This is a genomic window from Pseudacidovorax intermedius, assembly GCF_003350475.1.
Taxonomy (GTDB): domain Bacteria; phylum Pseudomonadota; class Gammaproteobacteria; order Burkholderiales; family Burkholderiaceae_C; genus Xenophilus; species Xenophilus intermedius.
In genome coordinates this window covers 970,401-1,028,071 of the sequence record NZ_QQAV01000001.1, presented here as the reverse complement: position 1 = coordinate 1,028,071, position 57,671 = coordinate 970,401, and the positions used below count along the sequence as shown (strand labels likewise).

General features: G+C 71.2%; 42 protein-coding genes (2 of these 42 cut by a window edge). 17 read left to right on the top strand and 25 right to left on the bottom strand.

Going from position 1 to position 57,671, the window contains the following annotated elements:
- Together DFR41_RS04500 and leuS are read right to left on the bottom strand one after the other, a co-directional pair.
- Nucleotides 1-261: the start of an LPS-assembly lipoprotein LptE gene (locus tag DFR41_RS04500; RefSeq protein ID WP_244917642.1), read on the bottom strand. The gene continues 303 nt to the left of window position 1, outside the view; 261 of the gene's 564 nt are visible here — the first part of the coding sequence; its start codon is at nucleotides 259-261; the stop codon falls past the left edge of the window.
- Entirely contained in the window at nucleotides 258-2,912 is a 2,655-nt protein-coding gene (gene leuS, locus DFR41_RS04495) for a leucine--tRNA ligase (RefSeq protein WP_114801834.1), read from the bottom strand. The genes DFR41_RS04500 and leuS overlap by 4 nt, the downstream gene beginning before the upstream one ends.
- Nucleotides 2,913-3,042: 130 nt before the next feature.
- Between leuS and DFR41_RS04490 the strand changes: the two genes are divergently transcribed.
- The 6 genes from DFR41_RS04490 to DFR41_RS04465 are packed head-to-tail and all read left to right on the top strand — an operon-like array spanning nucleotide 3,043 to nucleotide 14,286.
- Nucleotides 3,043-4,701, top strand: coding sequence for an alpha-amylase family glycosyl hydrolase (locus tag DFR41_RS04490; RefSeq protein WP_114801833.1), 1,659 nt, complete (start codon nucleotides 3,043-3,045; stop codon nucleotides 4,699-4,701).
- Nucleotides 4,702-6,867 carry a 1,4-alpha-glucan branching protein GlgB gene (gene glgB / locus DFR41_RS04485; RefSeq protein ID WP_114801832.1) on the top strand — a complete coding sequence of 722 codons (2,166 nt, stop codon included), beginning with the start codon at nucleotides 4,702-4,704 and terminating at the stop codon, nucleotides 6,865-6,867. It begins immediately after the preceding gene.
- Nucleotides 6,864-8,906 carry a glycogen debranching protein GlgX gene (gene glgX / locus DFR41_RS04480; RefSeq protein ID WP_114801831.1) on the top strand — a complete coding sequence of 681 codons (2,043 nt, stop codon included), beginning with the start codon at nucleotides 6,864-6,866 and terminating at the stop codon, nucleotides 8,904-8,906. The genes glgB and glgX overlap by 4 nt, the downstream gene beginning before the upstream one ends.
- 57 nt (nucleotides 8,907-8,963) lie before the next feature.
- The gene (glgC, locus tag DFR41_RS04475; RefSeq protein WP_017757954.1) at nucleotides 8,964-10,283 is read left to right on the top strand and encodes a glucose-1-phosphate adenylyltransferase; all 1,320 of its coding nucleotides are present in this window, start codon (nucleotides 8,964-8,966) and stop codon (nucleotides 10,281-10,283) included.
- Nucleotides 10,283-11,758 carry a glycogen synthase GlgA gene (gene glgA, locus DFR41_RS04470; protein ID WP_114801830.1) on the top strand — a complete coding sequence of 492 codons (1,476 nt, stop codon included), beginning with the start codon at nucleotides 10,283-10,285 and terminating at the stop codon, nucleotides 11,756-11,758. The genes glgC and glgA overlap by 1 nt, the downstream gene beginning before the upstream one ends.
- A 59-nt stretch (nucleotides 11,759-11,817) precedes the next feature.
- Complete coding sequence (locus tag DFR41_RS04465; RefSeq protein WP_114801829.1) at nucleotides 11,818-14,286, top strand: glycogen/starch/alpha-glucan phosphorylase; 2,469 nt, start codon at nucleotides 11,818-11,820, stop codon at nucleotides 14,284-14,286.
- A gap of 21 nt (nucleotides 14,287-14,307) precedes the next feature.
- Here DFR41_RS04465 and DFR41_RS04460 read toward each other — a convergent pair whose 3' ends face one another.
- The 4 genes from DFR41_RS04460 to DFR41_RS04445 form a co-directional block, all read right to left on the bottom strand.
- A complete protein-coding gene (locus DFR41_RS04460) occupies nucleotides 14,308-14,772 on the bottom strand; it encodes an ExbD/TolR family protein (protein ID WP_017757957.1) in 465 nt (154 codons plus the stop codon).
- Nucleotides 14,773-14,838: 66 nt separating this feature from the next.
- Complete coding sequence (locus DFR41_RS04455; RefSeq protein ID WP_114801828.1) at nucleotides 14,839-15,540, bottom strand: MotA/TolQ/ExbB proton channel family protein; 702 nt, start codon at nucleotides 15,538-15,540, stop codon at nucleotides 14,839-14,841.
- Between the two features lie 38 nt (nucleotides 15,541-15,578).
- Entirely contained in the window at nucleotides 15,579-16,418 is an 840-nt protein-coding gene (gene dapB, locus DFR41_RS04450) for a 4-hydroxy-tetrahydrodipicolinate reductase (RefSeq protein WP_114801827.1), read from the bottom strand.
- 94 nt (nucleotides 16,419-16,512) lie between these two features.
- Nucleotides 16,513-17,067 (bottom strand): outer membrane protein assembly factor BamE, encoded by a 555-nt coding sequence (locus DFR41_RS04445; protein WP_043119110.1) that lies wholly within the window; start codon nucleotides 17,065-17,067, stop codon nucleotides 16,513-16,515.
- Between the two features lie 116 nt (nucleotides 17,068-17,183).
- On the opposite strand from DFR41_RS04445, the gene fur reads away from it, so the two are divergent.
- Complete coding sequence (fur, locus tag DFR41_RS04440; RefSeq protein WP_017757961.1) at nucleotides 17,184-17,600, top strand: ferric iron uptake transcriptional regulator; 417 nt, start codon at nucleotides 17,184-17,186, stop codon at nucleotides 17,598-17,600.
- A 243-nt stretch (nucleotides 17,601-17,843) separates the two neighbouring features.
- On the opposite strand, the gene hprK is transcribed toward fur, so the two are convergent.
- The 4 genes from hprK to DFR41_RS04420 form a co-directional block, all read right to left on the bottom strand.
- Nucleotides 17,844-18,797 carry an HPr(Ser) kinase/phosphatase gene (gene hprK / locus DFR41_RS04435; protein WP_043119117.1) on the bottom strand — a complete coding sequence of 318 codons (954 nt, stop codon included), beginning with the start codon at nucleotides 18,795-18,797 and terminating at the stop codon, nucleotides 17,844-17,846.
- Between the two features lie 94 nt (nucleotides 18,798-18,891).
- On the bottom strand, nucleotides 18,892-19,359 hold the full coding sequence (locus DFR41_RS04430; RefSeq protein WP_043119112.1) for a PTS sugar transporter subunit IIA: 468 nt from the start codon (nucleotides 19,357-19,359) through the stop codon (nucleotides 18,892-18,894).
- A 144-nt stretch (nucleotides 19,360-19,503) separates the two neighbouring features.
- Nucleotides 19,504-19,833 (bottom strand): ribosome hibernation-promoting factor, HPF/YfiA family, encoded by a 330-nt coding sequence (gene hpf, locus DFR41_RS04425; RefSeq protein ID WP_114801826.1) that lies wholly within the window; start codon nucleotides 19,831-19,833, stop codon nucleotides 19,504-19,506.
- A 255-nt stretch (nucleotides 19,834-20,088) separates the two neighbouring features.
- Nucleotides 20,089-22,209, bottom strand: a complete 2,121-nt coding sequence (locus tag DFR41_RS04420; protein ID WP_114802182.1) for an ATP-dependent helicase — start codon at nucleotides 22,207-22,209, stop codon at nucleotides 20,089-20,091.
- Between the two features lie 249 nt (nucleotides 22,210-22,458).
- Here DFR41_RS04420 and corA point away from each other — a divergent pair, with 249 nt between their 5' ends.
- A complete protein-coding gene (gene corA / locus DFR41_RS04415) occupies nucleotides 22,459-23,445 on the top strand; it encodes a magnesium/cobalt transporter CorA (RefSeq protein ID WP_017760771.1) in 987 nt (328 codons plus the stop codon).
- Nucleotides 23,446-23,712: 267 nt separating this feature from the next.
- Here corA and DFR41_RS04410 read toward each other — a convergent pair whose 3' ends face one another.
- A complete protein-coding gene (locus DFR41_RS04410) occupies nucleotides 23,713-24,789 on the bottom strand; it encodes a homocysteine S-methyltransferase family protein (protein WP_114801825.1) in 1,077 nt (358 codons plus the stop codon).
- Between the two features lie 63 nt (nucleotides 24,790-24,852).
- Between DFR41_RS04410 and recC the strand changes: the two genes are divergently transcribed.
- The 8 genes from recC (at nucleotide 24,853) to DFR41_RS04370 (ending at nucleotide 40,459) form a co-directional block, all read left to right on the top strand.
- Complete coding sequence (gene recC / locus DFR41_RS04405) at nucleotides 24,853-28,461, top strand: exodeoxyribonuclease V subunit gamma (protein ID WP_114801824.1); 3,609 nt, start codon at nucleotides 24,853-24,855, stop codon at nucleotides 28,459-28,461.
- Entirely contained in the window at nucleotides 28,458-32,534 is a 4,077-nt protein-coding gene (locus DFR41_RS04400) for a UvrD-helicase domain-containing protein (RefSeq protein WP_211322549.1), read from the top strand. Before recC ends, DFR41_RS04400 begins: the two co-directional genes overlap by 4 nt.
- 85 nt (nucleotides 32,535-32,619) lie before the next feature.
- Complete coding sequence (recD, locus tag DFR41_RS04395) at nucleotides 32,620-34,770, top strand: exodeoxyribonuclease V subunit alpha (protein ID WP_114801822.1); 2,151 nt, start codon at nucleotides 32,620-32,622, stop codon at nucleotides 34,768-34,770.
- 161 nt (nucleotides 34,771-34,931) lie between these two features.
- Nucleotides 34,932-35,924 (top strand): alkaline phosphatase D family protein, encoded by a 993-nt coding sequence (locus DFR41_RS04390; protein ID WP_114801821.1) that lies wholly within the window; start codon nucleotides 34,932-34,934, stop codon nucleotides 35,922-35,924.
- Nucleotides 35,921-36,643, top strand: coding sequence for a response regulator transcription factor (locus tag DFR41_RS04385; protein ID WP_114801820.1), 723 nt, complete (start codon nucleotides 35,921-35,923; stop codon nucleotides 36,641-36,643). The genes DFR41_RS04390 and DFR41_RS04385 overlap by 4 nt, the downstream gene beginning before the upstream one ends.
- Before the next feature lie 145 nt (nucleotides 36,644-36,788).
- The gene (locus DFR41_RS04380) at nucleotides 36,789-38,549 is read left to right on the top strand and encodes a sensor histidine kinase (protein ID WP_244917641.1); all 1,761 of its coding nucleotides are present in this window, start codon (nucleotides 36,789-36,791) and stop codon (nucleotides 38,547-38,549) included.
- Between the two features lie 138 nt (nucleotides 38,550-38,687).
- Nucleotides 38,688-39,884, top strand: a complete 1,197-nt coding sequence (locus tag DFR41_RS04375; protein ID WP_114801818.1) for an AAA family ATPase — start codon at nucleotides 38,688-38,690, stop codon at nucleotides 39,882-39,884.
- Complete coding sequence (locus tag DFR41_RS04370) at nucleotides 39,884-40,459, top strand: DUF4276 family protein (protein ID WP_017760128.1); 576 nt, start codon at nucleotides 39,884-39,886, stop codon at nucleotides 40,457-40,459. The genes DFR41_RS04375 and DFR41_RS04370 overlap by 1 nt, the downstream gene beginning before the upstream one ends.
- 20 nt (nucleotides 40,460-40,479) lie before the next feature.
- On the opposite strand, the gene DFR41_RS04365 is transcribed toward DFR41_RS04370, so the two are convergent.
- From DFR41_RS04365 to DFR41_RS04300, 14 genes are all read right to left on the bottom strand, one after another.
- The gene (locus DFR41_RS04365) at nucleotides 40,480-41,934 is read right to left on the bottom strand and encodes an FAD-binding oxidoreductase (protein WP_114801817.1); all 1,455 of its coding nucleotides are present in this window, start codon (nucleotides 41,932-41,934) and stop codon (nucleotides 40,480-40,482) included.
- Nucleotides 41,931-42,755, bottom strand: coding sequence for an N-formylglutamate deformylase (gene hutG / locus DFR41_RS04360; protein ID WP_114801816.1), 825 nt, complete (start codon nucleotides 42,753-42,755; stop codon nucleotides 41,931-41,933). The genes DFR41_RS04365 and hutG overlap by 4 nt, the downstream gene beginning before the upstream one ends.
- A gap of 117 nt (nucleotides 42,756-42,872) precedes the next feature.
- On the bottom strand, nucleotides 42,873-44,339 hold the full coding sequence (locus DFR41_RS04355; RefSeq protein ID WP_114801815.1) for a formimidoylglutamate deiminase: 1,467 nt from the start codon (nucleotides 44,337-44,339) through the stop codon (nucleotides 42,873-42,875).
- Nucleotides 44,336-45,559, bottom strand: coding sequence for an imidazolonepropionase (gene hutI, locus DFR41_RS04350; protein WP_114802181.1), 1,224 nt, complete (start codon nucleotides 45,557-45,559; stop codon nucleotides 44,336-44,338). The genes DFR41_RS04355 and hutI overlap by 4 nt, the downstream gene beginning before the upstream one ends.
- A 73-nt stretch (nucleotides 45,560-45,632) precedes the next feature.
- Nucleotides 45,633-46,205 carry a HutD/Ves family protein gene (locus DFR41_RS04345; protein ID WP_114801814.1) on the bottom strand — a complete coding sequence of 191 codons (573 nt, stop codon included), beginning with the start codon at nucleotides 46,203-46,205 and terminating at the stop codon, nucleotides 45,633-45,635.
- Nucleotides 46,206-46,233: 28 nt separating this feature from the next.
- On the bottom strand, nucleotides 46,234-46,899 hold the full coding sequence (locus tag DFR41_RS04340) for an amino acid ABC transporter permease (protein WP_017759026.1): 666 nt from the start codon (nucleotides 46,897-46,899) through the stop codon (nucleotides 46,234-46,236).
- A 26-nt stretch (nucleotides 46,900-46,925) separates the two neighbouring features.
- On the bottom strand, nucleotides 46,926-47,675 hold the full coding sequence (locus DFR41_RS04335) for a transporter substrate-binding domain-containing protein (RefSeq protein WP_114801813.1): 750 nt from the start codon (nucleotides 47,673-47,675) through the stop codon (nucleotides 46,926-46,928).
- Nucleotides 47,676-47,759: 84 nt separating this feature from the next.
- Nucleotides 47,760-48,518: an IclR family transcriptional regulator gene (locus DFR41_RS04330; RefSeq protein WP_211322548.1), complete on the bottom strand. Its 759-nt coding sequence runs from the start codon at nucleotides 48,516-48,518 to the stop codon at nucleotides 47,760-47,762.
- 125 nt (nucleotides 48,519-48,643) lie between these two features.
- The gene (gene hutU, locus DFR41_RS04325; RefSeq protein ID WP_114801812.1) at nucleotides 48,644-50,374 is read right to left on the bottom strand and encodes a urocanate hydratase; all 1,731 of its coding nucleotides are present in this window, start codon (nucleotides 50,372-50,374) and stop codon (nucleotides 48,644-48,646) included.
- 43 nt (nucleotides 50,375-50,417) lie between these two features.
- Nucleotides 50,418-51,965, bottom strand: a complete 1,548-nt coding sequence (hutH, locus tag DFR41_RS04320) for a histidine ammonia-lyase (protein WP_114801811.1) — start codon at nucleotides 51,963-51,965, stop codon at nucleotides 50,418-50,420.
- 56 nt (nucleotides 51,966-52,021) lie between these two features.
- Nucleotides 52,022-52,807 (bottom strand): histidine utilization transcriptional repressor HutC, encoded by a 786-nt coding sequence (gene hutC, locus DFR41_RS04315; RefSeq protein WP_114801810.1) that lies wholly within the window; start codon nucleotides 52,805-52,807, stop codon nucleotides 52,022-52,024.
- A gap of 713 nt (nucleotides 52,808-53,520) precedes the next feature.
- A complete protein-coding gene (locus DFR41_RS04310) occupies nucleotides 53,521-54,312 on the bottom strand; it encodes an ABC transporter ATP-binding protein (protein ID WP_114802179.1) in 792 nt (263 codons plus the stop codon).
- A gap of 8 nt (nucleotides 54,313-54,320) precedes the next feature.
- Entirely contained in the window at nucleotides 54,321-55,136 is an 816-nt protein-coding gene (locus DFR41_RS04305) for an ABC transporter permease (RefSeq protein ID WP_043117816.1), read from the bottom strand.
- Complete coding sequence (locus DFR41_RS04300) at nucleotides 55,137-56,102, bottom strand: ABC transporter substrate-binding protein (RefSeq protein ID WP_017761152.1); 966 nt, start codon at nucleotides 56,100-56,102, stop codon at nucleotides 55,137-55,139.
- A gap of 465 nt (nucleotides 56,103-56,567) precedes the next feature.
- Between DFR41_RS04300 and recQ the strand changes: the two genes are divergently transcribed.
- A protein-coding gene (gene recQ, locus DFR41_RS04295) for a DNA helicase RecQ (protein WP_114801809.1) crosses the window boundary here: on the top strand, nucleotides 56,568-57,671 show its 5' portion. Its footprint extends 834 nt past the window's final position; the window shows 1,104 of its 1,938 coding nt (coding positions 1-1,104); it begins with the start codon at nucleotides 56,568-56,570; its stop codon lies off the right edge, out of view.

Genomic DNA, 57,671 nt, shown 5'->3' with positions numbered 1-57,671 from the left:
CTCGCTCACCGGGTCGGTGTTGGCCAGCACCTTCAGCTCGCCCTGGCCGCGCAGCGCGCGGCGCAGCTCGGCGGCCACGGCCGGCACGCCGGTCACGGCGATGGAGCGGAAGGGAAACTGCACCGCACCGCGCATCCGGAAGCCGCAGCCCCCCAGCAGCGCCGTCACGGGCAGCAGGGCCGTACCTGTCAGCAGGCTTCGGCGGGACAGGCGCCGCGTCGTGTCCGACGGCCGTCCGGAAGGGCGCGCGCCCGTCGTCATGCCACCACCACGTTGACCAGACGGCCCGGCACCACGATCACGCGCTTCACGGTCTGGCCGTTGGCGTGCTTGGTGAAGGCCTCGCTGGCCACGGCCAGGGCCTCGATCTCGGCCTTGTCGGCGCCAGCCGGCACCACGACGGCGCCGCGCAGCTTGCCATTGATCTGCAGCATGAGTTCGACCTCGTCCTGCGCCAGGGCGCTTTCGTCCACCACGGGCCAGGGTGCATCGAGCAGCAGGCCCTGCGCATCGGCGTAGCCCAGTTGCTTCCACAGTTGGTGCGTCAGGTGCGGCGTGACCGGATAGAGCACGCGCAGCAGGATGCCGAAGCCCTCGCGCAGCGCAGCCACGCCGCCTTCCTCACCCTCGGCCTTGAAGCCTTCGAGCGCGTTGAGCAGCTTCATCGCGCCGGAGACGACGGTGTTGTACTGCATGCGCTGGTAGTCGTAGTCGACCTGGCGCAGCACGGTGTGCACCTCGCGGCGCAGGGCCTTGGCAGCCTTGCCGGGCGCGGCGCCATCGGCCGCCGGCATCGCGGCCAGCGCCTGGCCGAAGTTCCAGACGCGCCGCAGGAAGCGGAAGCTGCCTTCCACCGCCGCGTCGTTCCACTCCAGCGTGGCCTCAGGCGGGGCGGTGAACATGGTGTACAGGCGCGCGGTGTCGGCGCCGTACTTCTCGATCAGCTCCTGCGGATCGACGCCGTTGCGCTCGCTCTTGCCCATCTTGCCGACGCCGCCGTACTCGACCACCGTGCCGTCGGCGGTGGTGCCGCCGGTGATGCGGCCCTGCGCGTCCAGCGTGGGCGTGACCTCGGCGGGCGGGAAGTAGTCCTTGCCGCCCTTGGCGTTGCGCTTGTAGTAGATGTGGTTGAGCACCATGCCCTGCGTGAGCAGGCGGGTGAAGGGCTCGTCGATCGTCACCAGGCCCAGGTCGCGCATCACCTTGGTCCAGAAGCGCGCGTACAGCAGGTGCAGGATGGCGTGCTCGATGCCGCCGATGTACTGGTCCATGCCGCTGCCGCCCGTGGCATTGCCCTGGCCCCGCATCCAGTAGCGGGCGCCATCGGCCACCATGGCCTGGTCGTTGGCCGGGTCGCAGTAGCGCATGAAGTACCACGAGCTGTCCACGAAGGTGTCCATCGTGTCCGTCTCGCGGCGGGCCGGCTTGCCGCAGGTGGGGCAGGTGCAGGCCAGGAAGTCCTCGCGCTTGTTGAGCGGGTTGCCGCTGCCATCGGGCACGCAGTCGGTGGGCAGCACCACGGGCAGGTCCTGCTCGGGCACCGGCACCGGGCCGCAGTCGGGGCAGTGGATGATCGGGATCGGCGTGCCCCAGTAGCGCTGGCGGCTGATGCCCCAGTCGCGCAGGCGCCAGGTGGTCTTCTTGGCGCCCAGGCCCTTTTCTTCCAGCGCATGCGCCACGGCGTCGACCGCCTCCTGGTAACGCATGCCGCTGAAGTTGTCGGAGTTGATGGTGACGCCGCGTTCCTTGTCGGCGTACCAGTCCTGCCACTTGTGGAAGTCGAAGTGCGGCTCGTCGTCGACCAGCACCACCTGCACGATCGGGATGCCGTACTTGTTGGCGAAGGCGAAGTCGCGCTCGTCGTGCGCCGGCACGCCCATCACCGCGCCGTCGCCGTAGCTCATGAGCACGTAGTTGCCGACCCAGACGGGCACCTGCTCGTCGGTGATCGGGTGCGTGACGGTGAGGCCCGTGGGCACGCCCTTCTTCTCCTGCGTGGCCAGCTCGGCCTCGGTCACGCCGCCGGCCTTGCATTCGGCGATGAAGGCGGCGATCTCGGGGTTGCTGGCGGCGGCGTGCGCGGCCAGCGGATGTTCCGGCGCCACGGCGCAGAAGGTCACGCCCATGATGGTGTCGGCGCGCGTCGTGAAGACGTACATGCGGCCGTCCTGGATCGGCGCGCCGTCCGCGCCGCGGATGTCGTGCGTGAAGGCGAAGCGCACGCCGCTGCTCTTGCCGATCCAGTTCTCCTGCATCAGGCGCACGCGCTCGGGCCAGCCGGGCAGCTTGTGCTGCACGTGATCGAGCAGCTCTTCGGCGTAGTCGGTGATCTTGAGGTAGTAGCCGGGGATCTCGCGCTTCTCGACGGGCGCGCCGGTGCGCCAGCCGCGGCCGTCGATCACCTGCTCGTTGGCCAGCACGGTCTGGTCCACCGGGTCCCAGTTGACGACCTGGGTCTTGCGGTAGGCGATGCCCTTTTCGAGCATCTTGAGGAACAGCCACTGGTTCCACTTGTAGTAGCTCGGGTCGCAGGTGGCGACCTCGCGGCTCCAGTCGATGGCCAGGCCCATGGCCTGGAGCTGGCCCTTCATGTACGCGATGTTCTCGTACGTCCACTTGGCCGGCGGCACGCCGTTCTTGAGCGCCGCGTTCTCGGCCGGCAGGCCGAAGGCGTCCCAGCCCATGGGCATGAGCACGTTGTAGCCGCTCATGCGCAGGTAGCGCGCCAGCATGTCGTTGATGGTGTAGTTGCGCACATGGCCCATGTGCAGCTTGCCGCTGGGGTACGGCAGCATGGAGCAGGCGTAGTACTTCTTCTTGCCCGCGACTTCGGTCACGCGGTAGGCATCGGCGGCGGTCCAGTCGGCCTGGGCGGCGGACTCGACTTCACTCGGTTGGTAGGTGGGATTCATGGGCTTGGCACAGGCGCCCGGCGCAGGGCGGGCCGGGGACCGGCGATTATCAGGGCTCGGCGCGCGGCACATGGGGTGGCCCGTTTCTCGCTTGCGGCGCCGGCAAGAGGACAAGGCGAGGAGGCCGGCCATGCACGGCAACGACGACACGAATTGGTGGCGCGGCGCGGTGATCTATCAGATCTACCCCCGCAGCTTCATGGACAGCAACGGCGACGGCATCGGCGACCTGCCCGGCATCACGGCCCGGCTCGACCATGTGGCGCAGCTGGGCGCGGATGCGGTGTGGATCTCGCCCTTCTTCCGCTCGCCGATGAAGGACTTCGGCTACGACGTGGCCGACTACCGCGACGTGGACCCGATCTTCGGCACCCTGGCCGACTTCGATGCCCTGCTCGCCCGCGCGCATGCGCTGGGGCTCAAGGTGATCATCGACCAGGTGCTCTCGCACACCTCCGACCAGCATGCCTGGTTCGCGCAGAGCCGCACGAGCCGCGACAACGCCCGCGCCGACTGGTACGTGTGGGCCGACCCGCGGCCCGACGGCAGGCCGCCCAACAACTGGCTGTCGGTCTTCGGCGGCAGTGCCTGGCAGTGGGACGCCCGGCGGCGGCAGTACTACCTGCACAGCTTCCTGGCCGAGCAGCCCGACCTCAACTTCCACTGCCCCGCCGTGCAGGACGCCCTGCTCGCCGAGGTGCGCTTCTGGTGCGAGCGCGGCGTGGACGGCTTTCGCTTCGACGCCTGCAACCACCAGTTCCACGATGCGCAGCTGCGCGACAACCCGCCGGCGGCGCAGGCCGACATCGACGGTGTGAGCACCGTGCGGGCCGAGAACCCCTATGCCATGCAGCGCCACCTGCACGACAAGAGCCAGCCCGAGAACCTGGCCTTCCTCGAACGGGTACGCGCCCTGCTCGACGCCCACGGCGCCGTCGCCCTGGGCGAGGTGGGCGACGAGAACGCGCCGCCGATCATGGCCCGCTACACCGAAGCCGGCCGGCGGCTGCACATGGCCTACAGCTTCTCGCTGCTGACCAGCGAGCACAGCGCCCGCCACCTGCGCGCGCAGGTGCAGGCGCTGGAGGACGCGCTGACCGTCACCGGCGGCTGGGGCTGCTGGGCCGTCTCCAACCATGACGTGCCGCGGGTGGCCACCCGCTGGAGCGCCGGCCGCGGCCCCGACGCGGCGCGCGACCGGCTCTGGCTGGCGCTGCTCGTCAGCCTGCGCGGCAGCGCCAGCCTCTACCAGGGCGAAGAACTCGGCCTGCCCGAGGCCGACGTGCCCTTCGAACGGCTGCAGGACCCGTATGGCCGCGCCTTCTGGCCCGAGTTCAAGGGCCGCGACGGCTGCCGCACGCCCATGCCCTGGCACACCGACGGCGTGCACGGCGGCTTTTCCACCGGTGGCCCATGGCTGCCGGTGGATGCCGCCCACCTGCCCCTGGCCGTGGACCGCCAGAGCGCCGACGCGCGCTCCATGCTGGCCTACAGCCGGGCCCTGCTGCACTGGCGGCGCAGCCAGCCGCTGCTGCGCACCGGCGCCCTGCGCTTCGTCGACGCGCCGGAACCCGTGCTGCACCTGGTGCGCAGCGCCGAAACCGTCCCGGCCGCCGATGCGGATCTGCACGCCCTGTTCAACCTGTCGCCCGAGCCGCAGACGCTGGCCCTGCCCGCACCGCTGCGCACCGTCGGCGGCCATCCCTGCACCGGCGGCCGGCTGGACGACACAGGGTATTCGCTACATTTGGAACCCTACGGCGTCTTCTACGGCACACCCCTTTCCTGAATGCTTTCCGACGGCGAAATCCAGGCCCTGATGCGGGCCGAGCATGGCGATCCTTTTGCCGTGCTCGGCCCGCACCGCCTCCCCGAGGGCCTGCGGATCACGGCGCTGCTGCCGGGCGCCCGCCAGGTGGCGGTGCTGCATGCGGCCTCGGGCGATCCGCTGGCCGTGCTGCAGCGCCAGGGCGGCTCCGACGTCTTCGCTGCGCTCGTGCCCGCCGCGCCCGCGCAGCTGGGCTATGTGCTGCAGGTGCAATGGGAGGACGGCCATGCCTCCCGGCTGCACGACCCCTACCGTTTCGGACCGGTGCTGTCCGACCTGGACGTCTGGCTGCTGGCCGAGGGCACGCACCTGCGGCCCTTCGAAGTGCTGGGCGCCCATCCCCGCGTGATCGGCGGCGTGCACGGCGTGGCCTTCGCCGTCTGGGCGCCGCATGCGCGGCGCGTGTCGGTGGTGGGCGACTTCAACACCTGGGACGGCCGCCGCCACCTGATGCGGCGCCGGCCCGAATGCGGCGTGTGGGAGATCTTCGCGCCACATGTGCAGCCGGGCGACGCCTACGAATTCGAAATCCTCTCGGCCAGCGGCGAACTGCTGCGCAAGGCCGACCCCTATGCCTTCGGCGCCCGGCTGCGGCCCGAGACCGCCAGCGTGGTGCGCGAACTGCCGCCGCCCGTGCCGCTGCCGCCCGAGCGCGCCGCGGCCAACCGGCGCGATGCGCCCATCAGCATCTACGAGGTGCACCTCGGTTCCTGGCGCCGCAAGAACGGCCATGAATGGCTGACCTACCGCGAGCTGGCCGAAACCCTGGTGCCCTATGCCGCCGAGCTGGGCTTCACCCATCTGGAGCTGCTGCCGGTCACTGAGCACCCCTTCGACGGCTCCTGGGGCTACCAGCCCATTGGCCTGTATGCGCCGACCTCGCGCTTCGGCACGCCGGAGGACTTCCGCCATTTCGTGCAGGCCGCCCATGCCGCCGGGCTGGGCGTGATCCTGGACTGGGTGCCGGCGCACTTTCCCAGCGATGCGCACGGCCTGGCGCGCTTCGACGGCACGGCGTTGTACGAATACGAGGACCGGCGCGAGGGCTTCCACCGCGACTGGAACACGCTGATCTACAACTGGAAGCGCACCGAGGTGTGCAACTACCTGGTCGGCAACGCCCTGTACTGGCTGGAGCGCTACGGCATTGATGGCCTGCGGGTGGACGCGGTGGCTTCCATGCTGTATCGCGACTACAGCCGCCCCCACGGCGAATGGCTGCCCAACGCGCAGGGCGGGCGCGAGAACCTGGAGGCCATCGACTTCCTGCGCCGGATGAACCAGGTGGTGGGCACCGAGCGCCCCGGCGCCGTCACCTTCGCCGAGGAATCGACCAGCTTCCCGCGGGTCACCCAACCGCCCGAGGCGGGCGGCCTGGGCTTCCACTACAAGTGGAACATGGGCTGGATGAACGACACGCTGGCGTATGCGCACACCGATCCGCTGCACCGCCGCCATCACCACCGGCAGATCACCTTCGGCCTGATGTACGCCCACAGCGAGAACTTCGTGCTGCCGCTCTCGCACGACGAGGTGGTGCACGGCAAGGGGCCGCTCATCGACAAGATGGCGGGCGTCGACGAATGGCAGCGCTTCGCCGGGCTGCGGCTGCTCTACGGCTGGCAGTGGGCCTATCCGGGCAAGAAGCTGCTGTTCATGGGCGGCGAGTTCGCCCAGACCCGCGAATGGAGCCACGACCGCGGCCTGGACTGGCACCTGCTCGACCAAGCGCCGCACCAGGGCGTGCAGCGACTGGTGCGCGAACTCAACCGGCTGTACCGCCACTTCCCGGCCCTGTTCGAGCAGGACTGCGAGCCGCAGGGCTTCGAATGGATGGTGCACGACGACGAGGCGCAGTCCGTCTTCGCCTTCGTGCGTCGCGCCCCCGACGGCGCCCTGCTGCTGGCGGTGGCCAACTTCACGCCCGTGGTGCGGCACGATTACCGGGTGGGCGTGCCCCGCCCGGGCGCCTGGCGCGAGGTGCTGAACACCGACAGCGAACTCTATGGCGGCAGCGGCGTGGTCAACGGCATGGCCAACACGGTGGCCGAGCCGATGCACGGCCAGGCCCAGCACCTGGCGATCACCGTGCCGCCGCTGGCGGTGACGTGGTGGACCCTCGCATGAGCCTGCTTGCCGGTCGGCCCTATCCCCTCGGCGCCGCGCTCCTGCCCGGCGGCGGCGTCAACTTCGCCCTGGTGGCGCCGCGGGCAGAGGCGGTGGAGCTGTGCCTGTTCGACGCCGAGTGCCGACAGGAGCAGCAGCGGCTGCCGCTCACGCACTGCACCGATGGCGTCTGGCACGGCCTGCTGCCCGGGGCGCGCGCCGGGCTGGTCTACGGCTTCCGGGTCCATGGCCCCTGGGCACCGCACGAGGGCCATCGCTTCAATCAGGCCAAGCTGCTGTTGGACCCGTACGCACGCGAGGTGGTCGGCCAGTACCGGGGCGAAGACCTCTTCCTCGGCCATGTGCCCGGCCAGCCCGATCTGCGCGACCCACGCGACAACGCCGCCGTCGCGCTCAAGGCGCGGGTGACGGCCCCGCTGCCGCCGCTGGCCGTGCCGCGGCCACGCATCGCGGCGGGCGAACGGGTGCTCTACGAGCTGCATCTCAAGGGCCACACCATGCTGCACCCGGCGGTGCCGCCGGAGCACCGCGGCCGCTATGCCGGCCTGGCCCAGCCGGCGGTGCTCGACCATCTGCATCGCCTGGGCGTGACCACGCTGAGCCTGATGCCCGTGCAGCACCGCGCCGACGAAGAGCGCCTGCAGAAGCTGGGCCTGGCCAACTACTGGGGCTACAGCCCCATCGGCTGGTTCGCGCCCGAGGCGCGCTATGCCCGCGAAGGCGGCAGCCCCCAGGCCGAGTTCCGCGCGCTGACCGAAGCCGTGCACGCACGCGGCATGGAGCTGGTGATCGACGTGGTGTTCAACCACAGCGCCGAGACCGACGAACTGGGCCCGACGCTTTCGCTGCGCGGCATCGACAACGCCCTCTACTACCGGCTGCGCGCCGACGATCCGGCCTTCTACGAGAACTGGAGCGGCTGCGGCAACTGCCTGGACTTTTCCGAGCCGCGCGTGGTGCAACTGGCCATGGACGCCCTGCGCCACTGGGTCACCGAGCTGGGCGTGGACGGCTTCCGCTTCGACCTGGGCCCGATGCTGGGCCGCGGCGCGGATGGCGGCTTCGACGCCCGCGCGCCCTTCCTGGCCGCCTGCCTGCAGGACCCGGTGCTGTCGCAGGCGCTGCTGATCGCCGAGCCCTGGGACATCGGCCCCGGCGGCTACCAGCTGGGCGCCTTCCCGCCCGGCTGGCTGGAGTGGAACGACCGCTTCCGCGACACGCACCGCGCCTTCTGGCTGCACCGCGCCGTGGGCCGGGGCGAGTTCGCACACCGGCTCGCCGGCTCCAGCGGCGAGTTCCACCACGACGGCCGGGCGCCCACGGCCAGCGTCAACTTCATCACCGCGCACGACGGCTTCAACCTGCGCGACCTGCTCAGCTACAACGAGCGCCACAACCTGGCCAACGGCGAGCAGGGCCGCGACGGCCACGCCCACAACCTCAGCCACAACCAGGGCGTGGAAGGCGACACCGACGACGCGGCCGTGCTGGCCCGCCGCCGGCGCCTGTCGCGCACCCTGCTGGCCGCGCTGATGTGCGCCCAGGGCACGCCCATGCTGCTGGCGGGCGACGAGCTGGGCCACAGCCAGGGCGGCAACAACAACGCCTACTGCCAGGACAACGAGACCACCTGGATCGACTGGACCCGTGCCGACGCCGCGCTGGTGGACTTCACCGCCCGCCTCATGGCCCTGCGCCGCCGGGCCGCGCCGCTGCGGCGCGCCCGCTGGTGGTCGGCCGAGCCGGCCGCGGGCGAGCCCCGCCTGCGCTGGCTGTCGCCCGAAGGCCGCGCCATGGAGCCGGCCGACTGGGAACGGGGCCAGGCCCACGCCATGGCCGTGCGCTTCGAGGGCGAGGCGGGCGAGGGCGACTGGCTGCTGCTGATCAACGCCGGGGATGGCCCGGCACCGTTCGTGCTACCTCCTGGCGACTGGCACCTGCACCTGGCCACCGACGACGAGACACCCACCGCGCCGCGCCGCCTGTCCACCCACGAGACGCTGCCGCCCGGCACGCTCTGGCTGGCCGGGCCGGCCTGACGACGGCTGACGTTGCTTTCCACAAGACCGATACCGACCCCACAGGAGACTCACGGGATGGACCATTCCCTCGAAACCCATCAGCTGGTGCGACGAAGCATCGCGCTGGTCCTGGCCGGCGGCCGGGGCTCGCGGCTCAAGCAGCTGACCGACCGCCGCGCCAAGCCGGCCGTCTTCTTCGGCGGCAAGTTCCGCATCATCGATTTCGCGCTGTCCAACTGCATCAACTCCGGCATCCGCCGGGTGGCGGTGGTCACCCAGTACAAGTCGCATTCGCTCATGCGCCACCTGCAGAGCGGCTGGAACTTCCTGCGCGCCGAGTTCGGCGAGATGGTGGAAGTACTGCCGGCCCAGCAGCGGGTGAGCGAGGACCGCTGGTACCGCGGCACGGCCGACGCCGTCTACCAGAACGCGGACATCATCCGCTCGCGCTCGCACCGGCACGACTACGTGGTGGTGCTTGCCGGCGACCACATCTACAAGATGGACTACTCCCTCATGCTGCGCGACCACGTGGCCAACGGCGGCGGCTGCACCGTCGGCTGCATCGAGGTGCCGCGCGCGGAGGCCACTGCCTTCGGCGTGATGGCCGTGGACGAATCTCGCCGCGTCACAGCCTTCATCGAGAAGCCGGCCGACCCGCCCCCGATGCCCGGCAAGCCCGACGTGGCGCTGGCCAGCATGGGCATCTACATCTTCGATGCCGAGTACCTCTACCGCCTGCTGGAGGAAGACGCCGACAACCCCGAGTCGGAGCACGACTTCGGCAAGAACATCATCCCGCGTGCCGTGGCCGAGGGCCGGGCGCTGGCGCATCCCTTCGGCATGTCCTGCGTGAGCCGGGTGCAGGGCGTGGTGCCCTACTGGCGCGATGTGGGCACGATCGACGCCTTCTGGTCGGCCAACCTCGACTTGGCCTCCATCACGCCCGAGCTGGACATCTACGACGACGACTGGCCGATCTGGACCTACCAGCGCCAGCTGCCCCCCGCCAAGTTCGTGCCCGACCGCGACGGCAACCCGGGGCAGGCGGTGAACATCATCGTCTCGGGCGGCTGCATCGTCTCGGGTTCCGGCGTGCGCAATTCGGTGCTGTTCTCGGGCGTGCGCGTGCATTCCTTCTGCGACATCGAGGAGGCGGTGATCCTTCCCGACGTGACCATCGGCCGCGGCTGCAAGCTGCGCAAGGTGGTGATCGACCGCGCCTGCGTGCTGCCCGACGGGCTGATCGTGGGCGAGGACCCGGTCGCCGACGCCGAGCGCTTCGAGCGCACGGCCGGTGGCGTGGTCCTGATCACGCGCGAGATGCTGCGCCGCCTGGGCCTGCAGCAGCCCGTGGAGAACCTCGCCAGCTACGGCAAGGGCGGCTCGGCCTGATGCGCATCCTGCAAGTGAGCGCGGAGCTCTTCCCGCTGCTCAAGACCGGTGGCCTCGCCGACGTGACCGGCGCCCTGCCCCTGGCCCTGGCGGCCGCGGGCGCCGACGCCCGGGTGCTGCTGCCCGCCTTTCCGGCCATCGCGGCGGGCGTGGCCGATGCGCGGCCGGTGGCGTCCTTCCATGCGCCCTGGGGCGAGCCCGCCCTGCTGCGCTTCGGCTACATCGATGGCGGTGCAGGGCGGCTGCTGCCCACCTACCTGATCGATTCGCCCGCCCTGTACGACCGCCCGGGCAATCCCTACGAAGGCCCCGGCAAGCAGCCCTACGGCGACAACCACCGCCGCTTCGCCATGCTGGGCTGGGCCGCCGCGTTGCTGGCCCAGGGGCTGGACCCGCTGTGGCGCCCCGAGGTGATGCATGCGCACGACTGGCATGCCGGCCTGGCGCCGGCCTACCTGTCCTTCGCACGCCAGCGCGGCCAGGGCGCGGATGTGCGCAGCGTCTTCACCATCCACAACCTGGCCTACCAGGGCCAGTTCGGCGGATGGGCCTTCGCCGAGCTGGGCCTGCCGCCCGAGGCTTTCCAGGTCGAGGGGCTGGAATACCACGGCGACGTCTCCTTCATGAAGGCCGGACTGTTCTACGCCGACCGCATCACCACCGTCAGCCCCACCTACGCCCAGGAGATCCAGACGCCCGAGCAGGGCTTCGGCCTCGACGGCCTGCTGCGCGCGCGCAGCGGTGCGCTGCATGGCATCCTCAACGCGGTGGACGAGACGGTGTGGAACCCCGCCACCGACGCCCACCTGGCACAGCGCTTTTCCATGCCCGAGGGCCGGCGCATGGCGGGCAAGGCCCGCTGCAAGGCGGCCCTGCAGCATGAGCTGGGCCTGGCGGTGGACGAGCGCGCACCGCTGTTCATCGTCGTCAGCCGGCTGACCGAGCAGAAGGGCCTGCACCTGGTGCTGGGCGGCATCGACGCCCTGCTCGAAGGCGGCGGCCAGCTGGCCGTGCTGGGCAGCGGCGACGCCTGGATGGAACAGGCCTTCCGCGAGCGCGCCACCGCGCAGCCCAAGCGCATTGCCGCGCGCATCGGCTACGACGAGCCGCTGGCCCACCGCCTCTTCGGCGGCGCCGACGTGGTGCTGGTGCCCTCGCGCTTCGAGCCTTGCGGTCTGACGCAGATGTACGGCCTGCGCTACGGCGCCCTGCCGCTGGTGCACCGCGTGGGCGGCCTGGCCGACACGGTGGTGGACTGCGCGCTGGAGAACATGGCCGAGGGCACGGCCACCGGCTTCGTCTTCGAGCGCTTCGAGCGCGAGGACTACGCCCGCGCCCTGCGCCGGGCCTTCGCCCTGTACGAGCGACCCGCCGACTGGCGCCGCGTGCGGGCCACCGCCATGCGCCGGCCGGCCGACTGGGGCACCGCCGCTGAGCACTATCTCACGGTCTACCAGGAGGCCCTGGCCCATTAAATGCTGGGGAACCTTCGGCGCCGGGCCCCTTCCCATCCACGAAAGCTTTCAAGAACGCCATGACTCCAGCCGACTTCGAATACGACCATCCCGATCGTGACGTTGCCGCCTTCAAGCGCTCCGTGGCGACCAAGCTCATGTACGCCGTCGGCAAGGACCCGGTGGCCGCCAGCCAGGACGACTGGCTCGCCGCCACCGCCCTGGCCGTGCGCGACCAGCTGGTCGAGCGCTGGATGGCCACCACCCGCGCCAGCTATGCACAGGACGTCAAGCGCGTGTACTACCTGTCGATGGAGTTCCTCATCGGCCGCACCTTCACCAACGCACTGCTGGCGGTCGACCTGTACGACACGGTCAAGGCCGCGCTGGCCGACTTCGACATCGACGTCAGTGCGCTGGCCGAGCGCGAGCCCGACGCGGCGCTGGGCAACGGCGGCCTGGGCCGGCTGGCGGCCTGCTTCCTCGATTCCATGGCCACGCTGGGCGTGCCCGGCATGGGCTACGGCATCCGCTACGAATACGGCATGTTCCGCCAGCGCATCATCGACGGCCAGCAGGTGGAGACGCCCGACTACTGGCTCACGCGCGGCAACCCGTGGGAATTCCAGCGGCCCGAGGTCAAGTACCGGGTGCGCTTCGGCGGCCATGTGGAAGGCCGCCAGGCCTACGGTGCCGCCAAATGGGTCGGCACCCACGACGTGCTGGCCATCGCCTACGACACCATCATCCCGGGCTACGGCACGCAGGCCACCAACACGCTGCGCCTGTGGTCGGCCCGCGCGACGGAAGAGATCGACCTCTCGGCCTTCAACCGCGGCAACTACTTCGAGGCGGTGGAGACGAAGAACCACTCCGAGAACGTGTCGCGCGTGCTCTACCCCGACGACTCCACGCTCTCGGGCAAGGAGCTGCGCCTGCACCAGGAATACTTTTTCTGCAGCGCCAGCGTGCAGGATCTGGTGCGCCGCTACCTGCGCACGCACACCGGCTTCGACCAGCTGCACGAGAAGGTCAGCATCCACCTGAACGACACGCACCCGGTGCTGGCCGTGCCCGAGCTGATGCGCCTGCTGGTGGACGAATACAACGTGGGCTGGGACGAAGCCTGGGCCCAGACGCAGAAGGTCTTCAGCTACACCAACCACACGCTGATGCACGAGGCGCTGGAGACCTGGCCGGTGGAGATGCTCGGCCGCGTGCTGCCGCGCCACCTGCAGATCATCTTCGACATCAACGCCCGCTTCCTGGGCGAGGTGGCCGCCGAGGTGGGCCAGGACACCGACCTGATGCGCCGCCTGTCGCTGGTGGACGAATCGGGCGAGCGCCGCGTGCGCATGGCCTACCTGGCGGTGCTGGCCAGCCATTCGGTCAACGGCGTGTCGGCGCTGCATTCCGAGCTGATGAAGCAGTCGATCTTCGCGGACTTCGCTCGGCTGTTTCCCGATCGCTTCAACAACAAGACCAACGGCGTCACGCCGCGGCGCTGGCTGGCCCAGGCCAACCCGCCGCTGGCAGCATTGCTGGACAAGCGCATCGGCCGCGGTTGGCGGCGCGACCTGTCGCAGCTCGAAGCCCTCAAGCCCATGGCCGAGCAGCCCACCTTCGTGCGCGCCTTCCGCCATGCCAAGCGCGAGAACAAGCTGCGCCTGGCCAACTGGATCGAGCAGCACATGGGCGTGGTGGTGGACACCGACGCCATGTTCGACGTGCAGGTCAAGCGCATCCACGAGTACAAGCGCCAGCTGCTGAACGTGCTGCACGTCATCACGCGCTACCACCGCATCCTGGACGATCCGCACGGCCACCACGTGCCGCGCGTCGTGATCTTCGCGGGCAAGGCAGCCTCGGCCTACTTCACCGCCAAGCAGGTGATCCGGCTCATCAACGACGTGGCCGCGGTGGTCAACGCCGACGAGCGCGTGGGCAAGCTGCTGAAGGTGGTGTTCCTGCCCAACTACTCGGTGAGCCTGGCCGAGATCATCATGCCGGCGGCCGACCTGTCGGAGCAGATCTCCACCGCCGGCACCGAGGCCTCGGGCACCGGCAACATGAAGTTCGGCATCAACGGTGCGCTGACCATCGGCACGCTGGACGGCGCCAACGTGGAGATGAAGGAGAACGTCGGCGACGACAACATCTTCATCTTCGGCAACACCACGCCGCAGGTGGCCGAGATCCGCGCCAAGGGCTACAGGCCACGCGACTTCTACGAAGGCGATGCCGAGCTCAAGCGCACGCTGGACGCGATCCAGTCGGGCGCCTTCTCGCCCGGCGAGCCGGGCCGCTACCAGGGCCTGTTCGACACGCTGGTGAACTGGGGCGACCACTACCTGCTGCTGGCCGACTATGCGGCCTACGTGGCCAAGCAGGCCGAGGTGGACGCGCTCTACCGCGACGCCGACGCCTGGGCGCGCAAGGCCATCCTGAACGTGGCGGGCATGGGGGCGTTCTCGTCCGACCGCACCATCGCCGAATACGCGCACGACATCTGGCGCACCAAGCCGGTGGTGCTGGGCAAGGCGGGCTGAGGCCGCGGGTCGGGCCCGCGTTCAGCGGGGCGCGGTGGCGGGCTTCGGTCCGGCCGCCGGTTCGGCCACGAAGCCGATGCGCTGGATGCCCGCCTCACGCGCGGCGTCCATCAGCGTGACGATCTCGCCATAGGGCCGGCTGCGGTCGGCACGCAGCTGCAGTTCGATGTCCGGCACGCCCGCGGCGGCGGTGCGCAGGCGCTGCGCCAGGGCCTGCGTGTCGGCCACGGGCTGGTCGTCGACGAACAGGCGCCCCTGCGCGTCCAGCGCCACGCTGATGGCGCGGGGCTGCTCCACGGGCGCGGCGGCACCTGCAGCAGGCAGGTCGAGCCGGATCGAACTGGCCATCAGCGGCGCCGTCACGATGAAGATCACCAGCAGCACCAGCATCACGTCCACCAGCGGCGTGACGTTGATGTCGGCCATCGGCCGCGCGGCGGGGCCGGTGCGCGGGTTCAGGCGGTCGGTGCTGCGGCCGAAGGCCATGGTGACAGTTCGTCCTGCGGGGTGGGATGAGCGTTCGCGCAGCGGTCGGAAACGGCAGAGCGGCGATCAGGCGGTCACCGGCATCGGCCGCGCCGGGGGCAGCGGTGCCGTCGCCGGCTCGGGCGCGAACACGGCCAGCAGGTCGTGCGCGAAGCCTTCGAGCTCGGCCTCCATGTGGCCGATGATGCGGCCGAAGACGTTGTAGGCCGCCACGGCCGGCAGGGCCACGGCCAGGCCGAAGGCGGTCATGATCAGCGCCTCGCCCACCGGGCCGGCCACCTTGTCGATGGTGAAGCCGCCCGCCTGACCCGCGATGCTGACCAGCGCGCCATGGATGCCCCATACCGTGCCCAGCAGGCCGACGAAGGGGGCGGTGGCGCCGATGGTGGCCAGCAGGATCTGTCCTGCCTGCAGTTGGCGCAGCACGGCCTGCAGCGCATCGCGCAGCGCGCGGGTGAGCGGCGCCTGCGGCTGGCCCAGGGCCTGCAGCGTGTCGGGTTGGGTGCGCGCGGGCAGCGACTGCACCGCCTGCGCCAGCGGCAGCACATGGCGGCGCGGGTCGAGTCCTGCCAGTCGGGCCACGCCCTCGCCCACGTCCGGCGCCTGCCAGAAGAGCGCCACCGCGCGGGCCAGCCGGCCGGCCCCGCCGCGAAGCGCCCACGCCTTCCACAGCAGCGTGACCCAGCTGGCCACCGACATCAGCAGCAGCAACAAGGCGACGCCGCGGCCGACGGCGTCGGCCTGGTCCAGCAGCGAAAGGGCGCCCATCGTCTGCTCGCGCGGTCGCGGTGAAGGGAACGGCGTGCTCAGCGCAGGCCGAGCACGTCGAACATGTCGAACAGGCCGTTCTTCTTGCCGGCCAGGAAGCGCACCGCGCGCAGGCTGCCCTGGGCATAGCCGGCGCGGCTGCTGGACTTGTGCGAGATCTCGATGCGCTCGCCGGTGCCGGCGAACAGCACCGTGTGGTCGCCCACGATGTCGCCGCCGCGGATGGTGGCGAAGCCGATGGTGGAAGGATCGCGCTCGCCGGTCACGCCTTCGCGGCCGTAGACGGCGCATTCCTTCAGGTCGCGTCCCAGCGCGTCGGCGATCACCTCGCCCATCTTGAGCGCGGTGCCCGACGGCGCGTCCACCTTGTGGCGGTGGTGGGCCTCGATGACCTCGATGTCGTAGCCGGTGGAAAGCGCCTTGGCCGCCATCTCCAGCAGCTTGAAGGTGACGTTGACGCCCACGCTCATGTTGGGCGCCATGACGATGGCGATGTCCTTGGCGATCTCGGCGATCTCGGCCTTCTGCGCCTCGCTGAAACCGGTGGTGCCGATCACGGCCTGCACGCCCAGCTCGCGGCAGACGGCCAGGTGGGCCATGGTGCCTTCGGGGCGGGTGAAGTCGATCAGCAACTGCGCACCCCCGAGGCCGGCGCGCAGGTCGGCCGTCACGGCCACGCCCGAGGCGAAGCCGAGGAAGGCGCCCGCGTCGCTGCCCAGCGTGGGGCTGCCTTCGCGGTCCAGCGCGCCAGCCAGTTGGCAGTCGTCCGCGGCGCGCACCGCCTCGATCAGCATGTGCCCCATGCGCCCGGAGGCGCCGGCCACGGCGATGCGGTGGGAGACGGTGGACGGAGAGGAGGCGGCGGGAGCGGCAGTCATGCGCGTTCGCTTTCGGTGCGGGAGGGCAAGAACAACGAAGGCCGCCGGGCCGGCCGCGTTGCGACGGCGGCGACCAGCGGCCCTGGGAGAAGGCTCAGCGGGTTTCGAGCGGCGGGTAGCTCGGCGGCAGCGGCTGGGTGCTGCGCGGCAGGTCCTGCGTGGGCGACGCGGACACGGCCGGTTTGAATTTCTTGAGTTCGTCTTCCGAGGCCTGCAGCTCGGGCACCTTGCCGCTGCGCTTGCGTGTGTCCAGCGTGGCGACGAATTCCTCTTCGGAGGGCATGGTGTCGCCTTCGAAGCGGGCCAGCGTGTCGCCGTCGAAGAACACCGTCAGGCGGCGCTGCTGCGGCTCGACGCCCTGGCGCCGGATGGTGAACACGTAGTCCCAGCGGTTGGCATGGAAGACGTCGGTGAGCAGCGGCGTGCCGAGGATCTCGCGCACCTGCTGGCGCGACATGCCGGCCTTGAGAGCGTCCACCTGTTCCTTGGAGACGAAGTTGCCCTGCACCACTTCGACCTTGTAGGGCGTGATCGCGTTGAGGGCGCCGCGCATGCGCTCACCGGTGCTGCTGCAGCCGGCGATGCCGACGCCGACCAGCAGGACGGCCGCCAGACGAAAGCCGCTCGGGCGGAGAAGTTGTCCAGGCATGGGGAAAAAGCGTGGCGATATGATCCGGGCATTGTAGCGGCCGGCCTCTGCCAGGGCGGCTCCGACCCACAGGCTGCGCGGGCATGCCACCCGCCGCGCCAACGCCGGATTCCACCATGAGCAACATCGAAGAACTCAAGAGCACCGGCCTCAAAGCCACCCTTCCGCGCCTGAAGATTCTGGAGATCTTCCAGACCGGCGGCCAGCGCCACATGACGGCCGAAGACGTGTTCCGCGTGCTGCTGAACGAGCGCTCCGACATCGGCCTGGCCACTGTGTACCGTGTGCTGACCCAGTTCGAGCAGGCCGGCATCCTGGAGCGCAGCCACTTCGAGAGCGGCAAGGCCGTCTACGAACTCAATGAGGGCACGCACCACGACCACCTGGTGTGCACCGTCTGCGGCAAGGTCGAGGAGTTCTACGACGCCGAGATCGAGCGCCGCCAGCAGATGATCGCCAAGGACAAGGGCTGGGAACTGCAGGATCACGCCATGTCGCTCTACGGCGTCTGCAACGACTGCAAGAATCGATAACACCCCCCATGCCGCTTACGCGGCTCCCCCCTCTCTGGCGCCTCCGGCTTGGAGGGGGGCGCACCCAGAGGCCTGGCAAAGCCAGCTCCTCGGGTGCCCTGACATGGCCTGCTCCGCGGCCTTTTGATCAGGGGAAGCAGGAGCCAGCCGATGCCGTCTAAAGACGGCCCGCCTGCCGCTGAACAACGGCTCATCAATGAACGAAGCCCCTTCCGGGGCTTTGTTCATTCGGAGGACTGCGGCTCACGCGCCGCCGTTTTCCATCGCCTTGTGGTGGCGGGCGACGAAGTCGGCATAGGTGTCGATGCCGCGCAACTGCAGGATGGAATTGCGCACGGCGGCTTCGACCAGCACGGCGATGTTGCGGCCGGCCACCACCTGGATGACCACCTTGCGGATCGGCACGCCCAGCACGTCCTGCGTGAGCGGCTCGGCGGGCATGCGCTCGTAGTCGCGCTCGAAGGAGTCGCGCCGCACGAGGTGAACGATGAGCTTGAGCCGCATCTTCCGGCGCACCGCCGTCTCGCCGAAGATGGCCTTGATGTCCAGCAGGCCGATGCCTCGCACCTCCAGCAGGTTCTGCAGCAGGTCGGGACACCGGCCCTCGATGGTGGCCTGGTTGATGCGGAAGAGGTCGACCGCGTCGTCGGCCACCAGGCCGTTGCCACGCGAAATCAGCTCCAGCCCCAGTTCGCTTTTGCCCAGGCCCGATTCGCCGGTGATCATCACGCCCATGCCCAGGATGTCCATGAACACGCCGTGCATCGAGGTGCGTTCGGCGAAGTGCTTGGACAGGTAGGCCCGCAGCACGTCGATGACGAAGGCCGAGGATTCGCGGGTGGCGAAGAGCGGCAGTTGCGCCCGCTCGCAGATGGACAGCAGCTCGTCCGGCGCGGCCTGGCCATCGGCCAGCACCAGCATGGGCGGCTCCAGCGTGACGATGCGGGCCACGCGCCGGGCGCAGTCCTCGGGCGATCCGCGCGTGAGGTACGCGACCTCCCGGGCGCCCATGATCTGCACGCGGTAGGGATGGATGTAGTTCAGATAGCCGACCAGGTCGGCGGCCGAGCGGGCATTGCTGATGACCTCGGGGTCGAACTGCCGCTCCGAGGCGCCGAGGCCCGCCAGCCACTCCCAGCGCAGGGAGCCGCGGAAATCCTCGAACATCGCATCGGCACTGATGACGGTGGGCTTCATGCGGCCATTGTCCACAGAGGCGCACGCCCGTTGGCGCACCCGCGCGACGTCATGAGAAAGCAGGAAAGGGCGCGAACCCCGGGGCGTGCGCCCCTCAGACCACCTGGGCCGAGCGCCAGCCCGCGATCAGGGCATGCAGCTCGCCGGCGTCGGCGCTGCTCTTGATCTTCTCGCGCAGGGGCGCGTCGCTCAGCATCTCGGCGATCTCGGACAGGATTTCCAGATGCTTCTGCGTGGCCGTCTCGGGCACCAGCAGGAAGATGAGCAACGCCACGGGCTGCTCGTCGGGCGCGTCGAAGCCGATGGGATGGGCCAGCTGGAAGACCGCCGCCATCGGCGACTTCAGGCCCTTGATGCGGCCGTGCGGGATGGCCACGCCATGGCCCAGGCCGGTCGAACCGAGTCGCTCGCGGGCGAACAGGCTGTCGGTGATGAGCGCGCGGCCGAGGCCGTGCAGGTTCTCGAACAGCAGGCCCGCTTCCTCGAAAGCACGCTTCTTGCTGGTGGCGTCCACGCTCACGAGCACTTGAGCGGACGGCAGGATGGATGCGAGTCGGTTCATGGTGGGGGGCGAATCGGGGCGCGATTATGCACCCGGGCTAACCCTTGTACCAGACATGGAAAAGCCGCCCACAGGCGGCTTTTCAAGAGGATTTGCCCCGAGCAGACGCCCGGCGGCATGTGCAGGCATGTCGCCTGCGGGACATCACATCAGGCGCTTCGGCGAGGGATGGCCATGGTCCTGGAGACGGTCCTTGTGGCGGACGACTTGGCGGTCGAGCTTGTCCATGAGTTCGTCCACCGCCGCATACAGGTCGGCATGGCTGGACTCGGCGAACATGTCGTTGCCCTTCACGTGGATGTTGCATTCGGCGCGTTGCCGACGTTCCTTTTCCTTCTGCTTCTCCACGGTAAGGATCACCTTGACGTCCACCACGCGGTCGAAGTGCCGCGTGATGCGGTCGAGCTTGGTGGTGACGTAGCTGCGCAGCGAAGGCGTGACGTCGAGGTGATGGCCGCTGATCGTCAAATTCATGAAAAAACCTCCTGGAATTGACGGTTGGGGAAATGGCCGGTTCTTCGAAAGGAAGGCTCCGGCCGGCGGAACTCAAGCGGATGCGCGAGGCAATGCGGGATGTCGGCGGGGACGATGTGCAGGGGTGGGAAGAAGGCGTGTCGGTGCGTTGAATTCACTATGCGCGCGGCGTCATCGAATTGCAATGGAGGAATATTTGAGCGCCGTCAGGAGATGTTCGCGCCGCTGCATCTTCGATAGCGCAGGGGCCCGCATTCAAGAGCCCGGGCGCCAGGCCGCACGCAGACGCTGGCGCAGGTCCAAGACCTCGGGCGGGACAGGGGCATGCGGCACGGCGGGCGGCGGTGGCGGCCAAGTCACGCGGTCGAAATGGCGCAGGTCCGCATCGGGGATGAAGCGGGTGCGGCCGGCGTACAGGTGCCGGTCACCGAAGCGCGACTGCTGCGTCACATGGAAGCGCTGTGGCACCAGCAGGTGCAGGTGCTCGCGGGCGCGGGTCATGGCGACGTAGAGCAGGCGGCGCTCCTCCTCCAACTCGTGCGCGCCCTGCGCCACGTCGGCCGGCATGCAGCCGTCGACCACGTTGAGCACGTGCACCGAATTCCATTCCTGCCCCTTGGCGGAATGAATGGTCGAGAGGATGAGGTAGTCCTCGTCGAGCAGCGGCGGGCCGGGCCGGTCGCTGGTGGCGTCGGGAGGATCGAGGGTCAGCTCGGTCAGGAAGCGCTCGCGCGACGCGTAGCCGCGGGCCAGTTCGGCCAGTTGCTGCAGATCGCCCAGGCGCAGCGGCGCGGCCTCGTAAAGCCGCTCCAGGTGCGGCGCGTACCAGTCGATGGCGACGGCCAGCTCCTGCGGCCAGCCCTCGCTGCCGGCCTTGAGCGCCTGCCAGGCGCGGGCGAAGTCCTGCCAGGCCTCGCGCACCATCGGCGGCGGGACGAAGGCGGCCAGCGCGGCGGCCGGGTCGGCGGCCGCCTGCATGGCGTCCATCAGCCGGCCGGCGGTGGCGGGGCCGATGCCGGGAATCAGCTGCACCGTGCGGAAGCCCGCCAGCCGGCTGCGCGGGTTGTGCACGAAGCGCATCAGCGCGAGCAGGTCCTTGACGTGCGCCGCCTCCAGGAATTTGAGGCCGCCGAACTTCACGAAAGGGATGTTGCGGCGCACCAGTTCCAGCTCCAGCGCGGCGCTGTGGCTGGCCGTGCGAAAGAGCACCGCCTGTCGCTTGAGCGCCAGACCGCCTTCGCGGTGGGCCAGCACGCGGTCGGCCACCCAGGTGGCCTGGTGGGCCTCGTCGGGCACCAGCACCAGCTGCGGCCGGCCGGCGCTGGGGCGGTCGGTCCACAGGCGCTTGGCATGGCGCTCCTGCGCATGGTCCATGACGGCATTGGCGGCGTCGAGGATGGGCGGCGTGCTGCGGTAGTTGCGCTCCAGCATGAGGACGCGCGCAGGCGGATCGAAGGCGGCCGGAAAGTCCAGGATGTTGCGCACGGTCGCGCCGCGGAAGCCGTAGATGGCCTGGGCGTCGTCGCCCACCGCCGTGACGCCGCGGCCGTCGGGCTTGAGGCGGCGCAGGATCTCGTCCTGCAGGCGGTTGGTGTCCTGGTACTCGTCGACCAGGACGTGGTCGAAGCGGGCGCTCACCTGTGCGGCGAGGGCCGGCTCTTCCATCATCGTGGCCCAGGCGAGCAGCAGGTCGTCGAAGTCCAGCGCGTTCTGCTGGGCCTTGGCGTCGACGTAGTCGGCGAAGAGCGCCGGCAGCTGTTCCTGCCATTCGGCGCACCAGGGAAAGGACTGGCGCAGCACCTCGGCCAGCGGCAGCCGGGTGTTGACCACTCGCGAGTAGATCGCCAGGCAGGTGCCCTTGAGCGGAAAGCGTTTGACCGTCTGCGACAGGCCGCGGGCGTGGCGCACCCAGCCCATCAGGTCTTCGGCATCGCCGCGGTCGTGGACGGTGAAGTCCGGGTCCAGCCCGAGCTGGACCGCATGGTCGCGCAGCAGCCGTGCGCCGACACCGTGGAAGGTGCCGGCCCAGGGCAGCGCCGGCAGGCTGCCTTCTGCGAGACCCAGGACGCGGGCGGCGACCAGGCCGGCGCGGCGGGTCAGCTCCTGCGCGGCGCGGCGCGAGAAGGTCAGCAGCAGGATGCGCTGCGGATCGGCGCCCGCCGCCAGCAGGTGGGCGACGCGGTGGGCCAGGGTGCTGGTCTTGCCGGCGCCGGCGCCGGCGATGACCAGCAGGGGCCCGCCCGGTGCCGCGCGCTCGCCGACGCCGTGCAGCACGGCCGCGCGCTGCTCGTCGTTGAGGCCGGCCAGGGCCGCTTCCAGGCGTCCGGCCACGGTGTCGGCGGCGACCGTGGACGCTTCGTTCACAAGGGTGGACATGAAGCCACAAATGTACTGGATGCCCATCCAGACCGCCCCGGAAAATGCCCTGCTGCGGTGCATAATCGCGCCCGCTGCTTTACCGGAGTACCGACCTTGGACACCTCCCCGTCTCGGCAGCTTTCAGCTCCCTTCTGACCTTCGCGTCGCGCGTGCCGGCTGGTGCGCGGGTGGCGGGCTGAAAGCGCCAACCACCCCCTTCCCGCCGCCTTTCGTCCCGCAACGCCTTCGCTTTCAGGGGAGCACGCCATGCTCAACATCTTCACGCTCGCCAACGGCCGCCTCGTCCAGGAGGAAATCGAGTCGCTGGAGGAGCTGTCCCGCTTCCAGCCGATCTGGGTCGACCTGGAGTCGCCCAGCCCGGACGAGAAGCGCTGGGTCAAGCAGTACTACGGCCTGTCCATTCCCGAGGACGTGACCGACGAGGACATCGAGGAATCGGCCCGCTTCTACGAAGAGGACAACGGCGACCTGCATGTGCGCAGCGACTTCTTGATCGCCGACGCCGACGAGCCGCGCAGCGTGCGCGTGGCCTTCATCCTCAACCAGCACAACGCCGAACTGAAGAGCCGCGGCGTGCTGTTCTCGATCCACGACGAGGATGTACCGGTGTTCCGCCTGCTGCGCATGCGCGCCCGCCGGGCACCGGGGCTGATCGAGGACGCCAAGGAAGTGCTGCTCAAGCTCTTCGACGCCGACGCCGAATACTCGGCCGACACGCTCGAAGGCATCTACGACGAGCTGGAAGCCGCCGGCAATCTGGTGCTCAAGGGCAACGTGAGCGACGAGATCGCCGGCGAGGTGCTGGGCCTGATCGCCCGTCAGGAAGACCTGAACGGCCGCATCCGCCGCAACGTGATGGACACCCGCCGCGCGGTGAGCTTCATGATGCGCAGCCGCATGCTCAATGCGGACCAGTTCGAGGAGGCGCGGCAGATCCTGCGCGACATCGAGTCGCTGGACAGCCACACCGCCTTCCTGTTCGACAAGATCAACTTCCTGATGGACGCCACGGTCGGCTTCATCAACATCAACCAGAACAAGATCATCAAGATCTTCTCGGTGGCCAGCGTCGCCCTGCTGCCGCCGACGCTGATCGCCAGCATCTACGGCATGAACTTCAAGTACATGCCGGAGCTGGAGTGGGGCCTCGGGTATCCGTACGTGCTGCTGCTGATGGTGGCCAGCGCCGTTGGGCCGATGCTCTATTTCCGTAAAAGAGGCTGGTTGAAGTAGGCCACCCCCGTGGCGCCTGCGGCGCCTCCCCCTCAAGGGGGCGCGCGCAGCTGCCCGGCGAAGCCGGTTCCGCGAACACACAAGACCACCCCATGGCGCCGATGGCGCCTCCCCTCAAGGGGCGCACCCGGCGACCCGGCAAAGCCGGTTCCGCGGGTGCACGGGCGTGGCCTGCTCCGCGGCCGTTCGAGTCGAGTTGAGCCAAGCCGGTCTGGCGAGCACTGCGCCGTGCTGCGCCAGCGAGTGCGGCTCCGTGTCGTACGTCGCTCAGGCGGCTTCGCTATAGAAGCGCGCGCCCTGCACGCCGCGCGGGGCGACGGGGCCCACGGCCGCGCCGATGGCGGCGATGTGGTCGGGCGTGGTGCCGCAGCAGCCGCCGACGATGTTGACCAGACCTTCGGCCGCGAATTCGTGCACCAGGCGCGAGGTGACGTCGGGCGTCTCGTCGAAGCCCGTCTCGCTCATCGGGTTGGGCAGGCCGGCGTTGGGGTAGCAGCTGATGAAGGTGTCGGTCGCCACGCGGTTGAGTTCCTGCACATAGGGCCGCATCAGCGCGGCGCCCAGGGCGCAGTTCAGGCCCACGGCCAGCGGCCGCGCATGGCGCACGCTGTGCCAGAAGGCGGTGACGGTCTGGCCGCTCAGGATGCGGCCCGAGGCATCGGTGACGGTGCCGCTGATGATGATCGGCAGGCATTCGCCGCTGGCCTCGAAGTACTCGTCGATGGCGAAGAGCGCGGCCTTGGCATTGAGGGTGTCGAAGATGGTCTCGACCAGCAGCACGTCCGAGCCGGCCTCCACCAGCGCAGCCGTCTGCGCGTAGTAGGCGGCGCGCAGCGTCTCGAAGTCGATGTTGCGCGCACCGGGGTCGTTCACGTCGGGGCTGATGCTGGCGGTGCGCGGCGTCGGGCCCAGGGCGCCGGCCACGAAGCGCGGCTTGTCGGGCGTGCTGAACTTGTCGCAGGCCTCGCGCGCCAGTCGGGCGCTGGCCAGGTTCATCTCGCGCGCCAGGTCGGCCATGTCGTAGTCCTCCTGCGCGATGGTGGTGGCGCCGAAGGTGTTGGTCTCGATGAGGTCGGCGCCGGCCGCCAGGTAGCCCTCGTGGATGTCGCGGATGACGTCGGGGCGGGTGATGGACAGCAGCTCGTTGTTGCCCTTCACGTCCTTGTGGAAGTCCTTGAAGCGTTCGCCCACGGCGCCGGGGCCGCTGTAGCCCTCGCCGCGGTACTGCGCCTCGCTGAGCTTGAAGCGCTGGATCATGGTGCCCATCGCCCCGTCGAGGATGGCAATGCGCTGGGCCAGGATGGCGGGCAGCTGCTGGGCGCGGGTGTAGGTGGGCAGATTCATGGGGGCGCGATTGTAAAAACCCGCGCCTGCCCCGGCCGCTAACATGGCCGGCCGCTGCCCGCCATGACCGATTCCCTCGCCACGCCCCCTCTGCAGCCCGGCCTGATGGTCCTGCACGGCAACCGGCCGGAAGACCTGCGGCAGCTGCTCGTGGCCTGGCTGGCGCGGCATCCGCTCGCGCCGCTGGAGGACGAGGTGGTGCTGGTGCAGAGCAACGGCATCGCCCAGTGGCTCAAGCTGGCGCTGGCGGCCGATCCGGCGCGCGGCGGCCTGGGCATCACGGCGGCCTTCGACGTGCAACTGCCGGCGCAGTTCCTGTGGCGCGCCTACCGTGCGGTTCTCGGCGCAGACACGGTGCCCGAGCGCTCGCCGCTCGATGAGGCGCCGCTCGCCTGGCGGCTGATGCGCCTGCTGCCTGCGCTCACCGCCCGCGCGGCCGAGACCGATCCGCGCTTCGCGCCGCTGGCGCGCTTCCTGGCCCACGACCCCGACCTGCGCAAGTGCCATCAGCTGGCACTGCGCCTGGCCGACCTGTTCGACCAGTACCAGGTCTACCGCGCCGACTGGCTGCAGGACTGGGCGGCGGGCCGCGACCAGCTGCAGACGCTGCGCGGCGGCACCCGCCCGCTGCCAGAGGACCAGCAGTGGCAGGCCCGCCTGTGGCGCGCCCTGCTGGAGGACCTGGGCACGGCCGTACAGGCCGACGCCGCGCAGGGCCTGGCGGGCAGCCGTGCCGGCGTGCATCAGCGCTTCATCGACGCCCTGGCCGCGCATGACGGCCCGCCGCCGGCCGGCCTGCCACGGCGGGTGATCGTCTTCGGCATCTCCGCCCTGCCTGCGCAGACGCTGCAGGCCCTGGCCGCGCTGGCGCGGCATGCGCAGGTGATGCTCTTCGTGCACAACCCCTGCCGCCACCACTGGACCGACATCGTGGCCGACCAGGACCTGCTGCGCGGCGCCTACCGCCGCCAGGCGCGCCGCCCCGGCATGCCCGCCGTGCTGGACGAGGCCGCGCTGCACCAGCATGCCCATCCGCTGCTGGCCGCCTGGGGCAAGCAGGGCCGCGACTACCTGCACCTGATCGACGGCTTCGACGAGCCCGACCGCTACCGCGGCGCCTGGGCCGGCATCGGCAGCGGCCGCATCGACCTGTTCAGCGACGACACACCGCCCGCGCACAGCCTGCTGCGCCAGCTGCAGGACGACATCCTCGAACTGCGACCGCTGGCCGAGACCCGCGCCCGCTGGCCCGCCGTCGACCCGGCGCGCGACATCTCGCTGCGCTTCCACACCGCCCATTCGCCACAGCGCGAGGTGGAGGTGCTGCACGACCAGCTCCTCGCCCGCTTCGACGCCGACCCCACGCTGCAGCCGCGCGACGTGATCGTGATGCTGCCGGACGTGGACAGCTACGCGCCCCACATCGAGGCCGTCTTCGGCCGGCTCACGCGCAGCGACCCGCGGCACATTCCCTTCACCGTCGCCGACCAGGGCCAGCGCAGGCGCGAGCCGCTGCTGGTGGCCCTCGAAGCGCTGCTGGCCCTGCCCGACAGCCGCTTCGCCGCCAGCGACGTGCTGGACCTGCTCGAAGTGCAGGCCGTGCGCGAGCGCTTCGGCCTGGCCGAGGACGACCTGCCCGTGCTCAAGCGCTGGATCGAAGGCGCCGGCGTGCGCTGGGGCCTGGATGCCGACCAGCGCACGCAGCAGGGCTTGGGCGCCGCGGGCGAAGCCAACAGCTGGCGCTTCGGCCTGCAGCGCATGCTGCTGGGCTATGCCGCTGGCGACGGCGAGGCCTTCGACGGCATCGCCCCCTTCGACGAGGTGGGCGGGCTGGACGCCGCCGCCCTCGGCCCGCTCGCGGCACTGCTGCGCGCCATGGAAGTCACGCTGGACACACTGGCCCAGGACGCCACGCCCACCGTCTGGGCCGAGCGCCTGCGCGCGCTGCTGCAGCGCTTCTTCGCGCCCGCCACGCCGCGCGAGCAGGTGCGCGTGCAGGAGCTGCTGCAGGGCCTGGACCGCTGGCTGGACGACTGCGCCGCCGCCGGCTTCGACCAGGACCTGCCGCTGTCGGTGGTGCGCGAGACCTGGCTCGGCCAGCTGGGCGGCGGCGGGCTGGCGCAGCGCTTCCTGTCGGGCGGCGTCAGCTTCTGCACGCTGATGCCGATGCGCGCCATTCCCTTCCGCATCGTCTGCCTGCTGGGCATGAACGACGGCGACTTCCCGCGCCCCGTCATGCGCGCCGACTTCGACCTGATGCGGGACGACTGGCGCCCCGGCGACCGTTCGCGCCGCGACGACGACCGCTACCTGCTGCTCGAAGCCCTGCTGTCCGCGCGCGAGCAGCTCTACCTGAGCTGGGTGGGCCGCGACGTGCGCGACCACAGCGCCCGCGCGCCCAGCGTGCTGGTGGGCCAGCTGCGCGACCACCTCGCCGCCGGCTGGCGCCTGGCCGGCCGCGAGGACGAGCGCGACGCGCTGCTGACGGCGCTGACCACCGAACACCCGCTGCAGCCCTTCAGTCCCCGCTACTTCGCGCCCGATGCGCCGCGCGCCCCTGCCGTGGACGGCCTCTACACCTATGGCCACGAATGGCAGGCGGCCCAGTCCGCGCAGCCGCCCGGCCGCGCCGACGCGCCGCTGCCCGCCTGGCAGCCCGAGGAGCCCATCGCCCTGCGCCCGCTGGAGGACTTCCTGGCCCAGCCCATCGAGGCCTTCTTCGCCCAGCGCCTGCATGTGCGCTTCGGCCCCGGCGCCGACGGCAGCGAGGACGTGCTCGACGACGAGCTCTTCGCCCTCGGCGGCCTGGAGAACTGGGCGCTGGAGCAGCAGCTGCGCCAGACCCTGCAGCCCTGGTGCGACGACCAGCCCAGCCCGACCGCCGCCCGCGCGGCGCTGAGTTCGACGCTGGCGCAGCAGGTCGACCGGTTGGCGAGCGAAGGCCGGCTGCCGCTGCAGGCCTTCGGCCAGCTCGCGGGCCAGGGCCTGCAGCAGCGCGTGGCCCGCACCTTCGAGCATTACCTCAAGGCCTGCGAGGCCTGGCCCGAGGTCGAGGCCGAGCCGGTGCTGCTGCACTGGCGGCATGCGGACAGCGGGGTAGCGATCGAAGACGCACTGCCGCCGCGGCGGCTGCCGGCCAGTGCAGAGGCCGACGCCGCCACCGCCGAGCCCGCACGCCTCGTGCTGGCCCAGGGCCGCCTGCACAAGGGCAAGGAACTCGCCTGGCACCACGTCGTCCGCCACTGGCCCGCGCACCTGGCGCTCAATTGGGCCGCCGGGCCCACGCGCACCGTGCTCGTCAGCGAATCGGGCACGCTGGTGCTGGCGGCGCTGACCCGGGCCGATGCCGACGACGCACTGGGCCAGCTCGTCCAGGCCTGGCTCGCCGGCCTGCGCCAGCCACTGCCGCTGGCCTGCCGCACCGGCTTCGCCGCGCTGGCCGAGGACATGGCCGGCAACGCCGCCCGCATGGCCTACGACGGTGGCATGCAGCGCCAGGGCGAGGGCGAGCGGCCCGCCCTGGCCCGCGCCTATCCCGACTTCGCCGCCCTCGCCGCCGCCCGCAACGACGACGGCCGTGGCCTGCTCGACTGGGCCCAGGCGCTGTACGGCCCCTTGTGGCGCAGCGTGCCCGCCGCCCGCCGCGGCGCCACGAACGAGGCCGAGTCGTGAACACCGCCCTCCCCGCCGTCCAAGCGCTGGACCCGCTGCGCTTCCCGCTGCACGGCCTGCGCCTCATCGAGGCCAGCGCCGGCACCGGCAAGACCTACACCATCGCCCTGCTCTACCTACGCCTAGTGCTGGGCCATGGCAGGCCTGGCAGCGCCTTCAGCCGGCCGCTCACGCCGCCCGAGATCCTGGTCGTGACCTTCACCGAGGCCGCCACGCAGGAGCTGCGCGAGCGCATCCGCGCCCGGCTGGACGAGGCCGCGCGCGTCTTCGCCGGCGAGGCCGAGGCACCCGCCGGCGATGCCCTCGCCGCACTCCTGGACGACACCCCGCCCGACGCCCGCCCCGCTTGCGCCCACCGCCTGCGCGTGGCCGCGCAGTGGATGGACGAATCGGCCATCGCCACCATCCACGGCTGGGCCTGGCGCATGCTGCGCGAGCACGCCATGGGCAGCGGCAGCCTGTTCGCCCAGACCCTGCAGACCGACCTGCAGGCGCTGCAGCAGCAGGTGCTGCACGACCACTGGCGGCGCCACTACTACCCGCTGGACGCCGCCGCCTCGCGCGCGCTGCTGGGCTGCTTTGCGAACCCCGAGGCGCTGTGGCAGGCCGTGCGCCCGCTGCTGGCTCAGGGCGATGCGCAACTGCGCCTGCAGGGCAGCGCCTTCGACGGCGAGGCCGACGCGCTGGACGCCCTGCGCCAGCTGGGCCGCAGCATGGCCGAGGCCGACGACCTGCAGGAGCAGGCCCGCGCCGCCTGGCGCGCCGACCGCGCCGCGCTGGAGCGGCTGTGGCACGCCGCCCGCCCGCAGCTCAACGGCAACAGCTACCGTGGCAAGGACGACGACGCCACCTTCGACGGCTGGCTGCAGGCCCTGGCCGACTGGAGCGCTGGCGCCGAGGCGCCCGACCACATCGCCCGCTTCGGCCGCGAAGGCGCCAAGCTCAGGAAGGGCCAGGCCCTGCCCGATCATCCCGCGCTGGACGCCATCGACGCCTGGCAGCAGGCGCAGGTCGCGGCCCAGCCCGCGGGCCTGCGTGCGCACCTGGCCGTGCATGCCGCCCGCACCCTGCGCGAGGCCCTGGCGGCCGAGAAGCTGCGCCGTGCCGAGCTGGGCTTCGACGACCTGCTGCTGCAGCTGGACCGCGCCCTGGCCAGCCCCGGTGGCGCGGCGCTGGCGGCATGCATCCGCACCCGCTTTCCGCTGGCGCTGATCGACGAGTTCCAGGACACGGACCCGGTGCAGTACCGCATCTTCCGGCGCATCTATGGCGAAGCGGGGGATGCTGGCCACGACACAAGCGGCACAGGCGACGGCAACGACATCCGCCCCGCCCCCGCGCGCGGCACCACCGGCCTGATCCTCATCGGCGACCCCAAGCAGGCCATCTACGCCTTCCGCGGCGCCGACATCCGCACCTACCTGCGCGCCCGGCGCGACACGGCCGCGCAGGCCGATGCGGCGGACGGCGCCATCTACGCGCTGGACACCAACTTCCGCTCCACGGCCGCCGTGGTGCAGGCCGTCAACCGCGTCTTCGAGCAGGCGAGCCGCCATCCGCGCGGCGCCTTCCGCTTCGCGCGTGAAGACGGCGACCCGGTGCCCTTCGTGCCCGTGCGCGCCCGCGGCCGGAGCGAGACGCTGTGGCTCGAAGGCGCGCCCGCCCCGGCCCTCACCCTCTGGTCGCAGGAACCCGAGCCCGAAGCCGGCCGCGACAGCGTGGGCACCGCCGACTACCGCGCGCAGATGGCCGAGGTCTTCGCCAGCGCCGCCGTGCGCTGGCTGGCCGACACCGGCAAGGGCCGCAGCGGCTTCCGTCAGCCCGATGGCCGCTGGCAGCCGCTGCGGCCGGCCGACATCGCCGTGCTGGTGCGCAGCGGCACCGAGGCCGCCGCCATCCGCGGCGCGCTGGCCGCGCGCGGGCTGCGCAGCGTCTACCTGTCGGACCGCGAATCGGTCTTCGCCACGCCCGAGGCCGAGGACCTGCTGCGCTGGCTGCGCGCCGCCGCGGAGCCGGGCGACGACCGGTTGCTGCGCACCGCCCTGGCCAGCCGCAGCCTGGGCCTGCCGCTGGCCGGGCTGGCCCGGCTGGAAGAGGACGAACTCGCCTGGGAAGAGACCGCCCTGCGCTGGCAGTCCTTCAACGCCTGCTGGCTGCGCCATGGCGTGCTGCCGATGGTGCATGCGCTGCTGCATGCCTACGACCTGCCCGCGCGCTGGCTGGCGGCGTCGGCCGATGCGCCTCCCGCAATGCCTCCCGCAGCGCCTGACGGCCTCGCGCCTGATCTGCCCGACGCGCTCGTGGACGCCCCGGCGGGTGCTGCGGCCCTGGGCGGCGAGCGCCGGCTCACCAACATGCTGCACCTGGCCGAGTGGCTGCAGCGCCGCGCCGTCGACCTGGACGGCCCGCATGCCCTGATCCGCGCCCTGGCCCAGCGCCTGGCCGAGCCCGGCGGCGAGGAAGAGATCCTGCGTCTGGAAAGCGATGCCGCCCTGCTCAAGGTGGTGACCATCCACAAGTCCAAGGGCCTGGAATACCCGCTGGTGCTGCTGCCCTTCATCGCCGCCTGGCGGGAGGAGAAGGCTTCGGCCGCCAAGGCCATCGGCTTCCATGATGCCGAGGCCGATGCCCGCGTGATCGAGCTGGACGGCAAGCATGAAGAGGCCGCCGCCCTCGCCGACGAGGAGCGGCTGGCCGAGGACATGCGGCTGCTCTACGTGGCGCTGACCCGCGCCCGGCATGCGCTGTGGCTCGGTGTAGCGCCGCTCGCCGCCGGCAGCGGCAAGAGGGTGGCGCTGGACCGGGGCGCGCTCGGCCAGGTGCTGGGCGCGGGTGCGGCCATCGACAGCCTGGCCGGCTACCGGGCGGCGCTGCAGGCACTGGCGGACGATGCGGGCGACGCCGCAGCGGCGCGCGCCGCGACGACGGCAGCCGGGGCGGCCTCCGCGTCAGGGGCCGACGGCGCATCCGGGGCAGCCCGGACAGCCACGCCATCCGATGCATCGGCCGCGGCTGGCGCGCCTGCCGCATCCAGCCCGCCCATCCTCGTCATCGAACCCGCGCCCTCCCCCGACGCCCGCGTCTGGCACCCGCCCGCCCCGCCCCCGCCCGGCGCCGCCCGCACGCCGCTGCGCCACGGCCATGCGCCGTGGTGGATCGCCAGCTATTCCGCGCTGGTGCAGCAACTGGGCGGCGGCGGTGCCGTGGCCCAGGACGCGCCGGCGCCCAGCGCCGAGCCCGAGGACGCCCGCCAGGACCAGGCCCTGGAAGAAGCCATCGCCCCCGCCGACGTCGCGCCGGAGGAGCGCCCCGCCACCGCCCCGCGTGGCGGCAGCTGGCATGCCTTCCCGCAGGGCGCCGAGGCCGGCAGCTTCCTGCACGGCCTGCTCGACTGGTGCGCGCAGCAGGGCTTCGCCCGCGTCCTCGAAACCCCCGAGGCCCTGCGGGATCTGGTCGCCCGCCGCTGCACTGTGCGCGGCTGGGAGGCCTGGATCGAGCCGCTGTGCGACTGGCTGCCCCGCTGGCTGCGCACGCCCTGGCCCCTGCCCGATGCCGTGCCCGCCACGCTGGCCGGCCTGAGGCAGCCGAAGTCCGAGATGGAGTTCTGGATGCCGGTGCACCGCGCCGATGCGCGCAGCATCGACGCGGTGGTCCAGGCGCACATCCTGCCCGGGATGAACCGCCCGCCCCTGCCGCCCACGCAGCTGGCCGGCATGCTCAAGGGCTTCATGGACCTGGTCTTCGAACACGACGGCCGCTGGTGGGTGGCCGACTACAAGTCCAACTGGCTGGGCCCGGACGACGCGGCCTATGACGATGCGGCGATTCAGGCCTCGCTGCTGGCCCATCGCTACGACGTGCAGGCCGCGCTCTACAGCCTGGCGCTGCACCGCCTGCTGCGCAGCCGCCTGCCCGGCTACGACCCCGACACGCATCTGGGCGGCGCCCTCACCGTCTACCTGCGCGGTGCCGATGCGCCGGGCCACGGCATCTGGGCCGTGCGGCCGCCCCGCGAACTGATCGAGGCGCTGGATGCCCTGCTGCGCGGCCCCGAGGAAGGCGAGATCGAATGAGCCAGCGCGCAAACCACCCCTCCCGTCGCGCCCTGAGCCCGCCATCGATCCCTGCCGCCATCCTGGCGCAGCCGGGAGGGCGCCCATGACATCCACCGCCGACCTCTTCGACGCCGAGCCCGCCGAAGCCGCTGCCGGGCAGCGGCGCGACGCCCTGCTCGCCGACCTGGACCGCTGGGTGCAGCAGGGCTGGCTGCGCGAGCTGGACCGTAGCTTCGCCCTCTTCTGCCTGCAGCGCGATCCAGAGGCGGGCGCCGAGCTGCTGCTGGCCGCCGCCCTGGCCAGCCATCAGCTCGGCCGCGGCCATGTGTGCCTGGACCTGCAGGCCACACTGGCCGATGGCCGCCACAGCCTCTCGCTGCCGCCCGACACGGCCGGCACCGCCGCGATGGGCGACGGCCCGCAGCGCTGGCTGCAACCCCTGCGCCTGGCCGCCTGGAGCGAAACCCTGGCCACCAGCCGCCTGTGCGGCCGCGGCGATCCGGCAGAGGGCGCGACGCCGCTGGTGCTGCAGGGCCCACGCCTTTACCTGCGGCGCTACTGGCAGTATGAGCGGCAGGTGCGCGCCCGTATCGAAGACCGCCTGGCGCCCGCGCCCGTCGCGCCGGCCGAACGCATCCGCCCTGTGCTCGACCGGCTCTTCGGCCCCGGCGACGGCACGCCCGACTGGCAGAAGATGGCCTGCGCCCTGGCCCTGCGCCAGCGCTTCGCCGTCATCACCGGCGGCCCGGGCACGGGCAAGACCACCACCGTGGTGCGGCTGCTGGCGCTGCTGCAGTCGATGGCGATGCATGGCGGCGCCCCGGGCCGGCCGCTGCGCATCCAGCTCGCCGCGCCCACCGGCAAGGCCTCGGCCCGGCTCACCGAGTCCATCCGCGGCGCCCTCGATCAGTTGCCGTGGGAGCAGCTGCCCGGCGGCGGCGACCTGCGAAGCCGCGTGCCGGCCGAGGCCCGCACCCTGCACCGCCTGCTGGGCAGCCGCCCCGACACCCGCCGCCTGCGCCACCACGCCGGCCACCCGCTGCCGCTGGACGTGCTGGTGGTCGACGAGGCCTCCATGGTCGACCTGGAGATGATGGCCGCCCTGCTCGACGCCCTGCCCCCGCAGGCGCGGCTGGTGCTGCTGGGCGACAAGGACCAGCTCGCTTCGGTGGAGGCCGGCGCCGTGCTGGGCGAGCTGTGCAGCCGCGCGGACCATGGCCACTACGACGCCGCCACCCTCGCATGGCTGCAGGCCGCCACCGGACAGGCGCCGCCCGCCGCGCTGCAGGACGCGCGAGGCCATCCCCTGGACCAGGCCATCGCCATGCTGCGCGTGAGCCGCCGTTTCCATGCCGGCAGCGGCATCGGCCGGCTGGCGACTGCCGTCAACGACGGCGACGCCACCACCGCGCTGGCACTGTTCGACGATGGTCTGCCGGACCTGCGCCGCTGCCGCCTGGCCGCCGCGCCCGGCCATCTGGCCCAGGACGCCGCCCTGCGCGCCCTGCTGCTGGCCGACGACGACATCGACGACGACGCCCAGGCCGCGGGCCCGGCCGGTGACCCCCGCCAGCCCGTCGGCCCCGCCCACTGGCTGCGCCGCATCCACGAGGAGCGCCCCGACTCCGATGCGCCCCGATCCGACTGGGACGCCTGGGCCGCCCGCCTGCTACAGGCCAGCAGCCGCTTCCAGCTGCTGTGTGCCCTGCGCGACGGCCCCTGGGGCGTGGCGGGCCTGAACGCCGCCATCGCCGAGCTGCTGCATGCCGAAGGCTGGATCGCCGCCACCCAGGGCTGGTACGCCGGTCGGCCGGTGCTGGTCACCCGCAACGACCCGGCGCTAGGCCTGATGAACGGGGACGTGGGCCTGACGCTGCAGCTGCCCGCCCGCTTCGACGACATCACCGGCCGGCCGGTGCCCGAGGCCGGCACCGCCCTGCGCGTGGCCTTTGCCGCCGCCGACGGCTCGGGCGGCGTGCGCTGGACGCTGCCGGCGCGGCTGCAGGCCGTGGAGACCGTCTTCGCCATGACGGTGCACAAGTCGCAGGGCTCGGAGTTCGAGCACACCGCCCTGCTGCTGCCGCCCACCGCAAGCCCGGTGCTCACGCGCGAGCTGGTCTACACCGGCATCACCCGCGCGCGGCGCTGGTTCACGCTGGCGGCGCCGGCCGGCCGCGGGCGACGGGTGCTGGAGGCGGCCATCGGGCGACAGGTGCTGCGTGCCAGTGGGCTGATGGCACCACCGGGCGGCTGAGAAGGCGCGGGCACCCCGAGGCGAACCACCGGCCTCGCGCAGGCCGCCGCCGCGCCGGTTCCTCGCGTGGCCGAACGGGTCGCAGGTCCCCCATTCATGTGACGGTGGCCGGCGCTCCAGAATCGACACTCGCCGCGGTCCCAACTGCCCGCGGAGCCCCCATGCCCACTCCCCTGAAGATCGCCTTCACCTCGTGCGCCGAGGCCACGCAGTTCCCCAGCCAGCCGGTGTGGACCCGCATCGCCGACGCTTCGCCCGACCGCCTGGTGCTGCTGGGCGACGCGGCCTACTACGACGTGCACGGCGCCGACACCGCCAGCGTCAAGGCCATGAGTGCCGAGCAGTTCGGCCGCCATGCCCACCGGCGCCTGCAGCAGCAGCTGGACTGTCCGGAGTTCCGTGCGCTGGTCGCCAAGGTGCCCACCTCCGCGATCTGGGACGACCACGACTTCCTCTGGAACAACGCCTGCGGCGCCGACCTGGCCGCCGATCCGCAGTGGCGCGACCATCTGGCCTATTCGCGCTGCCTGTTCCATGCCTTCCGCGCGGCGCTGGCCGCCTCGCCGGGCCCGGGGCGCATGCCCCTCTTCGAGACCATCGACCACACCCGGCCGCCGCCCGCGCCCGGCTACCAGCGCGTGCCGCTGGCCGACGGCGTGGTGCTGCACCTCACCGACGGACGCAGCTTCAAGGCCGGCAACGGCCACAAGGCGCTGCTGGGCCAGCCGCAGATGGCGGCGCTGATCGCGGGCTGCGCCGAGCCGCAGGCGATCCACATCGTCGCCTCGGGCGTGGTGTTCGAGCGCGACACCTGGCTGGCCAACAGCGCGGACCAGGGAGAGACCTGGGCCGACTGCCGCCCGGAACACGACCAGCTGCTGGCCCTGGCGGCGCAACGGCGCCTGCTGCTGCTCAGCGGCGACATCCATCGCAACACCTTCCGCCGCTACCAGCGCTACGCGGGCGAGACCTGCCTGTTCGAGGCCACGGCCTCCGGCGCTGCCCTGCCCGCCTGGATGATGACCAGCCGCAATCCCACCACGCTGCACCACTGGGGCCTGGCGACGGTCCATGACGACCATGTCGAGGTGGGCCTCTACCATTCCGGCGGCCTGGCCGAGCGCCACACCATCCCCCGCGACGATTGGCAATGAGCACCCCACCGCCGAAAGCCAACGACCGGCCCGCCCGCGTCGCCCTGGTCGAGGACGACGCGGGCATGCGCCGGCGCATCGCCCATGCCGTGGCAGGCGACGCCGGCCTGGCGCTGGTATTCGAGGCGGCCACCGCGCAGCAGATCCTCGACTGGTTGCCCGGGCATCCGCTCGACGTGCTGCTGGTGGACCTGGGCCTGCCCGACCGCTCGGGCCTGGAGGTGATCCGCGCCGCGCGCCGGCTGCAGCCCGACTGCGCGGTGATGGTCATCACCATCTTCGGCGACGAGGCCAACATGGTGCAGGCCTTCGAAGCCGGCGCCAGCGGCTACCTGCTCAAGGACGGCACCGAGCGCGACCTGGGCCTGCACATCCGCTCGCTGCGCGCCGGCGGCTCGCCCATGTCGCCCATCATTGCGCGGCAGCTGCTGCGGCGCTGGCAGCAGGCGGGCGGCGCGGCCGTCCCGGGTGGGCGCGGCGGCGCACCGGGCGGCCCGGCGCAGGCCGGCGCGTCGCCCGCGGCCGAGCGGCTGTCGCCGCGCGAATTCGAGGTGCTGGACCTCGTCTCCCGCGGCTTCACCTATGCGGAGACCGCCGCCCGCATCGGCGTGTCGGTGAGCACGGTGCAGACCCATGTGCGCAACATCTACGGCAAGCTCGACGTACACAACAAGTCGGAGGCCGTCTACGAAGCCCGCAACCTTGGCCTGCTGCCCTGAGGCCCCCGCCGCACGCCCCTGCGGCGGCGCTGCCCGCACGGGTGGACCCCGGCACCGGCGCCTGCTGGCCGGGTTCTTCGGCCTCATGCTGCTGTGCTGCCTTCTGTGCACCGGGGGGGCCATCGGCGCAGTGCCCGAGGGCGGCTTGCAGACGCTGCGAAGCGCCGAAGCGGTCGTGCGCGTGGCCGGCGAAGCGCCCCGGCCGGCGGCCCCGGTCTCGCTGCCCTTTCGCTGGGCCGACCAGGCGCCGCGCCAGCCCGGCGGCGCCACCGTCACGCTCGACCTGCCGGTGCCGCCCCCAGGCGGCGACGACCGCTTCTACGGCCTGCTCTTCGAGGCCCTGGGCAACCAGGCCGCCGTCTATGTGGACGACCGGCTGGTGGCGCGCTGGGGCCAGCCGGGCGACGCCGGCTTCGATGCCGGCCGCGGCCCGAGGCTGGTGCGGCTGCCCGCCGACCTCGTCGAAGGCACCGCCGCGCCACTGCGCCTGCGCATCGAGCTGAGCTTCCAGCCGCAGCGCGGCGGCGGCGTCTCGGCGGTGCGCTGGGGACCGTTGGCGCGGGTGGAAGCGCTGGAGGCCCAGGAGCGGCTGTGGCGCAACACGCTGTCGCTGGTGTATGCCACGGGCCTGCTGCTGATGGGCGGCCTGGCGGCGGGCCTGTGGTGGCGCCAGCGCGATCCGCTCTATGGCTGCTTCGGCCTGGCCGCGGTCGCCGGCGCCCTGCGCAACTTCGACCAGAGCGGCCTGCAGATGCCGCTGCCCTGGCCCTGGTGGGGCGCACTGGTGGCCATGAGCTACGCGGTCCACATCGCGCTGCTCGCGCGCTTCGTGACGCTCGCGTTGCACCGGCCCCCGCCCCGGGTGCTGCAGCTGCTGACCGCGATCCTGTGGGCCTCGGTGCTGCTGGCGGGCGCCTCCTTCGCGCTGCGCCAGCCGCTGATGTGGACGGCCGCGCTGGCACTGCTGTGCGCCGGCGGCATCGTCAGCCTGCCGGGCGTGGTGCGCGAGGTCGTGGCGGGCCGGCGCCCCACGGCCTACGCGCTGCTCGTGGCGGGGGTGCTGGCCATCGCCGCCGGGCTGCACGACCTGCTGCGCGTCCGCATCGGGCTGGGCAGCGCCAGCTGGGTGCCCCTCACGCCGCACGCCATGTTCGGCTTCGTGCTGATCCTGGCCGGCATGGTGGTCGAGCGCTACAGCCGCTCGGTGCGCGAGTACCGCGACCTGGCCCGCTCGCTCGATGCGCGCGTGGCCGAGCGCGAGCGCCAGCTCACCGCCGCCATGGACGCGCTGCAGGCCGAGCGCGAGCAGCAGGCCGTGCTGCTGGAGCGACAGCGCCTGATGCGCGAGATCCACGACGGCGTCGGCTCGCAGCTGGTGGGCCTGCTCAACCTGGTGGGCCGCCCGGGCGCCGACCCGGCGCTGATGGAGGCGCAGGTCAAACTGGCGCTGGACGAGCTGCGCGTGGCGGTCGATTCGCTGCAGCCGCTGGAAGGCGACCTCACGGTGGTGCTCGCCACCCTGCGCTACCGGCTGCAGCCGCGCCTGGAAGCCGCCGGCCTGACGCTGGAATGGGAGGTGGACAGCCTGCCGCCGCGCGCTGACGTCACGCCGCAGACGGCCATGCAGATCCAGCGCATCCTGCTGGAGGGCTTCACCAACGTGCTGCGCCATGCGCAGGCACGGCGCATCCGCCTCGAAGCGCACTGGCATGCCGGCCCGCCCGAGCGCATGGAGATCGTGCTGGCCGACGACGGCCGCGGCTTCGCGGCCGACGGTCCGCCCGCCGGCGGCCAGGGCCTGGCCAGCATGCGCAGCCGCGCGGCTGCCATCGGGGCCACGTTGGCCGTGACGTCGACGCCGGAGCACGGCACCACGGTGCGTCTGGACTGGCCGGTGCGGCGTTGAAGCTGCCCTCGCGCAGCGCGATCCCAACAACGGAATTCCCTGCGGCGCGACAAGCGCGCCGCGAGCCGCCGACCTCGTGCGTATGGCACGATGCGCGACTGCTCCGGCCGCGCAGTGCCGGGGCGTTCAGGACGCGCCATGCAGATCGAATCCATTGCCATCAAGAACTACCGGCTGTTCCGGGACGCCAAGCTGACCCACATTCCCCGTCTTTGCGTGCTGGTGGGCGCCAACGGAACGGGCAAGTCGACTCTGTTCGATGTCCTGTCCTTCCTCAAGGACGCCCTGTCGATGAACGTCGGCAAGGCCATCGCCAAGCGGGGTGGCTACCGCGAAGTCGCGAGTCGCGGCTTCGCGCAGGAGGCCATCGAGCTCACCCTGCAGTTCCGCATGGAGATCACCGGCAAGGAGCGCCTGGTGACCTACCTGCTGCGCATCTCCCCCGGCGCGGAGGGCCGGCCCTTCGTGGAGCGCGAGGTCCTGCGCTACAAGCGGGGGGCCTACGGCGCACCCTTCCGCTTCCTGGACTTTTCGTCTGGACGCGGCTATGCGATCACCAACGAAGAGGACTTCTCCAAGGCGGACGAGGACCTCACCCGGGAAGAACAGGAACTGGATTCGCCAGACATCCTCGCCATCAAAGGCCTGGGCCAGTTCGAGCGCTTCAAGGCCGCAAGCGCCTTCCGGCTGATGATCGAGAACTGGCACATCTCCGACTTCCACGTGTCCGAAGCGCGGCCCAGCCAGGAGGAGGGCTTCGCAGAGCACCTCTCGACGCGAGGCGACAACCTGCCCCTGGTGGCCAACTACCTGTACGAGCATCATCCCGACCGCTTTGCCCATGTGCTGGACGCGATGCGCCGAAGGGTGCCTGGCATCTCGGTGGTGGAGCCGCGGCAGACAGAGGATGGCCGCCTTGTCCTGCGCTTTCAGGACGGCAGCTTCAAGGACCCGTTCATTGCGCGACATGTGTCCGACGGCACGATCAAGATGTTCGCGTACCTGGTGTTGCTGAACGACCCCAATCCCTATCCGATGCTGGCCGTGGAAGAGCCCGAGAACCAGCTCTATCCCGAACTGCTGCCCGAACTTGCCGAGGAGTTCCGCAGCTATGCGCAGCGGGGAGGGCAGGTCTTCATCTCCACCCATTCACCCGATTTCCTCAATGCCTTGTCGCTGGACGAGATCTACTGCCTGCGCAAACAGGATGGCTTCACGCAGGTGTCCCGGGCCGGCGACTCCCAGAACTTGCGCGCGCTGTTCGAAGCCGGCGACCTGCCCGGCTACCTGTGGAAGCAGGGACTGTTCGAAGGCCTCAACCGGGACGTGCGCTGATGGTGGGCCGGCTGGTGTTCCTGCTGGAGGAGCCCTCGATGCGGGTATTGCTGGAAGGCTGGCTGCCTCGTCTGGTCCCCGGCTGGGTGAGCGGTGAGCATTTCCTGTGCGTGCCGCACGAGGGAAAGTCGGACCTGGACCGCAGCATCCCGCGCAAGCTCGCCGTTTGGCGCCACACCGGCGACCGCTTCGTCATCGTCCGCGACAACGACAACGCGGACTGCATCGAAGTGAAGGCTCGGCTGCGCAGAATGTGCGAACAAGCTGGACGCCCCGACAGTCTCATCCGGCTGGTCTGCCAGGAACTGGAAAGCTGGTATCTCGGCGACCTCGCGGCGCTCGCTGCGGCCTTCGATACGCCGCGGATCGACTCGCCCGCCAACCGCAAGCGCTTCGATGCGCCGGACGGCTGGCAGAAGCCCTCGGTCGAGGTCAAGCGACTGATCCCGACCTTCCAGAAGATCGGCGGGGCCCGCGCGATGGCCGCCCATCTGGACGCCCTGCGCAATCGCTCGCCCAGCCTGCACGCCTTCGTGACGGGGGTGCGGCGGCTGCATGCCGAAGCTGCAGGCTGACCCCACCCGCCCGGCGAAGGTCAGCCGAACACCTTTCCCGGATTCATCAACCCCAGCGGATCGAGCGCGGCCTTGATGGCGCGCATGACGTCGAGTTCTTCGGGCGTGCGGCTGGCACCCAGATAGGGCTTCTTGTGCAAGCCGATGCCGTGCTCGGCCGAGACGCTGCCGGCAAAGCGGCCGACCATGTCGTAGACCAGGTGCTCCGCCGCCTCGGCATCGCCGCCGATGCTGGCGCCGTCGATCGAGAGGTGCAGGTTGCTGTCGCCGATGTGGCCGAAGAACACGCTGAGGTGGCCGGGCCAGCGGACTTCCAGCGCGGCGCGGCACTCCTGCACGAAGCGGCCGATCTGCGCCATGGGCAGGCTGACGTCGAAGTTGACCGGCGGATGCATGTTGGCCGGCAGCTCGGCGGTGGCCTCGCGGATCTTCCACAGCGCGGCGGCCTGGGCCTGCGACTGGGCCAGCACCGCATCGACCACCAGGCCGGCCTCCATGGCCTCGGCCAGCGCTTCTTCCAGCTCGGCCTGCAGGGCGGCCTCGCTGCCGCCATCCAGGTCGACCAGGGCCAGCAGCGGATGGACCGTGTCGAAGGGTTCGCGCAGGTGCTGCCAGGCGAGCGAGGCGGCCACGAAATCGCGCCACATCAGCTCGAAGGCCGCCACGCCGCCGGCAAAGCGGGATTGCAGGCGGCCCAGCAGGGCCAGGGCAGCGTCGTAGTCGGGCAGGGCGGCCAGCAGCGTGGCGCGGGCCCGCGGGGCCGGTTGCAGGCGGAAGAGGGCGCGGGTGATCACGCCCAGCGTGCCTTCCGCGCCGACGAAGAACTGCTTGAGGTCGTAGCCGGTGTTGTTCTTCTGCATGGGCCGCAGCATGGGCAGCACACGGCCGTCGGGCAGCACGGCCTCCAGGCCCAGCAGCTGCTCGCGCATCATGCCGAACTGCAGCACGCCGTTGCCGCCGGCATTGGTGGCCAATGCGCCGCCGACCTGGGCCGAGCCGCGGGCGCCGAAGTCCACGCCGAAGCGCAGGCCGGCTTCGGCGGCGGCCTCCTGCACGGCCTGGATGGTCACGCCAGCCTGGGCCGTGAGGGTGCGCGTGGCGGCATCGACCGACTCGATGGCGTTCATGCGTTCCAGCGACAGGGCCACCGCACCTTCGACCGGCATGGCGGCGCCGGCCAGGCCGGTGAGGCCGCCCTGGGGCACCACCGGCACGCGGTATTCGGAACACAGGCGCAGCGCGGCCGAAACGGCCTCGGTGCTGCGCGGGCGCAGCAGGGCCAGCGGGCGCACGGGCGGCAGGCCGCTCCAGTCGGCCAGGTGACGGTCGGGCACGGCCTCGCCGGGCGTGACGGCGTCGGCGCCGAGGGCCTCGGTCAGCGCGGCGAGGAAGGCCGGCGGAGCAGCGCGGCCGACGCCTTCCAGGCCTTCGCCTGCGGTGGGCGTGCCCTGCGGGGCCGCCGGGTGGCCGCTCATGCGCGCGCTCCGTCGGCGAAGGCCAGCATGGCCTCCAGCATGCGGCGCACGGTGGGCTGCACGCGCGCGGCCACGTCGGGAAGGTAGTCGAAGGGAAGCTGTTCCTGCATGTAGCTGCTCTGGGTCATTTCGAGCTGCACCGCATGCACGCCCCGTGCCGGCTGGCCGTGATGGCGGGTGATGTAGCCACCGGTGAAACGGCCGTTGAGCACGCTGGTGTGCGCCGTGTCGGCGCGGGCGATGGCCAGCAGTTGCGCGGCCAGTTGCGGGTCGCAGGCCGCGCCCTGGGCCGTGCCCAGGTTCAGGTCGGGCAGAGTGCCCTCGAAGAAGCGCGGCAGCACGGAGCGGATGGAATGCGCGTCCCACAGCATGGCGATGCCGTGGGCGGCGCGGATGCGTTCAAGTTCCTCGGCCAGCTTGGCGTGGTAGGGCACCCAGATCGCCTCGCGGCGGGCGGCGATCTCGGCCTCGGCAGGCAGGTCGGCCGGGTCGGCGTACAGCGGCGTGTCGTCGAAGGTGTCGACGGGGCACAGGCCGGTGACGCTCTGGCCCGGGTACAGGCTGGCGCCGTCCGGCGGACGGTTCAGGTCGATGACATAGCGCGAATGCGTGGCCACCAGGACCGAAGCGCCGAGTTCGTCGGCGAAGTCGTAAAGGCGCTCCAGGTGCCAGTCGGTGTCGGGCACGTGGCGCGCCTCGTCGGTCAGGCGCGCGGCCAGCGCGGGGGGCACATGCGTGCCCACATGCGGCATGGAGATCAGCAGCGGTCGCGTGCCCTGGTGGAAGCGGAAGGGCGGCTCGGTGGTGGTGAAGGCGGTCATGACAGAAGCAAGTGTGAAGGCGTCCCTGCACCCGCGCTGGCGCGGGGGCACGGCACCGAAAAGGAAAGGGGTTCGGGCGCGCTCATGGGCCGAGCTCCAGTGCGGCAGAGCCGGCGCTCAGGCCCCACCGGCCAGCAGTTCGCGCCGGGCCTGGACGAAGGCCCGCTGAGCCTCGGCGCGCAGCGGATGGCAGCCGGCATCGACCGTCTTCCGGCCTGCCACATACGCCTGCGCGAGCGGCCGCTGGCGGCCGGCGGCGAAGACATGGGCCGAGAGCATCTGCGGCCCGTCCAGGCCGGCCAGCACCGGATGCGCGGCATCCAACACCACCAGATCCGCCTGCTGGTCCACGGCCAGGCCGCCGAGAGCACGGCCCGCCGCCTGCGCACCGCCAGCGACCGCCGCCAACCACATGGCGGTGGCGACCTCGGGCTGCGCCTCGGTGGCGGCCACGTTGCGCTGGCGGCGGATGAGCCGCTGGCCGTATTCCAGCATCAGCAACTCCTCCGCCGCATCGACGCAGGCATGGCTGTCGGAGCCGATGCCCCAGGCGCCGCCGCTGGGTTTCCGTAGCGCGGGCGCGGCGTCCCCTGGAGACACGCCGTGCCCAGCTTGGGAGCCCAGTTCTCCGTTGACTTCAGTCCACCGTGGCAGGTCGAACAAACCATCACCCAGGTTGGCCTCGGTGGTGGGGCACAGGCCGGCCACGGCGCCGGTGGTGGCGGCGCGGCGGTACTCGTCGGCGTCCATGTGCGTGGCATGCACCAGGCACCAGCGCGCGTCGACAGGCGCATGGTCCAGCAGCCAGGCGACGGGCCGCTGGCCGCTCCAGGCGACGCAGTCCTCGACCTCCTTGGTCTGCTCGGCGATGTGGATGTGGATGGGTGCGGTCGCGTCCTGCGCGGCCAGGCCGGCCAGCGCGTCGCGCAGCGCCTCGGGCGGCACGGCGCGCAGCGAATGCGGCGCCAGACCCAGGCGCGCGCCCTGAGCGTTGCAGGCGGGGCGCAGGGCGTCGAGCAGGCGCAGCATCGACTCGGTGCTGCGGATGAAGCGGCGCTGGCCCTCGGCCGGCGCGGCGCCGCCGAAGCCGCTGGTCTGGTAGAGCACCGGCAGCAGCGTCAGGCCGATGCCGGCGCGGGCAGCGGCGCGCAGCAGGGCCCGGGCCAGCTCGGCATCGTCGGCATAGGGATGGCCGTCGGTGTCGTGGTGCACGTAATGGAACTCGCACACCGCCGTGTAGCCGGCCTCCAGCATGTCGACGTAGAGGCCGAAGGCGATGGCCTCCAGCTGCGCGGGGCTGAGGCGCAGGGCGAAGCGGTACATGAGGCTGCGCCAGCTCCAGAAGCTGTCCTGCGCCTCGGCGCGGTATTCGGTCAGGCCCGCCATGCCGCGCTGGAAGGCATGCGAATGCAGGTTGGGCATGCCGGGCAGCAGCGGCCCCTCGGCGCGTGGCACGCCGGGCTCGGCGGCGGCGCCGACCTGCACAGCGGTGAAGCAGCCGTTGGCATCCCAGTCGAGCCGCACGTCGCGCGCCCAGCCGCCGGGCAGCAGGGCGTGGTCGGCGAAGAGGCTGCCGGCGCTCACAGCGCGCCCTCCGCGATCCGTCCCTGGCGGACCACGCAGCGCACGGGCCGCTGGCCGAACCAGTAGGCCAGCTCGGCGGCCTCCTGCACGTTCCACAGCACGAAGTCGGCGGCGCGGCCCACGACCAGCTCGCCATGCGTGGCCGAGAGGCCCAGGGCGCGCGCGGCATGGGTGGTGACGCCGGCCATCGCCTCGGGGACGGTCAGGCGGAACAGCGTGCAGGCCATGTTCATCATCAGCAGCAGGCTCAGGCAGGGTGAGGTGCCCGGGTTGTGGTCGGTGGAGACGGCCATCGGCACGCCGGCCGTACGCAGTCCGGCGATGGGCGGCAGCTGCGTGTCGCGCAGCGTGTAGTAAGCGCCGGGCAGCAGCACGGCCACGGTGCCGGCCTGCGCCATGGCCGCGATGCCGGCGGGCGAGAGATGCTCGATGTGGTCGCAGGAGAGCGCGCCGTAGCGTGCCGCCAGCGCCGCGCCGCCCATGTCGCTGAGCTGCTCGGCATGCAGCTTGACCGGCAGGCCCAGCGCCTGCGCGGCCTGGAACACGCGCTCGGTCTCTTCGAGCGAGAAGGCGATGCGCTCGCAGAACACGTCCACCGCATCCACCAGGCCCTCGGCATGCAGCGCGGGCAGCATCTCGCGACAGACGAGGTCGATGTAGTCGCCGCTGCGTCCGGCGTATTCGGGCGGCAGCGCATGGGCGCCCAGGAAGGTGGTGCGCACGGTGACGCCATGGGCCGCGGCCAGCCGGCGCGCCACGCGCAGCTGCTTGCGCTCGTGCTCCAAGGCGAGGCCGTAGCCGGACTTGATCTCGATGGCGCACACGCCCTCGGCCAGCAGCGGCGCGAGGCGGGCGCTGGCGGATTCGAACAGCGCGTCCTCGCTGGCCTCCCGCGTGGCCCGCACGGTGGAGACGATGCCGCCGCCGGCGCGCGCCACCTCTTCGTAGCTGGCGCCGGCCAGGCGCATGGCGAATTCGTTGGCGCGCTGGCCGCCGTAGACCAGGTGGGTGTGGCAGTCGACGAGGCCCGGCGTGACCAGCGCGCCGCCGCCGTCGTGGCGGGGCAGGGCGCCGGCTCCGGCGGGGAGCGCATCGGGGGCGCCTCGCCAGGCGATGCGGCCGTCGGCCACGGTCAGCGCCAGCGGCTGGCCGTCGATGCCGCGCAGGCCGGTCCACAGGCCGTCGGCGCTGGGGCGTTGGGAGAAGGGCAGGGCGGTCATGCGGTCGTCGTTCATCGGCGGAGGAAGCTGGGCGCAGGGATGGCCGGCGCAGAGACAGCGAAGCAGGGTACGTTCAGTCCGGCAGCAGCCGCACCGCGATCAGGCGGGCATCGGCGCCTTCTTCGGGCACCACCTCGACCGGGCCCGCCGCATCGGCCCACCACAGGCCCTGGCCGGGCGCCAGCGGCGCGGCAGCGCCGGTGCGCCAGGTGCCAGCGACGGCCAGCAGCAGCCCGTGGGGTGAGCCGGCCAGACGCGCGGCCTGCGCATGCACCGTGACCTTGGCGCGGAAGCGACCGCGCCGCGCCATCACGTTGAAGTCGGTCGACGCCCCGCCCAGCCGGGTGCAGCCGAGGACCGCCTCGCCCGCGAAGGCGAAGGGCTGCAGCGGCACATCGAGCCGGTGGTCGAGGCCCTCGCCCTGCAGCTGCACGCCGTCGCCGGCCAGCAGCAGGATCTGCCGGTCAACGCCCGGGAAGGCGGAGAAGGGCCCGTCGGACTCGATGCTGGCCACCGAGCAGCGCCAGCCAAAGTGATCCAGCCCGGTGCCGGGCGGCCAGCAGGCGATCTCGCGCGTGCGGCCGCCGCCGTTCTTCCAGGGCATGGCCGGGAGCCGGTCGAGGTCGAAGCGGTGCAGGGTCGTCATGGCGATGTCTCCGTGGGGGGGTGTCATCTCAATGCACCCCGCCCTGGCGCAGCCGGCGTTCGAAGTGGCGCAGCACGAGCGTCACCGTGCCGGTGAGGGCGAAGTACACGGCCGCGATGGCCAGGTAGACCTCCAGCGAGCGGTAGGACACGCTGATGATCTTCTGGCCCTCGTGCATCACGTCGTGGATGGTGAGCAGCGACACCAGCGCCGAGTTCTTGATCAGCGCGATGAACTCGTTGCCCAGCGGCGGGATCATGCGCACCACGGCCTGCGGCAGGATGATGTGGCGCATGGCCTGGCCCGGCGTCATGCCCAGCGACTGGGCCGCCATGGTCTGGCCGCGGTCGATAGACTGGATGGCGCCGCGCACGATCTCCGACACATAGGCGCCGCTGTACACGCCCAGGCCCAGCACGCCGCACAGGAAGGCCGGCAGCAACAGTCCGAAGTGCGGCAGCCCGAAGAACAGGATGAAGAGCTGCACCAGCAGCGGCGTGCCGCGGATCACCGCCACGTAGGCGGTGCACACGCTGTAGAGCCAGCGGCGCTGCGGCCGCAGCCGGCCGATGCCCACCGCCAGGCCCAGCACGCAGCCCAGCAGCAGCGCGCAGGCGGTGATCTCCACCGTCACCAGCGTGCCGCGCAGCAGGTCGGGCCAGCCGGCCCAGACCGGCGAGAAGTCCAGATCCATCGTCGCGTCCTGGGGTCAGCCGTGCGTCACTTCGACGTGGGGAACCACTTCTGGACGATGGCCGCGTAAGTGCCGTCGGCCTTCATGCGGGCCAGGGCGTCGTTCACAGCCTTGGTGAGCTCGGGCGTGTCCTTGCGGATGGCCATGCCGTATTCCTCCGTGGTCAGCTGCTCGGGCAGCACCTTGAGGCCCGGCCGCGTGCGCACGTACTGATAGGCGGCGGGCTTGCCGGTGACGGCGGCGTCGGTGCGGCCCACTTCCACCAGGTTGAACATCTCCTGGTTCTTCTCGACCTCCAGCAGCTGGGCCTGCGGGTACTTCTCCTTGAGGAAGCTCACCGACTTGGTGCCCACCTGCACGCTCACCTTGCGACCGGCCAGGTCGGCGGGCGACTTGACGGTGGCGTTGTCGGCCTTGGTCATCACCACCAGGCCGCCGGCGTAGTAGGGCACGGTGAAGTCGACCACCTTGCGGCGCTCGTCGGTGATGTAGATGGCCGAGACGGCCATGTCGGCGCGGCGCGAGACCAGGGCCGGGATCAGGCCCTTGAAGTCGATGTCGATCCATTCGACGGGCCGGCCCAGCTGCTTGCCGATGGCCTCGACCATCTCGGTGTCGAAGCCGGTGCGCTTGCCGTTCTCGATGTATTCCATCGGCGGGAAGGTGGCATCGGTGGCCACGCGCAGCGGCTCGGCGGCATGGGCGGCGGTGCCGGCCAGGGCGAGGGTGCCGACGAGGGCGAGCAGCAGGCGGCGGGGCAGGGGGCGGGACATCATGGGATCACTCCGGGAACGTTGGAAGGGAGAGGAACGGAAGGCGCAAGAAGAAGGGGGCGACGGGGCGAGACGAGGCGACCCGGCTCAGTGCAGCAGCAGCCGCCGCGAGATGCGGGCGCCCGCCACCACGGTCATCTGCACGAGCGCGGCTTCCTGGTGCCGTGCACGCAGGATCGGGGCCATCAGCGTCAGCACGCCGGCCGCCTGGTGCGAGGCGCCCATCAGCGGCACGCTGCAGCCCCAGACGCCGTCGTCCACTTCGCCGGCGCTCAGGGCATGACCGGCCTGGCGGATGGTGTCCAGCTCGGCTTCGGCCGCGGCGCGTTCGGCGGTGCCGGCGCCGTACTGCGCGTCGAGCACGGCGGCCTGGGCGGAGGGCGCCAGGTGGGCCAGCAGGCACTTGGCCGAAGCGCCCGCGCGCAGCGGCACGCTGCGGCCCTTCTCGAAGGAGCAGCGCAGGGACTGGTGGCTCTCCACCATGTCCAGGCAGATGGCCTGGTCGTTGACGGCGACGATCAGGCCCACGCTCTCGTGGGACTGGCGGGCCAGCTCTTCCATGGTGGGACGGGCCTGCCGCATGAGCTCGGAGGCGAGGTCGAAGCCCAGCGCCATCTGCAGGCTGAGCGGCCCGGGGGCGTAGCTGCCTTCGCGCTCGATCACGAATCCCCAGCGGCGCAGCCGCGCCAGCTGGCGGTAGAGGGTGCTGCGCGTCAGGCCCGTGTGGGCGATCAGCTCGGCCGCGGTAAGCGGCCGGCCCTGCCGCGCCAGCACGGCCAGCACCTGCAGCACGCGGTCGGCGGCAGGAACGGCGGCAGCAGCAACGGGGGGCGCAGGCGAGGCCATGCGTCCAGTATCAAAAAAAGCCATCGCGATGTGCACCACCCGGTCCCACGCGGTGGGACTGGGCGGCGGTTTTTTGTAGCGCGTGCGCCCGCGCGCCGAAGCGCAGCCCGGCGCTGGGGGACCCGTCAGCGCACCATCGGCAGGTTGAGCCCGAACTTCTTCGCCGTGGCCACGGCCAGTTCATAGCCGGCATCGGCGTGGCGCATCACGCCCGAGGCGCAGTCGTTGACCAGCACGCGGGCCAGTCGGCGCTCGGCGGCCTCGCTGCCGTCGCACACGATCACCATGCCGGCATGCTGCGAATAGCCCATGCCCACGCCGCCGCCGTGGTGCAGGCTGACCCAGGTGGCACCGCCCGCGGTGTTGAGCAGGGCATTGAGCAGCGGCCAGTCGCTCACCGCGTCGGTGCCGTCCTTCATGCCCTCGGTCTCGCGGTTGGGGCTGGCCACCGAGCCGGTGTCCAGGTGGTCGCGGCCGATGACGATGGGGGCTTTGAGCTCGCCCTTCTTCACCATCTCGTTGAAGGCCAGGCCGGCGATGTGCCGCTCGCCCAGACCCAGCCAGCAGATGCGCGCCGGCAGGCCCTGGAAGGCGATGCGCTCGCGCGCCATGTCCAGCCAGCGGTGGGTGTGCTTGTTGTCCGGGAAGAGCTCCTTGATCTTGGCGTCGGTCTTGTAGATGTCTTCCGGGTCGCCCGACAGCGCCACCCAGCGGAAGGGCCCCTTGCCCTCGCAGAACAGCGGCCGGATGTAGGCGGGCACGAAGCCGGGGAAGTCGAAGGCGTTCTTCACGCCCTGGTCGAAGGCGACCTGGCGGATGTTGTTGCCGTAGTCCACCGTCGGGATGCCCATGGCCTGGAAGTCCAGCATGGCCTGCACATGCACGGCGCAGCCTTCGGCGGCGGCCTGCTTGAGCTGGGCATGCTGGGCCGGGTCCGCCGACGCGGCACGCCACTGCGGCACGCTCCAGCCCACGGGCAGGTAGCCGTTGATCAGGTCGTGGGCCGAGGTCTGGTCGGTGACCAGGTCGGGCTTCGGCCCGCCTGCCTTCGCGCGGCGCACCAGCTCGGGCAGCACCTCGGCGGCATTGCCGAGCAGGGCGATGGAGACGGCTTCCTTCTTCGCGGTGTGGTGCGCGATCAGAGCCAAAGCGTCGTCGATGTCCTTCGCCTGCTTGTCCACGTAGCGGGTGCGCAGGCGGAAGTCGATGCTGCTCTGCTGGCATTCGATGGTCAGCGAGCAGGCGCCCGCCAGCGTGGCCGCCAGCGGCTGCGCGCCACCCATGCCGCCCAGGCCCGCCGTCAGAATCCAGCGACCCGACAGATCGTTGCCGTAGTGCTGTCGCCCGGCCTCGACGAAGGTCTCGAAGGTGCCCTGCACGATGCCCTGGCTGCCGATGTAGATCCAGCTGCCAGCGGTCATCTGGCCGTACATGAAGAGGCCCTTGCGGTCCAGCTCGTGGAAGTGCTCCCAGTGGCCCCACTTGGGCACGAGGTTGGAGTTGGCGATGAGCACCCGTGGCGCGTCCGCATGGGTCTTGAACACGCCCACCGGCTTGCCGGACTGCACCAGCAGCGTCTCGTCCTCGCCCAGCTTCTTCAGCGAATCGAGGATGGCGTCGAAGCATTCCCAGTTGCGCGCGGCGCGGCCGATGCCGCCGTACACCACCAGGGCCTGCGGGTTCTCGGCCACCTCGGGGTCGAGGTTGTTCTGCAGCATGCGGAAGGGGGCTTCGATCAGCCAGTTCCTGCACGACAGGTCGGTGCCGCGAGGCGCGCGCACCACGCGGCTGGGGTCCACGCGCGGGTCGGCGAGGGCGGTGGCGGTGCGGGCGATGAAGTTCTCGGGGGCGTTCATGGCGGTGCTCCTTGAAAAGTCGGGGGGCGGTCGTTCGTTCGGTTCAGGCGAGGTGGCTGGGCAGCAGCGACAGCAGCGGCGCAGGCAGTTCGGCGGCCAGCGCCCACTGCCGCATGGCCTCGATGTCGGGCGCCAGGTAGCGGTCGCGCTCGACGAAGGCGACCTGGCGGCGGATGCGGGCGATCTCGGCTTCGATGGCCGCAGAACTGCGTGGCGTGGTCTCGGTGCGCTTCAGTTCGATCCCTTGCGCGGCAGCCATCGCCTCGATGCCGATGACCACCGCGGTGTTGTTCACCATCTCGCCCAGCCGGCGCGCCGCGAAGGTCGCCATCGACACATGGTCCTCCTGGTTGGCCGAGGTGGGCAGGCTGTCCACACTGGCGGGATGGGCGAGCGACTTGTTCTCCGAGGCCAGGGCCGCGGCCGTGACCTGCGCGATCATGAAGCCGGAGTTGAGCCCGCCGTCGCGCACCAGGAAGGGCGGCAGGCCCGACAGGCCCGTGTCCAGCAGCAGCGCGATGCGCCGCTCGGCGATGGCACCGACCTCGGCCACGGCCAGCGCGAGGATGTCGGCCGCGAAGGCCACCGGCTCCGCATGGAAGTTGCCGCCAGAGATCACTTCGCCGGTGTCGCAGAAGACCAGCGGGTTGTCCGAGGCGGCATTGGCCTCGGTCACCAGCACGCGGGCGGCGTGCGTCAGGTTGTCCAGGCAGGCGCCCATCACCTGCGGGATGCAGCGGATGGAGTACGGGTCCTGCACGCGGCCGCAGTCGGCATGGCTGGGGATGATGTCGCTGCCTTCCAGCAGCGTGCGCACGGCCCCCGCCACAGCGATTTGCCCCGGCTGGCCGCGCGCGGCATGGATGCGGGCATCGAAGGGCTTGATCGAGCCCTGGATGGCCTCCAGCGACAGCGCGCCGGACATCAGGGCCGAGGCGAACACGTTCTCCGCGCCGAACAGCCCCGCCAGCGCCAGCGCGGTCGAGACCTGCGTGCCGTTGAGCAGCGCCAGGCCTTCCTTGGGGCCGAGCACGAAGGGCGCGATGCCGATGCTGCGCATGGCTTCGGCGCCGCCGACCACGCGGCCGTCCGCCAGGCGCGCCTGGCCTTCGCCGATGAGCACGCAGGCCAGGTGCGCCAGCGGCGCCAGGTCGCCCGAGGCGCCCACCGAGCCCTTGGCCGGGATCAGCGGCGTGACGCCGGCATTGAACAGCGCCAGCAGCGCATCGACCAGCGCCGGCCGCACGCCCGAATGCCCGCGCGCCAGGCTCACGGCCTTGGCGGCGATCACCAGCCGCACCACCTCCGCCGACAGCGGCTCGCCGGTGCCCACGCTGTGCGACAGCACCAGGTTGCGCTGCAGCTCGGCCAGGTGATCGTGGTCGATCTTGGTGCTGGCCAGCTTGCCGAAGCCGGTGTTGATGCCATAGACCACGTCGTCGTGGTCGACGATGCGCTGCACGGCGGCCTGCGCGGCCTGCATGCCGGCGCGCGTGCTGCCGTCCAGCGCGAGGGTGAGGCCGCCCTGGTGGATGCGGCGCAGGCTGGCCAGGTCGAGGTGGCCGGGATGGAGGGTCAGCGTGGTGGTCATGGCAGGTTGTCTATACAGGTTGTGACGTGCGAAAGCGAAGCGGGAGCGCGGGGCCGTCAGCCCCAGCCGGGGTTGCCGTCGGCGCGGAAGCGGCTGCCCAGCCGGTAACGCGAGGCCGGGTGCAGGCAGCGCACCAGCGTGATGGGCGTGCCGCGCGACCAGGTGCGGCGGCTGAGCAGCAGACAGGGCTCGCCCCCGTCCATGGCCAGGCGCGCGGCCTGTTCGGGCGAAGGGAGCACGGCGTCGACCAGGTGCTCGATCTGGTCGAAGGGCACGTGGCGCACCAGGTATTCGCTGGGCGGCATCAGCGAGAAGTCCTGGTCGAGGAAGGCCGGCACCATGCGCGGGCTGACCCAGCGGTCCTCCAGCTGCACGGGGGTGCCGTTCTCCAGGTGCAGGCAGAGGCAGTGGAAGAGCGATTCGCCCAGGCGCACGTCGAGCCAGGCGGCGATGTCCGCGGGTGCGGCGATGCGCTCGGCCGCCAGCAGCTCGAAGCCGTAGTCGTGGCCGCGGCCGCGGATCTCGCTGGCGATGTTGGCGATCTGCAGCAGGGTGGACTGCGGCTTGGTCTCGGCCACGAAGCTGCCCACGCCGGCCACGCGCTTGACGCGGCCTTCGTCCACCAGTTCGCGCAGGGCGCGGTTGGCGGTCATGCGCGAGATGCCGAACTGCGCGACCAGCTCGTGTTCCGACGGCAGGCGGTGGCCGGCGGGCCATTCGCCGCTCTGGATGCGGCGGACGATGTGTTCCTTGACCTGCTCGTAGAGGGCCAGGGACGGGTTGCTCGGTGGGGCACTGACGGGACGGCGATCCCGCAGTGCCTTGGCGGCGGTCGTCGTCATGCGCGGCCCCCGTCGTGATGCGGCTTGCGGGCCTGGCGGCGGCTGGCGCCGGCAGCGTCAATCAGCGTGTGCACGGCTTGGCGCTTGATGTTCCTGTCGGTGCATGCGTCGATGTCGCAGCGATGGAAAGGACGGTGCGCCAGAGCGGCCGGCAGCCCGTGGGCGGCGGTGCTTCGGTGGCGCGGTCGGCGCTGCGCGCCGACTGCCCTCCGGTGCTCGCGAAACCGGCCCGCGGCATAACTCGCGACGTTCACTGCGTTCACTCTGCTCGGACAAATGCCGCGAGTCAGATCACGAAGCAGGCCTGTCCTTCGGCAGGCCTGCGGCCGGCTTCGCTGCGCTCCTCGGCGCGCCACAGGCGCACCACCGCCCACGGGCTGCCGGCCACTCTGGGTTGGGTCGGCGTGGTGTGCCCGGACCCAAGCCCAAGCCCAAGCCCAAGCCCAAGCCCAAGCGCAGGTCGAGGTCGAAGGCAAGGCCCGCAGCACCCCTGCCCCGATACCGACGCGACGTGTCCAGCGCGCGGAGTCGGCGCAGCCGACCACCCCGCCATGAGCCCGCGCCAGCCGGCCCCGGCCCCGCGCGCCGTCCCAGGCACCCGTCAGGACCCCACCAAACCCCATCACAGCATGCGCGCGACGAAGCAGCAGCAGCGCGGCCAGGCTACGCGCGCCGCCCCCGACATCACCCCGACTGCGCCGTACCAACATCGCTCAATGCTCCGCCGCCGCCATCGACTCCGCCCGGATCTCTTCCGTCAACCGCGCCTTCAGTTCCATGAACTCCGGCGTGGTCTTGAGCGTGTAGTGGCGCGGATGCGGCAGGTCCACCGCGATCTCGGTCTTGATGCGGCCCGGCCGGGCGCTGAACACCGCCACCCGGTTGGCCATGAAGATCGCCTCGTCGATGTCGTGCGTGACGAACAGCACCGTCTTGCGCTCGGCCTCCCAGATGCCCAGCAGCAGCTCTTGCATCAGCACCCGCGTCTGGTTGTCCAGCGCGCCGAAGGGCTCGTCCATCAGCAGCATCTTGGGGTCGTTGGCCAGCGCACGCGCGATGGCCGTGCGCTGCTGCATGCCGCCCGACAGCTGCTTGGGATAGTGCCGCTCGAAGCCGCGCAGCCCCACCTTGGCGATGAAGTAGGCCGCGCGCTCCTTCTGCTGCGATTCGGACATGCCGCGCTCGCGCAGGCCGAAGCGGATGTTCTGCTCGATGTCCAGCCACGGAAAGAGCGTGTAGCTCTGGAACACCATGCCCCGATCCGCGCCCGGCCCGGCCACCGGCTGGCCGTCCAGCAGCACCTGGCCGCTGGTCGGAAAGTCCAGGCCCGCCACGATGCGCAGCAGCGTCGACTTGCCGCAGCCCGAGGGCCCGAGGATGGTGACGAAGTCGTTCTCGCGCACATCGAAGTCCACCGGCAGCAGCGCCTGCGTGGACTGCCCCCGCGCACCGGTGAAGGTGCGCGAGACACCGCGGATGGCCAGCTGCACGCCGGCTTCTTGCATGTTGCCGCTCATAGCGAAGCCCAGGCGAACAGCCGACGGTTGACGGCCTTGAACAGGAAGTCCGACACCAGCCCGATCAGGCCGATGACGATGATGCCGAAGATGATCTGCCCGGTGTTCAGCAGCGCCTGACTGTCGGTGATCATGTGGCCGATGCCCGAGGACGAGCCAATGAGTTCGGCCACGATCACGTAGGTCCAGGCCCAGCCCAGCACCAGGCGCAGCGTCTCGGCGATGCCCGGCGCCGCGCCCGGAATGAGCACCCGCCGCACGATGCCGCCGCCGTCGGCGCCCAGCGTGTAGGCCGCCTCGACCAGGTCCTTGCGGGCGCTGCCCACCGTCACCGCCACCATCAGGATGATCTGGAACACCGAGCCGATGAAGATCACCAGCAGCTTCTGCGCCTCGCCGATGCCGGCCCACAGGATCAAGAGCGGAATGAAGGCCGAGGCCGGCAGGTAGCGGCAGAAGGAGACGAAGGGCTCCAGGAAGGCCTCCACCGGCTTGTAGGCACCCATCAGGATGCCCAGCGGCACCGCGATGACGGCGGCCAGCAGGAAGCCGCCGAACACCCGCCACACCGTCATGCCGATGTCGCCGATGAAGCCGTACTCGGTGAACAGCAGCACCGCCTCCTTCACCATCGTGACCGGGCTGGCCAGGAAGGTGGGCGACACGTAGCCGCCCAGCGTGAAGAAGGCCCACACCGCCACGAAGAGCACGAAGAAGGCCACGCCCAGCAGCCAGCGCGTGTGCGGGCCGACGGGCTCGAGCGGGGTCATGACGGAACGGCGGGGCACGGACACAGACTCACGCAAAGGCATTTACTTGATGAAGGACGCGTCGTAGGTCGCCTTCAAGTCCTCGGGCGCCTTGCGGATCACGCCGGCCTCCAGCAGGATCGGCACCGACTCCTTCATGAACTGCTCCAGCTCGCCGGAGAAGAACTTCTGGTTGGCCACTTTGTCCTGCCAGCGCAGGTACTTGGACGAGTTGGCGAAGGCCTCGCCGGTCTGCTTGACCGCCGAGCCCATGATCTCGTTGGCCTTCGCGGGCTCGGCCTTGATCATGTCCAGCGCCTCGAAGTAGGACGTGGTGAGCGCCTGCGCCGCCTTGGCGTTGGCCTTGAGCCAGGTGGGCGCGCAGCCCACGGTGTCCATCACCATGGGGTAGTCCAGCGTGGTCGCGAGGATCTTGCCGGACTGCGGTGCGTTGCGCACCGTCGACAGGTAGGGCTCGTAGGTCATGGCGGCGTCGTTCTGGCCGGCCACGAAGGCCTGGGCAGCAGCCTGCGGCGCCAGCGTCACGGTCTTCACGTCCTTCAAGGTCATGCCGTTCTTGCTCAGCATCCAGGCCAGGCCGAAGTAGGGCGCAGTGCCGGGCGCATCGACGCCGATGGTCTTGCCCTTGAGGTCGGCGAAGGACTTGACGTCGTTGCGCACCGCGATGCCGTCGGCGCCGTAGGACTTGTCCATCTGGAAGATCTGCACGATGGGCACGCCGTTGGCGTTCCAGGCCACGTGCGTCTCGACCGTGGTGGCGGCGCACTGGATGGCGCCCGAGGCCAGGGCCAGATGGCGGTCCTTCTGCGGGATCATCTTGATCTCCACGTCCAGGCCGTTCCTCTTGAAGATGCCGGCCTTGTCGGCCAGCGTGAGCGGGGCGAAGCCCGTCCAGCCGGACATGCCGAGCGCAATCTTCGTCTCCTGCGCGGCGGCGGTGCCTGCGGCGCAGGCGAGGGCGGCGGCCGCGGCCACCAGCGATGCGATCTTGAAGACGGTCTTGGCCATGTGGCCCTCCTGTGGTGTGAATGGCGGAACAACTACAACGGACATCCGTGCCTGCGACCTCGCCACCGGGCGCGGCGGACATCCAGGACGGCCGGCCGCGCCTGCCAGGGGTGGGGCGCAGTCTCAGCTGGGCTGCCAGGCCTGTATATACAGGACAACCCGCAATCCCGCCCCAGGATGGGGAGGCTCCCGGCCGGGCATGACCCTGTCTCGGTGCACTGACGCGGCGGGTGCACCAAATTGCTGTCTATACAGGTGGTGGTAGGCCCAGGCCCGCTCTGGGTTGCAGGAGGCGTGCCAGGCTCTGCGGGCTTGCGCGAGCCTGTCCGGCAGGCCGCCGCGGGCCTGAGACAATGCCGCCCTGGCGCGAGGGAGGCGCGTCGGGCGCATGCATCCCCGGATGCGCCGCCGCTTTCCATCCGCACCCGCCTTCCTGCCCGCCCGCCGCCACCGCCCGCACCGAACGTGTCTTCCACCCATTCCCTCGACTCCGGCAGCACCGCGCCCCTGGCCATCCTGCGCGAGGTCTTCGGCTACGAGGCCTTCCGCGGCCCGCAGGCGGCCATCGTCGACCAGGTCACGGCCGGCGGCGACGCGCTGGTGCTGATGCCCACCGGCGGCGGCAAGTCGCTGTGCTACCAGATCCCGGCCATCGCCCGCGCACGCGCCGGCCAGGGCGTGAGCATCGTGGTCTCGCCGCTGATCGCGCTGATGCACGACCAGGTGGGCGCCCTGCACGAGGCCGGCGTGAGCGCCGCCTTCCTCAATTCCACGCTGGATTGGCAGGAGGCGCTGGACGTGGAGCGCCGCACCGCCCGCGCCGAGCTCACGCTGCTCTACGCCGCGCCCGAGCGCGTCAACACGCCGCGCTTCCTGGAGCTGCTGGACGGCCTGGCCGCGCGCGGCAAGCTGGCCCTGTTCGCCATCGACGAGGCGCATTGCGTGAGCCAGTGGGGCCACGACTTCCGCCCCGAGTACCGCGCCCTGGCCGTGCTGCACGAGCGCTACCCGGCCGTGCCGCGCATCGCGCTCACCGCCACCGCCGATGCGCTCACGCGCGCCGACATCGTCGAGCGGCTGCAGCTGCAGGACGCGCGGCAATTCGTCAGCAGCTTCGACCGGCCCAACATCCGCTACGCCATCGTCGAGAAGAAGGACGCCAGCACGCAGCTGCTGCGCTTCATCGAGCGCGAGCACGAGGGCGAGGCCGGCGTCGTCTACTGCCAGTCGCGCAAGCGCGTCGAAGAAGTGGCGCAGATGCTGGCCGATGCCGGCGTCAACGCGCTGCCCTACCACGCCGGCCTGGACGCTGCCGTGCGCCAGCGCCACCAGGACCGCTTCCTGCGCGAAGAGGGCATCGTCATGGTCGCCACCATCGCCTTCGGCATGGGCATCGACAAACCCGACGTGCGCTTCGTCGCCCACCTGGACCTGCCCAAGAACATCGAGGGCTACTACCAGGAGACCGGCCGCGGCGGCCGCGACGGCCTGCCCGCCGATGCCTGGATGGCCTACGGCCTGCAGGACGTGGTCAACCAGCGCCGCATGATCGACGAGAGCCCGGCGGCC

Excerpts from the sequence above, each read along its gene's own strand:
- leuS (WP_114801834.1), bottom strand. The coding sequence starts at position 2,912 with ATGAATCCCACCTACCAACCGAGTGAAGTCGAGTCCGCCGCCCAGGCC.
- DFR41_RS04490 (WP_114801833.1), top strand. The coding sequence starts at position 3,043 with ATGCACGGCAACGACGACACGAATTGGTGGCGCGGCGCGGTGATCTAT.
- glgB (WP_114801832.1), top strand. The coding sequence starts at position 4,702 with ATGCTTTCCGACGGCGAAATCCAGGCCCTGATGCGGGCCGAGCATGGC.
- glgX (WP_114801831.1), top strand. The coding sequence starts at position 6,864 with ATGAGCCTGCTTGCCGGTCGGCCCTATCCCCTCGGCGCCGCGCTCCTG.
- glgC (WP_017757954.1), top strand. The coding sequence starts at position 8,964 with ATGGACCATTCCCTCGAAACCCATCAGCTGGTGCGACGAAGCATCGCG.
- glgA (WP_114801830.1), top strand. The coding sequence starts at position 10,283 with ATGCGCATCCTGCAAGTGAGCGCGGAGCTCTTCCCGCTGCTCAAGACC.
- DFR41_RS04465 (WP_114801829.1), top strand. The coding sequence starts at position 11,818 with ATGACTCCAGCCGACTTCGAATACGACCATCCCGATCGTGACGTTGCC.
- DFR41_RS04460 (WP_017757957.1), bottom strand. The coding sequence starts at position 14,772 with ATGGCCTTCGGCCGCAGCACCGACCGCCTGAACCCGCGCACCGGCCCC.
- DFR41_RS04455 (WP_114801828.1), bottom strand. The coding sequence starts at position 15,540 with ATGGGCGCCCTTTCGCTGCTGGACCAGGCCGACGCCGTCGGCCGCGGC.
- dapB (WP_114801827.1), bottom strand. The coding sequence starts at position 16,418 with ATGACTGCCGCTCCCGCCGCCTCCTCTCCGTCCACCGTCTCCCACCGC.
- DFR41_RS04445 (WP_043119110.1), bottom strand. The coding sequence starts at position 17,067 with ATGCCTGGACAACTTCTCCGCCCGAGCGGCTTTCGTCTGGCGGCCGTC.
- fur (WP_017757961.1), top strand. The coding sequence starts at position 17,184 with ATGAGCAACATCGAAGAACTCAAGAGCACCGGCCTCAAAGCCACCCTT.
- hprK (WP_043119117.1), bottom strand. The coding sequence starts at position 18,797 with ATGAAGCCCACCGTCATCAGTGCCGATGCGATGTTCGAGGATTTCCGC.
- DFR41_RS04430 (WP_043119112.1), bottom strand. The coding sequence starts at position 19,359 with ATGAACCGACTCGCATCCATCCTGCCGTCCGCTCAAGTGCTCGTGAGC.
- hpf (WP_114801826.1), bottom strand. The coding sequence starts at position 19,833 with ATGAATTTGACGATCAGCGGCCATCACCTCGACGTCACGCCTTCGCTG.
- DFR41_RS04420 (WP_114802182.1), bottom strand. The coding sequence starts at position 22,209 with ATGTCCACCCTTGTGAACGAAGCGTCCACGGTCGCCGCCGACACCGTG.
- corA (WP_017760771.1), top strand. The coding sequence starts at position 22,459 with ATGCTCAACATCTTCACGCTCGCCAACGGCCGCCTCGTCCAGGAGGAA.
- DFR41_RS04410 (WP_114801825.1), bottom strand. The coding sequence starts at position 24,789 with ATGAATCTGCCCACCTACACCCGCGCCCAGCAGCTGCCCGCCATCCTG.
- recC (WP_114801824.1), top strand. The coding sequence starts at position 24,853 with ATGACCGATTCCCTCGCCACGCCCCCTCTGCAGCCCGGCCTGATGGTC.
- recD (WP_114801822.1), top strand. The coding sequence starts at position 32,620 with ATGACATCCACCGCCGACCTCTTCGACGCCGAGCCCGCCGAAGCCGCT.
- DFR41_RS04390 (WP_114801821.1), top strand. The coding sequence starts at position 34,932 with ATGCCCACTCCCCTGAAGATCGCCTTCACCTCGTGCGCCGAGGCCACG.
- DFR41_RS04385 (WP_114801820.1), top strand. The coding sequence starts at position 35,921 with ATGAGCACCCCACCGCCGAAAGCCAACGACCGGCCCGCCCGCGTCGCC.
- DFR41_RS04375 (WP_114801818.1), top strand. The coding sequence starts at position 38,688 with ATGCAGATCGAATCCATTGCCATCAAGAACTACCGGCTGTTCCGGGAC.
- DFR41_RS04370 (WP_017760128.1), top strand. The coding sequence starts at position 39,884 with ATGGTGGGCCGGCTGGTGTTCCTGCTGGAGGAGCCCTCGATGCGGGTA.
- DFR41_RS04365 (WP_114801817.1), bottom strand. The coding sequence starts at position 41,934 with ATGAGCGGCCACCCGGCGGCCCCGCAGGGCACGCCCACCGCAGGCGAA.
- hutG (WP_114801816.1), bottom strand. The coding sequence starts at position 42,755 with ATGACCGCCTTCACCACCACCGAGCCGCCCTTCCGCTTCCACCAGGGC.
- hutI (WP_114802181.1), bottom strand. The coding sequence starts at position 45,559 with ATGACCGCCCTGCCCTTCTCCCAACGCCCCAGCGCCGACGGCCTGTGG.
- DFR41_RS04345 (WP_114801814.1), bottom strand. The coding sequence starts at position 46,205 with ATGACGACCCTGCACCGCTTCGACCTCGACCGGCTCCCGGCCATGCCC.
- DFR41_RS04340 (WP_017759026.1), bottom strand. The coding sequence starts at position 46,899 with ATGGATCTGGACTTCTCGCCGGTCTGGGCCGGCTGGCCCGACCTGCTG.
- DFR41_RS04335 (WP_114801813.1), bottom strand. The coding sequence starts at position 47,675 with ATGATGTCCCGCCCCCTGCCCCGCCGCCTGCTGCTCGCCCTCGTCGGC.
- DFR41_RS04330 (WP_211322548.1), bottom strand. The coding sequence starts at position 48,518 with ATGGCCTCGCCTGCGCCCCCCGTTGCTGCTGCCGCCGTTCCTGCCGCC.
- hutU (WP_114801812.1), bottom strand. The coding sequence starts at position 50,374 with ATGAACGCCCCCGAGAACTTCATCGCCCGCACCGCCACCGCCCTCGCC.
- hutH (WP_114801811.1), bottom strand. The coding sequence starts at position 51,965 with ATGACCACCACGCTGACCCTCCATCCCGGCCACCTCGACCTGGCCAGC.
- hutC (WP_114801810.1), bottom strand. The coding sequence starts at position 52,807 with ATGACGACGACCGCCGCCAAGGCACTGCGGGATCGCCGTCCCGTCAGT.
- DFR41_RS04310 (WP_114802179.1), bottom strand. The coding sequence starts at position 54,312 with ATGCAAGAAGCCGGCGTGCAGCTGGCCATCCGCGGTGTCTCGCGCACC.
- DFR41_RS04305 (WP_043117816.1), bottom strand. The coding sequence starts at position 55,136 with ATGCCTTTGCGTGAGTCTGTGTCCGTGCCCCGCCGTTCCGTCATGACC.
- DFR41_RS04300 (WP_017761152.1), bottom strand. The coding sequence starts at position 56,102 with ATGGCCAAGACCGTCTTCAAGATCGCATCGCTGGTGGCCGCGGCCGCC.